The sequence below is a fragment of the Roseateles amylovorans genome (assembly GCF_025398155.2).
Lineage (GTDB): Bacteria > Pseudomonadota > Gammaproteobacteria > Burkholderiales > Burkholderiaceae_C > Roseateles > Roseateles amylovorans.
The window spans coordinates 1,833,869-1,891,539 of the sequence record NZ_CP104562.2 but is presented as its reverse complement, the minus strand read 5'-3'; the positions used below and the strand labels follow the sequence as shown (position 1 = coordinate 1,891,539).

Here is a 57,671-nt window from a genome sequence, read left to right as displayed (position 1 = left end):
TGAGCGACCTCTCGGCTGACGTGAAGACGGTCAATGAACTGGCCAAGCAGATCGCTGCGGCCAACGACCAGATCGCCCGCTCCGCCGGCTCCAACCACACGCCCAACGACCTGCTGGACAAGCGCGATCAGTTGATCTCACAGCTCAGCCAGTATGTGCAGGTCAGCACGGTGGAAAGCAGCCGGGACGGCTCGATCGGCGTGTTCATCGGCGGCGGACAGCGCCTGGTGCTGGGCAGCCAGGCCGAACAGCTGGTGGTCACCGCCGATCCCTACGACGGCGCCCGCGCGCAGTTGTCGGTGACCGAGGCCAACGGCAACCGGGTGCTGGACGACAGCACCCTCACCGGCGGCTCCTTGACCGCCTTGCTGCGCTACCAGAACACCCATCTGCAGGACGCCCGCAACCTGCTGGGCCAGATGGCGACGTCCCTGGCCACCCGCGTCAACGACCAGCAGGCCCTGGGCGTGGATCTGAAGGCCCAGGCCGGCGGCCCGCTGTTCACCCTGGCCCCGCCGACGGTGCTGCCCGCCAGCACCAACAAGGGCGACGCCAAACTCACGGCCACCATCACCAACGGCGCGATGGTGCCGGCACTGTCGTTCGTGATCAGCGCCGATCCCAGCGGCACGCCGGACAGCTACCAGGTCGCGGTGCGCCCCAGCGGCACGCCGACGACGATGAACAAGGACCAGATCGAGAAGGCCTACGGCATCAGCCTCTCGATGACCGGCACGATGCAGCAGGGCGACAGCTTCCTGCTCGAGCCGGTGGCCAATGCCTCGGCCAGCTTCAAGCGGGCGCTGGATGACCCGGCCGGCGTGGCCGCGGCGGCGCCGATCGTCGGCACCGCCAACGTCAACAACAAGGGCACCGCCACCATCGATTCGCTCTATGCGGTCAACAAGAACTTCGACAAGACCAAGCAGCCAGCCACGATCCAGTTCGGTGCGGTGAATCCGGCGGACCAGAGCATCAGCTACACCATCACGCTGGCCGACAACAGCTCCTACACCGGCAGTTGGAAGGCCGGCGGCGTGATCGGCAACGATCCGGCCAACGGCGTGGACCTCGGCTTCGAGCTGCGCCTGAACGGCGCCCCGCGCGAAGGCGACACCCTCTCCACCCAGGTCTCGGATGCGGTGGTCTCGACCAACAACGGCAATGCCAAGGCCTTCCTCGCGCTGCAGACCGACACCTTCGTCGGCAAGCAGTTGCAGGCCGACGGCAAGCTGTCCCGCGGCCAGACCATCACCGAAGCCTATGCCGCGGCCATGGCCGACATCGGCTCGCGGGTGCAGGGCTCGCAGTACCTGGCGCAGGTTTCGACCTCGGTCGCCAGCGATGCCGAAGCCACCCGCGCGGGCCAGGCGGGCGTCAACCTCGACGAGGAAGCCGCCCGGCTGATGCAATACCAGCAGAGCTACCAGGCCGCTGCCAAGGTGCTGCAGACCGCCCAGAACATCTTTGACGAATTGCTGAGCATCGTGCAGCGCTGACGCGCCCCGATGACCTGACGCCAGGAAGGAAGACCCATGCGCCTGTCCACTGCCAACATGTTCGAGGCCAGCATCTCGACCCTGCAACGCCGCCAGGAGGAGATGCAGTCCGCGCAGGAGCGGTTGACCTCCGGCAAGCGCATCCAGCGCGCCAGCGACGACCCCACCGGTGCCGCCCGGGCCGAGCGCGCCCGCACCACCATCGGCCAGGTCGACGCCAGCCAACGAGGGCTGGAGGCCAGCCGCAACAGCATGACGCTGGCTGAAAGCGCCCTGGGCGATGCCAACGAGCTGCTGCAGCAGATCCGTGAATCGCTGGTCGCCGCCGGCAACGCCAGCTACAGCGATCCCGAGCGCAAGGGCCTGGCGACCAAGATCCAGGGCCTGCGCGATCAACTGCTGGCCATCGCCAACCGGGGCGACGGCGCCGGCGGCTTCCTCTTCTCCGGTCAAGGCGCGGCCGGCACGCCGTTCCTGGACAACCCGGTCCAGCGCGACGCAGCCGGCAACCGCATCGGCGGCGGGGTCGGCTTTGACGGCATCTCCGGCTCGGTCAGCACCGGCAACATGGAGAACTATCCGCTCAGCGTGGATGGTCGGCTGGCCTGGGAACAGGCGCGCAGCGGCAACGGCACCTTCGAAACCGGCGCCGCGCCCAATGTGCTGACCGGCGCCGCCGCGGCGGGCTGGATCGACAGCGGCCGGGTCACCGACCCCACCGCGGTGACTGGCGACAGCTATGCCATCGTCATCAGCGGCACCGCGCCCGCCCAGACCTACACGGTGTTCAACGAAAGCCAGGGCCATGTGCCGGTCGCCAGCGACAACTACAGCGCCGGCAACGCGATCAAGTTCGATGGCATGTCGATGACCGTCGGCGGCAGCCCGGTGGACGGAGATTCCTTCTCGGTCAAGCCCTCGACCGCCGACCTGAAGCTCTTCGACGTGCTGGACCGCACCATTGAATCGCTCAAGATCGAGGGCCGCACCGGCAGCCAGATCACCCAGTCCAACCTGGTCAATCTCCGGGATCTCGACGCGGTCACTGGCAACCTGGCCAATGTCCGCAGCCAGGTCGGCGAGCAGATGAACAACCTCGACGGCTCGGAAAACCGCCTCTCGTCATTGAAGGTATACAACCAGGCTGAGCAATCTGCCGCAGAGGACCTCGACATGACCCAGGGCATTTCCGACTTCCAGAACCAGCAGACGGGCTACGATGCGGCGCTGAAGACCTACGCCATGGTGCAGCGCATGTCGCTGTTCCAGTACATCAACTCTTGACGCCGCCACCCGCATGAATTCGACTCACGCCGTGCTGGGCCAACTGGCCCTCGGATACGCGCCCCTGGTTTCCAAGCAACTCGACATCGAAGCCACCCGCGTCACCGTGTTCGCCTTGCGCCCGGAAGTGTCGCCCGCCGCCGCCGAGCTGGTGGCGGCGCTGTCCGAGGCCTTCCCCGACAAGCCGGTGCTGCTGAACATCGCCCATGAGGGCCTGCTGAAGGGTCTGCTGGCGACGGCGCTGCCCAAGAACATGCGACTGGAGATTCCGGCCTTCCTGCTGAGCGACGCCGACCTGGCCGCGCAGGTCCAGGCCCGTGCGGCGGAGGGCGCCACCTCGATCCTCAAGGGCCGATCGGATGCGGCCGGCTTCAAGCAGATCATCCTGGACCTGTCCGACCTGGCGAGCGGTCCTGCACCGGCGGGCAAGTCAGTGCTGGTGTCCGGCGCCCGCAGCGCCGACGACTTCAAGCAGGCCTGGGACAAGGGCGCGGCCGGCGTGCTGGGCTGGCCGATGCATGGCGAGTTCGAAGCCCCCGCCACGCCCCCGACCGGCAAGGACACCCAAGCGGCCGACCTGCAGGTGATCGTGGAACTGATGTCCCGCGTGGACCAGGGCGAGGATGTGGAGCGGCTGGAGCAGACGCTCAAGCGCGATCCCAGCCTGGCCTTCAAGCTGCTGCGCTACATGAATTCGGCGGCCTTCGGCCTGTCGGTGGAGGTGTCGTCCTTCCGTCACGCGATCATGCTGCTGGGTTATGCGCGTCTGCGCCGCTGGCTGGCGCTGCTGCTGGCCACCGCGAGCAAGGACCATGCGATGCGCCCGGTCATGTTCGCCGCGCTGCGTCGTGGCCTGCTGATGGAAGAGCTGGCCAAGGGCATGGCGGAAGCCGAGCTGCGGGATGAAATGTTCATCTGCGGTCTGTTCTCGCTGCTGGATCACATGCTGCGCCAGCCGTTCAGCAAGCTGCTGCAGTCGATCCCCGTGCCAGAGCGGGTGCGCCAGGCGCTGGTGGACAAGACCGGCCCGTACCATGGCTATCTGGAGCTGGTGCAGGCGATCGAGAACGAATCGGTCTTCGACGTGCGCACCACGGTGGACAACCTGATGCTGGGCACCGGAGAAGTCAACTCCGCCGTGCTGCGCGCACTGCACAAAGCCGCGCAACTCGAATGAGCACGCGGGCCCGGCGCGGTCGCTGACCCCATGCGCGCCCCCGCGCCGCCCCACCTTCCACGCCCGCCCTACACTGCGGGCGTGTCGCCCCAGCTTCCCCTCTCCTCCCCCGACCTCGACGCGCTGCGTGCCCTGCTGAGCGCACGCGCGCTGGAGCTTCCCGCCCTGTTGGCGGGTCTCTGGGACGGCCCCTGGCCCGCCTTCGTGCTGGATGGCAAGGGCCAGGTCTTGCTGACCAACGGCCGCCTGCAGGAGCTGATGGGGACCATCTCCCTGCGTGGCCGCCGGCTGCTGCCCAGCGGCCGCGCGCAGGAATTGCGGCTGGTGGACGACCAGGCCCGCGAGCACTTGTTGCAGGCCTGGGTCCATCCGCTCGATGGCGGCGGCCTTGGCCTGGCGCTGTTGCAGGACCACAGTCCCGAGCTCGCCGCCCGGGAGCGCGCCGATCGCATGCAGACCGAGATCGACCAGTGGCTGGACCTGTGTCCGCTGCCGACCTTGATGCATGACGAACAGGGTCTGCTCCTGCGCTTCAACAGCGCCTTCGCCGCCCTGTGCCGGCGACTCATCCCACAGCCACCGGTCAGCCTGGATGAACTGCCGCCCGACTGGCGGGCGCTCCTCACCGGGGAGCCGCCCACCACCGACGCCGAACGCCTGAACGATGCGCTGGTGGCGGAGCCGTCCGGGCGCCAGCGCTGGATGCGCGCGCGCATCCGCCGCATGGCCGGCCCCTGGCCCCGGGCGCGGCTGATGGTGATGCTGGAAGATCGCTCGGACGAGCAAGATTTGGAACTGGCCCAGCTGCAATTGCAGACGCTGATGGACACCGCCGGCGTTGGCCTGGCGACCTTGCAGGCGGATGGCGGCTGGTCGAGACCGGGCGTCGGTGTGCCGGTGCCGCCCCCGGCGCCGGCGCCGGGAATCGCATCGGGTTCCGGATCGGGTTCAGGTTCAGGTTCAGGTTCAGGTTCAGGCTCGGGCTCGGGGACGTGGTCGGTCGCCCTGCAAGGCGTCAACCGCGAGATGGTCGATCCGGACTCTCGGCCCGAATACGAAAAGCTGCAGCTCGCGCTCAAGCAAGGCACGCCCACGGTGGCCCGCTACGCCGTGCGCCATCCGGAGGCCGGCCTGCGCTGGCTGATGACCCGGGTCGAGCCGGGGCAGTTGTCCTCCGGCCAGCGCACCACCTCGGTGCTGACGCTGGATGTCACCGACAACCAGCAGTCCCAGGCGCGCTACGAGCTGCTGCTGCGCGAACTGGGCACGATGCTCGATGGCGCCGGGCTCGGCCTGGCCTACTTCCGCAAGCAGCGTCTGCTGCGCAGCAATGGCGCGTTGGGGCGGATGCTGGGACTGGACGGCGAACCGGAGCCCGGCACGCCCTTCGAGGCCCTGTTCCAGGCGCTGCCGCTGTTGCATGGCGAGGTGGTCGCCGCGCTGCCGGGTCTGGGCGACGACGGGCTCGATTTCGAGTTCCAGTGGCCGCGCGCCGCGGATGGCGAGATCCGCTGGCATGCGCTGTCGCTGCGACGCGTCGTGCCGCCCGAGGCCCCGGAGGAACAGGCGCTGGTGGCCGTGGTGAGCGACATCACCCGGTTGAAGGTGCAGCAGGCGCAGCTCGAAGCCCTGGCGCAGGACCGGGAGCTGATGTTCAGCCTGTCCGATGTGGGCATCGCCATCATTCGCCAGGACCGGCTGGTCCGCGCGAACGAGGCCCTGGCCCATCTGCTGGGCTATCGGCCCGAGGACATGGCGGCCCTGCCGCATGCGGAGCTGTTCGGCTCGGTGGGTGAGTTCGAACATGAACGGCGCGTCGTCACCCGTGCGTTGTCCAACGCCGGACTCTGGCGCGGCGAGCGCCGCGTGCGCCGCCGCGACGGCTCGACCTTGTGGGTGCAGATCAGCAAGCGCCATGTGCGGCCCGAGGATCCGGACGCCGGCATGATCGCCACCTACCTCAGCGTGGACGACCGTCACCGCGCGCAGCAGTCGCTGCTGCTGCAGACCGAACGGGAGCGTGCGGTGCTGGACTCGGTGCTGGTGGGCATCGTCACCGTCGGCCGACACGGCATCGAATGGATGAACCGATCGGCCCGTCGCATGTTCGGCGGCGACTTGGCCGAGTTCGCGGGCGAGCCGATCAGCATCGTCGCCACCGCGGCACCGGACCATCCCTTCCGTCAGACCCATTACCTGGACGACCTGACCGAGGGCCAAGCCGAGACCTTCGAATGCCGATTGGTCGCCCGCGACGGGCGCGAGTTCTGGGTGGTCGGCAATGCGGTGGTCACCGGAAGCGGACCGGAAGGCGGCCGACAGCTCACCTATGCGCTGCTCGACATCGAGCGCCGCCGACAGGCCGAGGCCCAGACGCAGCAGGCGCAGGCCTCGCTGCGGCGGATCATCGAAGCCGCGCCGATCGCCATCAGCCTGCACGACGCCGACACGCTGCAGGTCGAGCAGATCAACCAGGCCGCCGCCGAACTGGCGGGCCGGCCGGAGGAAGAACTGCTGGGCGCCAGCCTGGACACGCTGTTCGGCGCCGAGCAGGCCGCCACCATCCGCGCGGACATGGAATTCGCACTGCAAAGCAGCGAGGTGATGCAGCGTGAATACCAGTTGCAGGTCGGCGGGAAGGCGCGCATCTGGGATGCACGGCTGCTGCATCTGTCCGGCGTCGACGCCAGCGGCGAGGTCGAGCCCGAGCAGCTGTTGCTGGTCGCCAGCGACGTCACCCAGCAGCGGGCGCAGGAAGCCGCCCGGCTGGAAGCCGCCATCGCCCAGCGCGAGCTGCTGGTCAAAGAGGTGCATCACCGGATCAAGAACAACCTGCAAGGCGTGGCCGGCTTGCTGCAGCAGATCGCCGCGCGGCGACCGGAGGTGCGGACGGTCATCAATGAAGCGGTCGGCCAGGTGCAGGCGATCGCGCAGGTCTATGGTCTGCAGGTCGGCGCGTCCGGGCCGCTGCGGCTGCGACCGGTGATCGAAGCGGTGCTGGGCTCGGTGCAGCGGATGTTCGGGCGAGAGATCGAGGTCACGCTGAGTGGCTCGCTCGCCGAGCAGTCCATGCGCTGGGGCCTGCCGGAGGCGGAGGCGATTCCCATCGCCCTCACCCTCAACGAGCTGTTCACCAATGCCCTCAAGCATGGCGCCGAGGCTCCGGTCCAGTGCGAGCTGGTGTTCGAGCCGGAGCAGGTGGTGCTGCGCATCCTCAACCAAGGTCAACTGCCCGAGGGCTTCGATCTGGCGCAGATCCGCGGTGGTGTTTCCGGCCTGGGCCTGGTGCGCGCGCTGCTGCCCCGGCGCAGCGCGCTGCTGGGCCTGACGCAGCAGGCGGATCAGGTGCTGTGTGAACTGAGCCTGTGGCCGCCCGGGGTGAGTCTGGGCGCACCGGTCTGAGCGGCCAGTGCCCGGCGGCTGGTGCCCGGTGCCCGGTGCCCGGTGGCTGGTGGCTGGTGGCTGGTGGCTGGTGGCTGGTGGCTGGTGGCTGGTGGCTGGGGATGCTGGGCCCGGGACGGCCGCACGGCCCTGCACATCCAGCCCCAGCCGCAATCTGACCGACATGTGACCACCCGCAACCTGGGCGTCGGCAAAACCGCCAATTCAGTCACAATCGCCGGTCACCAATCGGGGTTCGGGAACAGCGTGGACAGCGTGAGCAGCAGCCGACACAGGACCGGGGAAACGCAGGACGGCGTCAAGGGCCGCATCCTGGTCGTGGACGACGACCGCCTGGTGCTGGCCACCCTGACCCACGGCCTGGCCCAGGCCGGCTATGAAGTGCTGGATGCCGACAACGGCGATGACGCCATCCTGATCGCCCGCCAGCATCGTCCCGACCTGGCGCTGCTCGACATCCGGATGGAAGGCCTGACCGGCTTCGACGTGGCCGGCTACCTGCGCGACTACCTGCAGTTGCCCTTCATGTTCCTCTCCGCCTTTGCGGATGAAGCCACCGTGGCGAAGGTGCGGGAACTGGGCGCGCTGGCCTATCTGGTCAAGCCGCTGGACATTCACCAGATCGTGCCCGCCGTGGAGGCCGCCTTCGCCAACCGGCCGGTGCGGGGCGATGCGCTGGCACCGGCCGCGGCGGCGGCACCGGTGGCGACGGCCGCCGACACGGCACCGACCCTGGACATGCTCGAAGCCATGGCCGTCGGGATCCTGATGCATCGTTATTCCTTGACCCGCGCGCAGGCGGTGTCGCGGCTGGAACGCATGGCCGCCGAGCAGAAGATCAGTCTCTCGGAGCAGGCCCGACGCCTGGTCGAGGCCCTGGAGCAACTGTCGGTGGGTGGCTCCCCCCCTACGCGCTGACGCGCGCCCCCTCAGGGGGCAAGCCGGACGAGTCGGCAAAGCCGACCCGTCGGCTTCGCTGGATATGTCGGCCCCGGCGGCCTCCTTGATCAACGTTTCGACGATCGAATGCTGCCCCTTCAGGAGGCAAGCCGGACGAGTCGGCAAAGCCGACCCGTCGGCTTCGCTGGACATGTCGGCCCCGGCGGGCCTCCTTGATCAACGCTTGGCCCGCCCGGCGTCATGCCACGAGTCTGCGAAGCCGATCCTGATGGGCAGCGTTGGTCTGGGCTTCGGGTGATCGGCGTCCTTTACAGGGACGCCTGACGATTCGGCCATCGATCAAGCGATCCCTCGGCTTCGCTGGACTGACCGGTGCTGCCGCCACCAAGCAGAAATCACTTCCCGGCCATGGCGCGCAGTCACTGCGGGTTCAGGGCAGCTTGAAGTAGAACCTCGCGCCCTGCCCGACTTCCGATTCGGCCCACATGTCGCCGCCGTGGCGGCGCACGATGCGCCGCGCCGAGGCCAGGCCTACGCCGGTGCCCTGGAAGTCGCTCGCACTGTGCAGGCGCTGGAACACGCCGAAGAGCCGGTCCGCAAACCGCATGTCGAAACCGGCACCGTTGTCGCTGACGACAAACACCCGCTCCCCCTCCAAGGTCATCGACTCCAGCCGGATCACCGCCTGGTCGCGCTTGCCGCTGTACTTCCAGGCATTGCCCAGCAGGTTCTCCAGCACCAGCCGCAGCAAGGTCGGATCACCCTGGACCCGCAAACCCGGTTGGACATGCGCCTCCACCTCCCGGTGCGGCGCCTGCCGACGCAATTCATCCATGACTTGCGACCCCAGCAGCGAGAGATCGACCGTCTCGTGCCGCAGCGCCTGCGACGACAGCTGCGACAAAGCCAGCAAGGCATCGATCATGCTGTGCATGCGCGCCGAGGCGCCCAGCACCCGCTCCAGGTGGTCATTGCCCGCGCGGTCCAGCAGCCGGCCGTAATCCTCCTTGAGGATCCGCGTGAAGCCCTCCACCACCCGCAGCGGCGCCCGCAGGTCATGCGAGACGGTGTAGCTGAACGAGGCCTGGTCCGCCCTCGCCTGCTCTGCCGCCTGCAGCGCCAACGCGGCCGGCACGGTGTCCACCGCGCCTTGCGGCCACAGACTGAGCAAGCCCTGCCCGCCGCGCGGCATCGGCGTCAGGCACAGCCACCAGGCGCCACAGGCACAGCCGGACTGGAAGTCGGGCTGCGCCAGCGCCTGCCGGAGCTCCTCGGGCAGACGCTCCTCGCACGCCCGCCAGAGCTGGCCGCGGGACTGGCCGGCGCCGCCCATGATGTGCGCTGCCGCATCGTTGAAATCGATGAGCCGGGTCTGCGCGCAGGGCTGCACCTCGCTCAGCAACCAGGCCGGGCCCGGCAGGGCCTGCAGCCAGTCGGTCGCCGGCTGAGCCTCGGCCAACGGCGCCGCGACGACCGCGGCGGCCGACGTGCCCGCGCCCGCCGCACTGCCTTGGCCGATCTGCCCCGCCTCCTCGGCCGGGTGTGCAGCTCCCTCCAGCAGGCGGGCCGACCCCAGGTAGCCGTTGAACCGCCCCTCCTCGTCCATGACCGCCTGCGCCCGCAGCGTCCACGTCCGGCCCTGCGGATCCTTGAGCAGCAAGCCGCTGAAGGACTGCTGCGCGTGCAGACGGGCCACCGGGTCCTGGCTGGCGTCCAGCGGTTCGAATCGGTCCCACAGCATCTGGGTGATGGCGCCATTCATCGGCGTGCCGGCCCAACTCGAGGACGGCGCCCCCTGCGGCGCCTGCCAGCGCACCAGATGATGGCCGGCATCGGTCTGCCAGAGCCAGTCCGGCAGCAGCAGGGTCAGGTGCTGGGCGTGCTGCCGCGACTCGCGCAGCAGCCCGCCGAACTGCACCCGCGCCAGGCGGACCGCCAGGTGCCAGGCCACTGCCGCCACGAACAACATCAGCACCGCGCCCGCGACCAGCGCGGTCAGCACCAGCCCGGGGCCGGCGGGCTCCAGGTTCAATGCCAGCAGCAAGACCAGCGCAAGCGATGCCAGGCCCAAGGCCAGCATGGCTCCCCACGGTCGACGCCGGACGGCGGTCCCCCCCAACCTATTCATGCGGCTGATTGTATGTAGGCTGTCCCACCCCAACGGGGGATGGGCGCCCACCAGATCCAGCGACACTGCCTGGCGCCGTCCCGCAAAACCAAGGGCTAACCCCGACCTGTGGCCTCAACAACACCGGAAATGACGCCTTTTTTGCGCGCTTGCGGGCTTGCGCTGAAGGACAATGGTTCAAAACCTGCGTGTCATTGCCCACGCAGACCCCTCACTGCACGATGTCATTCGATCACGCTCTGACCATGCCGTCCCGACTCGCGCCGACGCCCACCGTCCTGGATGAGCAGGCCCTTGCCCGTCTGCGCGAGCTGGACCCGGGCGGTGCGAACCATCTGGTGCAACGTGTGGTGGATGCCTTCCTGAAGTCCCTGGATCAGCACGCTCCGGTGCTGGCCCAGGGCTGCAACGACCTGACCGACCTCGGCGCGCTGCGCCATGTGGCCCACACCCTGAAATCCGCCGCGGCCAGCCTGGGGGCCACCACCCTCTCGCAACGCTGTGCCGAGATCGAGGCCCAGGCCCGGGACGGTCGACGCGACGGCCTGCCAGCCTTGCTGGACGCCGTGCTCGCCGACATCGAGGGCGTTCGCATCGCGATGCGCCCCTTGCTCCAACCGACCCGCTGAGTCCAAAGAGTCACCACGTGAAGGAAGGCGAACTGAACGAACGACCCCGCGTCCTGCTTGTGGACGATGACCAGGTCAACGTGATCCTGATCGAGGCCGCGCTGCGCGAGCACGGCTTCGATGTGACCTCGACCCACAGCGGCGAACAGGCGCTGGAGATGGTCACGCAATGGACGCCGGAGCTGATCGTCATGGACGCGCTGATGCCCGGCCTGGACGGGTTCGAGACCTGCGAGCGCCTGCGCGGCCTGGCCGGCTTCGAGAACGCCCCGATCCTGATGCTGACCGGTCTGGACGACGAGGCCTCGATCAACCGCGCCTACCAGGCCGGCGCCACCGACTTCTTCGTCAAATCCACCCAGTGGCGCCTGCTGGCCGGGCGGCTGCGTTACCTGCTGCGCAGCTCGCGCACCCGCATCGAGCTCGAACGCAGCAAGGCCAAGCTGGCCCGCGCGCAAGACCTGGCCCGCATGGGCAGCTTCGAATGGCAATCCGGCCAGGGCTTCAAGCTGGCCAACGAGGCCCTGCGGGTGTTTGGCCGCAGCACCACCGATCCGCTCGACTTCATCGGCGTGATGCGCATGGTCCCGCGCGAGGAGCGGCTGCTGTTCATGCGGCTGCTGCGCGACGTGGTCGCCCACAACTCGGTGCTGGTGACCGACCTGCCCTTCACCCTGCTCGACGGCCGCCAACGGGTCATTCACATCGAGGCCGAGCCCGAATTCAACGAGCACGGCAACGCCTGCGGCTACACCGGCGTGATCCAGGATGTGACCGACCGCCGCATGGCGGAAGACCGCATCCGCCAGCTCGCCAACTTCGATGCGCTCACCGGCCTGCCCAATCGGCGCCAGCTGATCTGGCGCGCCGAACGCGCGATCGAGGCCGGTCGCCGCATGGGCCATGAAGTGGGCCTGCTGCTGATCGACCTGGACCGCTTCAAGGTCATCAACGACACCCTGGGCCATGCGGCCGGCGATGAGCTGCTGATGGAAGTCGGCCGCCGGCTGCGCTCTTGCGTGCGCCATTCCGACCAGGTGATGGAAGGCATGCTGGAGTCGGTCGGCACCCGATCGCACCGCACGCTGGAGGCGGTCGGCCGGCTCGGCGGCGACGAGTTCGTGGCGCTGCTGCCCGAGGTCGGCGACGAAAGCGATGCCGAGCGCGTGGCCGACCGGGTGCTGGAAGCCCTGCGCGAACCGATCTTCATTGCCGGGCAGGAGTGCTTTGTCACCGCCAGCGTCGGCATCTCGCTCTATCCGCGCGACGGCCTCACCATGGCCGACCTGTTGCGCAATGCCGACGTCGCCATGTATGCGGTGAAGAACCAGGGCCGCAATGCCTCGGCGCTCTACACCCCGATGCTGGCTGGACGGGGCCGTGAAAAGCTGGAGCTGGAATCGGCGCTGCACAAGGCCATCGAGCGCGACGAGCTGGTGCTGCACTACCAGCCCAAGATCGATGTGCGCACCGCCAAGATGGTGGGCGCCGAAGCGCTGATGCGCTGGCGGCGGGGCAACACCCTGGTGCCGCCGGGTGACTTCATCCCGTTGGCAGAGGAAACCGGCCTGATCGTGCCGCTGTCCGAATGGGCGCTGCGCGAGGCGGCCCGCCAGGCCAAGGTCTGGCAACTGAATTTCGGCTTCTCCGAGTCGATCGCGGTGAACCTGCCGAACCGGCTGTTCGAGCGGTCCGACCTGGTCGAGCACATCCATCAATTCGTCAGCCAGTGGGGCGTGCCGCACCGGGCGATCCAGCTGGAGATCACCGAGACCGGGCTGATGAAGGACCTGCAGGCGGTGATTCCGGCCTTGCATCGGCTCAACGAAGTCGGGGTGGAAATCTCCATCGACGATTTCGGCACCGGTTATTCGTCGCTGGCCTATCTGACAACGCTGCCCATCTCCGAAGTGAAGATCGACCGCAGTTTTGTGCGGGATCTGGGCATTACGCCGCAGAGTTCCGCCGTGGTCACTGCCATCATTGCGTTGGCGCGATCGCTGGGTCTGCAGGTGATCGCGGAAGGGGTGGAGACCTTGCGCCAGATGGAAGTGTTGCGTCGGCTGGACTGCAGCCTGATGCAGGGCTTCCTCTTCAGCAAGCCCTTGCCGCCCGATGACCTGGAACGCTGGCTGGCTCAGACCGTGCTGCCGCGCAAAGCACCGTGGATCCTGCCGGCCTCCGATGCCGGCGACGACCCCTCCCAACGCTGATCAACGCTGATTCCGAGCCTGACCGATGCCGCAGCAGCCCCCCGCACTGATCGCCAAGGCGGCCTTGCGCCGACTGGCCCTGGGCCAACTCGAACCCACGCCTGAGAACTACGCGCGCGCCTATGCGCAGGAAGCCGGCGAGCCGCATCGGGACGGCGGCGCATCGCAGACCTTGCCGGACCGGGCCCAGGTGCCCCTGGCCCGCATGCTGAGCCTGGCGGTCCCTGAACTGCAGCAGCGCCAGAACCTGGCGACCCAGATGCGCGAAGGCCGCTGGGACGAGCTTCAGCGCTCGCTCGAAGCCCTGCAGCAGACCCACGGGCCCGGCGCCCAGGCGGAGCAACTGGCTCAGTTGGTCGAGCGCCTGATGCGCGGCCTGGAACGTGGCGGCCGCCAATGGACGCTGGCCCGCAAAAAGGACGGCGTGCTGCGGGTGCTCTCCAGCAACCGCAGCGACCCTCAACGTCTGATGCAGCGCCTGCGCCAGCTGGTGATCAGTTGGGACAGCGATGCCAGCGATGTCCGTGTCGAAACCCAACCCGCGCCCTTGGACGACGGCCAGGACGACGACGACCGCAACGGTGGCACGCCCAGCCAGTTCTTCACCGAGGATGAGGCCGAGGCGCCCAGCGCCCCGCCCCCGGCGTCCGACGGCGTGCAACGCTACGGCGAACTGGACACGCTGCTCAGCGGCGATGGCGATGGCGCCGGTGCGGATGCTGCCGCCCAGGCACAGGCGCTTCAGGCCTGGCCGGACATCGGCCGCAGCCTCTCCGGCACGGTCACTCACGCGTTGCGCGGCGATGACCTGCGAGCGCAGGAACTGATCGCCGAGATCGACGCCGCACATGCCGAGTTGGTGCGCGACGGCGCGACGCCCGAGCGTGCGACCCAGCTGGAAGCGCTGTGCGCCCGGGTGCGGCGCTGGCTGGATCATCGCGGCCATGCCTTCAGCGAACTGGGCAAGCTCTGCGGCGAGCTCACCGACAGCCTGGCCGATCTGGCCGAGGACGATTCCTGGGCTCAGGGCCAGTGCGAGGCCATGGGCCAGACGCTGTCGCAGGGCCTGACCGCCCGCAGCGTGCGCTCGGTCAGCGAGCTGCTGCACAGCACCCGCGCACGGCAACACAGCCTGCGCGAGGAACGCGGCCGGGCACGCGATGCGCTCAAGGGTCTGATCAACCGGATGCTGCAGGAGCTGGGCGAACTCGGCCAGCACACCGACCGATTCACCGACAGCGTCGGCAAGTACGCCGAAGTGATCGAGCAGGCCGATACGCTGGAGAGCCTGGCCGGCGTGGTCCGGGAGATGGTCGAGGAAAGCCGCAGCGTGCAGTCGCTGGTGCAGCAGACCCGCGGTCGGTTGCGTGATGAACATGACCGTGCCAGCCAGTTGGCCGAGCGGGTCGAGCAACTCGAGGGGGAGTTGCGCAAGCTCTCCAGCGAGGTCCAGACCGATCAGCTCACCCAGGTCGCCAACCGGCGCGGCCTGATCGCCACCTTCGAGACCGAGAAAGCCAAGCTGGAGCGAGAGCCCAAGCCGATGGCGCTGGCGCTGCTGGACATCGACAACTTCAAGAAGCTCAACGACAGCCTGGGACATGCCGCCGGCGACGAGGCGCTGAAGTCGCTGGCCGCCCGCGTGTCCGGCATGCTCCGGCCGGGCGACAAGGTGGGCCGCTGGGGCGGCGAGGAATTCGTGCTCATCCTGCCGGAAGCCCCGTTGGAGGAGGCCCAGGCGGTGCTGATGCGCTTGCAGCGGTCGCTGTCGGCCAGCCTGTTCATGCATGAGGGCCGCGACGTGTTCGTCACCTTCTCCGCCGGCGTGACGCTGTATCGCCAGGGCGAGACCCTGGAGCTGGCGCTGGACCGCGCGGACGAGGCGCTCTACGAGGCCAAGCGCACCGGCAAGAACCGGGCATGCGTGGCCTGACGGCGACGGTGACGTTCCGGGCGCCAGCACCAGCACCAGCACCAGCACCAGCGCCAGCACCAGCACCAGCACCAGCGCCAGCACCGGCACCAGCATCGGCACCGGCACCGGCACCGACACCGACACCGACACCGGCAACACGATAGCCCCGGCACGCCGAATGCCGCGATGATGGACGCCCCGTGTGTCCCCATCCTCTGGAGTCGCCATGCTGAAATTCCTGCGTGAGGCCGCTGCCTCGAGCGCACCATGTGCTGGCCTTGAACGCCCTCGCCGCCGAGGGCATATCGCGGCCATCTGCATGGCGGTGGCCGCCCTCGCGGCAACCGGCGCCATCGCCCAAGTCGCGGCACCTGAGCGCTCGTCGCCTGCGGCCAGCGACAGCCGACCCGCCGGTCAGACGGAAGTGGTCTGGCTGGGTCAGGCGGCCTTCAAGATCACCTCGCCCGGCGGCAAGGTCATCGTCATCGACCCCTGGCTGAAAGCCAATCCGCAGACCCCGCCGGCCTACAAGCAATTGGAGTCCTTCGGTCGGGTCGACGTGCTGCTGGTGACCCACGGGCACGGCGATCACTGGGCCGACGCCCCGGCGCTCGCCACCCTGTACAACACGCCGCTGCGCGGGCCGGGCGATCTCCTGCAGTCGGCCGGCGCGCTGGGCATCCTGCCGACGGCCTTGCTGCCGCGCATGAACAAGGGCGGCACGGTGGAGGCCGCGCCCGGGATCCGGGTGACGATGGTGCGGGCGGAGCATTCGTCCGTGCTGCTGTGGCGCAACCCGGCCACCAACAAGGACGAGGTCCATCCCGGCGGCGAGCCGATCGGATGGATCATCGAACTGGAAAATGGCCTGCGGATCTATCACGCGGGAGATACCGCGGTGTTCGGCGACATGCGCTGGATCGGCGAGCGCTACCGGCCCGATCTGGCGTTGGTCCCGATCGGCGGCAACTTCACCATGGATCCGGGCGATGCGGCCTATGCGGTGGCAGAGCTGCTCCGTCCCAAGGCGGTGATCCCGATGCATTACGGTGCCAACCCCTTGGCGAAGGGCACGCCCAAGGAGTTTGCCGCCGCACTGGACAAGCTGGACCGGTCCGGCCGCATCAAGGTGGTGGTGCCGCAGCCTGGCGAGCGCTTGCAGTTCTGAGCGGTCTGCGCAGGCGACGCGGCAGGGTCATGCCCATCTGACGGCGTCGCTCAGCCGTGGACGGCGCGCCGTGGTGGCGTGGTCGCATCCGCTGTGGCGTGGTTGCAGCCGCTGTGGCGTGGTCGCAGCCGCTGTGGCGCTGTGTCGCTGCATCGCCGCTCGTTCGCCGCCAAATCGCCGCTGCTTCGAGGCTGAAGCGCCGCCCCGGCGCACGATCACGGACCCGCAGCTCTCCGCTGAAGGCCGGATCTCACCGACGGCATCGTTAAACGAGTCGACACGATCCGCCATGCAGCGCCCGCTCTAAGACAATGCGGCGATGACCTTCGTCTTGCCCTTGTCCACGATGGCGCCGCTGGCGGCCTCCACGACGGCCGCGACCGCTTCGGCCCACTCGCCCACGGTCCTGGCCACCGCACCCGCCACCGCCGCGCCGACCGAGGCGCTGGCGCCCTGGCTGCACCTCGCGTCCCAAGCCGGCGCCCAAGCGCCGTGGCTGTTCCTTGCGCTGCTGACGACCGTGGGGTTGATCAGTTGGCTCGGGGGCCGGGTGTTGCTGCGGCAGCCGCATCCCACGCCGACAGTGGGCAGCGCCCCGCCCACGCTGATGCTGGTGCTGCGACTGGGGGCGGGATTCGGCTTGATCGTCGGCTGCGCGGCGCTGTTCGCCGAGATCGCCGAAGCGCTGCAAGCGGGTGCGGTGTTGGGTCGACTCGACGAGGCCTTCATCCTCGGGATGATCGACCAGGTGCCGGCAGCGCTGCTGCAGGCGTTCTACGGACTGACCTTCCTGTCCAACCGGGCCTCGCAGTACGCGCTGGGCATCTCGGTCGCGCTGTTGCTGCTGTGGGGACGGCGTCCGTGGCTGGCGCTGGGCTGGGCCCTGGCGGTGGCCGGCAATGGCTTGCTGAACACCACCCTGAAGCATGTCTTCGAGCGCGCCCGTCCGGAGCACCCCACGCCGTGGCTGACCGAAACCGGCTTCAGTTTCCCCAGCGGACACAGCTCCGGCGCGGTCGTCACCTTCGGCATGCTCGCCTATCTCGCCACCCGGCTGCTGCCGGCGCGCTGGCACCTGCCTGCACTGGTGGCTGCGGCAATGGTCGCGTTCTCGGTGGGCGCGAGCCGGATCTTCCTGCGGGTGCACTTTCCCAGCGATGTGCTGGCCGGTTTCTCGTCCGGCTTGGCCTGGTTGACGGTGTGCATCGTCAGCATCGAGCTGGTGCGCTGGTATCGGCGCCTGCGCGCTTAGCCACCATCGGGCCGCGAAGAAAGGGCGTGAGCACGGCACGACGCAGTCTCACTGAAGGGCACACGCTCGGTGATCGCTCAGCGATCGCAGTTTGAGCAATCGATGATCGATCGACCAGGGATCACCGAAGGGACCACTGAACGAATCACTGAAGGGCTCACTGAAGGGATCGCGGAAGGGATCGCTCACGGATTCAGCGGCGTCGCATCCACCTCGGTGAACTCGCCGGTCGATTCGTCATAGTCCCAGCGTTCAATGTGCCGGTCCGCGCCGACCCGGATCAGGTTGACCGAATTCGAGATCCCGGCGCGCACCCGGGTACTCAGCGCCGTGCCGGCCTGCACCGCCCACATGCGACGCGGCAGATCCGGCCAGCGCTCATGCAGCGGCACCACGAATGGCAGATGGATGTGTCCGCCGACCACCAGGTCGGCGCCCGCCTGCGCCCAACGCCGAACGGCCCGTTCATGGCCGCGCAGCAGGTTGACCTGATCGCTCTCCCGCGTGACCGCGACCGGCTGATGCACGGCCACCACCCGGCATTGCGCCGGCGTGGCAGACGCCAGCCGGCGGGCGACGCGCTCGATCTGCGATTCGGAAATCTCGCCGTCGGTATGCCGATACCAGCGCGTGGTGTTGAGCGTCAGCACCAGCGCCTGCGGGCTGTCGTACTCACGCTCCAGCGTCGCACCGAAGACATGACGGAAGCGTGCATACGGATCCCACACCCGCGCCCAGAGGTTGAACAGCGGGATGTCATGGTTGCCGGGCAGCACCAGCGTGGCGGGCACCGCCAGTCGATCGACAAAGGCCCGCGCGGCGCTGAACTCCGGGCGTCGCGCGCGTTGGGTGATGTCGCCGGTCATCAACAGCACATCAGGCCGTTGCAGACGGACCAGACGCTCCAGCGCCTGCATGACCCGGGGCCGTTCGGTACCGAAATGCGGATCGGAGACCTGCAAGAGCACGGTCATGCATCAGCCTCTTGGGTGGGATGCGAGCGTGCCGGGGCCAGCGGGTCCGCCGCGTGCTGAAGCGGTGCCACCGATGCCGCCTGCCCGTGCAGGGCCGCGCGCTCCGCCGCCAGACCCGGCGGACGGATCAGCAGCAAGGGGTCGGGCGCCACACCGAAGGTCAGTGGCAGCCGCATCCAGACGATTTCGCCATCGGTCGCGACCTTGATGCGGCGACCGCCGAAGCGCCGTGCGCGCACCGTCAGCCGTTGGAAGGGAAAGTTGATCACCTGGTCGGCCGCGCCGAGTTTGCCCAAGGCGCCGCGCGCCAGCAGCCACAACAGCGTCCATCGCCCCACCGGCCGCAGCATGATGCCCGCGAGTTCCCCATCGTCGATGGCCTGCGCTTCGGGCAGACCGACCTGCTCCATCTGCAGCGCGTTGTTGCCGACGAACAGCGTCGGCGTGCGCACCTGACGCGGCTCGCCATGGAGTTCGATGGTCAGGCGCAGATGGCGATGCCCCCGCAGCAACGTCGCAATGCCGGCGCCCAAAGCGACCAGGCGGCTGCGACCGAACTGCTGCTTCCACGCTTCCCGATCCTCCAGCAAGGTCGGGTACAGGCCCAGACTGGCATTGACCAGAAAGGCCCGGTCATTCACCAGGCCCACCTGCACTGGCTGGGGCGCTTCGTTGAGCAGGATCTGCAGCGCTTCGTGGATGTCCGCCGGAATGCCGTGGGTCCGGCTGAAATAGTTGAAGGTGCCGCGCGGCAGCACGCCATAGGCACAGCCGCTGCCCAACGTGGCCTGGGCCACCGCACTGAGCGTGCCGTCCCCGCCCGCAGCCACCACGACGCCGCCGGCGGCCTTGGCCCGGCGCACCGCGTCATTCGCCACCGCCATCAACTGGCCGGGCTTGTCCACCGGCAGCAGCTCGAAACGACGCCCGGCCGCCTGGCAGGCAGCCTCCACGGCGCGCGGCACTTCGCTGCGGTCGCCGCGGCCGGAGGCCCGGTTGAACACCACAAACAATGGCGGCGAGGAGGACGTGGATTGAGGGTCGGTCATGGGTGCGAGTGAGGTCAAGCGTGCATTCCGGACAGAGGGATTGAAGAGATCAGAGCGACATGAGGGACATGAAGGACATGAGGAACCTGCGAACCATGAGGAAGTTCGACCAAGGCTCAGCAGAAAACATCGGGGCCAGCTCAGCCCCCGCTGCAGAACGCATCGGACCGGTCACAGCGGCCATGACAGAAGGAGCCATCTGTGGCGGCGCATCCTGAGAGCAAACGGAGTGCCCGCCTCGCGGCCGGCCATGCCCTGAGTGTGACGCAATGCCTGCGGGGGTTGGGTCACAGTGAGGCGCCTTCCGGCGGCGCCCGTCGAGATCTGAGCCCGGTCACCTCTGCCCACTTACCGCGCGGTGGCCCCACGCCCGGCCATGACTCCAAAATGAATCGCCTGCCTCGCGCACCACTGCACGCCCCTGCCGCCGGAACGGGCGGTCGAGGCCCCCTGCGTCGACGGGCAATTCCTATCATGCGCGTCTGTTCCTGGCGGCCAACGTCCGGCGCGACGTCGCTGGCCTTGTCCGCCCCCATCGTTTGCAGTCCCTCCGAATCGCCTCATGAACCCTCGCCACGACGCTGCCGTCCAGCCGGTTCCCGTGTTCCCTGGCGTCCTGCATGGCACGACGCGCCACCTGCCGCATTCATCGTGGCATGTGCCCATTCAACCGGCGCCAAGCCGCCGCATGGGCCTGCGCGGTCGCGCGGTGGCGCTGACCCTCGGCACCCTCGCGGGGCTGGCAAGTGCCTGGCCAACGAGTGCCTGGGCCGCTGGCGGCCACTTTGCGGTGGACGATGCGGCGCTGGTCGATCCCGGTCAGTGCCAGGTGGAAGCTTGGGAAGAGCGCGGCGATGCGCATCGGTTCCGGCTGGACCATCTCGGCCCGGCCTGCCGCCTCGGTGCGCTGGAATGGGGCCTGAACCTGGACCGCTACCGCCTGAGCGATGGCTCGCGCGGGACGGGTTTCGGGCCGCAGGTGAAGTGGGCCACACCGCTCACCTCGACCTTGAGCCTCGGCCTCAGCGCCGGATCGACCTGGGACGCCTCCCGTACGCACGGCACGCACTACCTGGGCACCGCCGTGGTGATGCCGCTGACCTGGCAGCCCACCACCGCCTTGGCCGTGCATCTGAACCTGGGCCACGACCTGCGCCCCGCCGGGGCCGACACCACCCGCCGCGGCCTGGCCCTCGAGTGGACGGCGAATGACCACTGGTCCACCCAGGTCGAGCGGTTCGACGACAACGGCGAACGCCGGGTGCGCGCCGGTCTGCGCTACAGCGTCACACCGGCACTGTCCTTCGATCTCAGCCGTGCGCGGCACCTCGGCTCGGACAGTCGGCCGTGGTGGGCTGCCGGCGTGAATTGGGCGTTCGATCGCTGACGCCTCGAGCGGATGGTCGAGCGCAGGCCCGCGCCGGAACGCGCCGACGCGTCGCCTGTTGAATGCCCCGCGGCTACGCCACGGGCATCGGAACGTCCCGGTGCTCCCGACGGGCCTCGCTGGGCGGGTGGCCGATGATCCGCTTGAAGGCACGGCTGAAGGAGGCCTCCGAGTCATAGCCCAGGCGTTCGGCGGCCACCGCGACCCGCATGCGGTCCTGAGCGATCCATCGCCGGGCCTGGAACATCTTGATCTTGGCCACGTACTTGGCCGGCGTCTCCCCGACGGTGCGGGTGAAGGCTTCGGCAAAGCTGGAACGGGAAGCGCCCATCAGGTCGGCCAGGGCCGGGACCGTCCAGTCGCGCGACGGATCGGCATGGATCGCCGCGATCACCTTGCCGATGCGCGGGCAGTGCACCGCGGCCAGCCAGCCCGTGGCATTGCTGCAGGCGCATTCCACCCACGCCCGGATGATGCTGGCCGCGAGCACATCGGCCAGCCGTGCCAGGATGCCGCAGGCACCGATGCGGTCCATCGCCACCTCGCGCTCCATGGCGTCCAGCAGGGCCGGCACGGCGGGATCGCGTTGCGCCAGGTCACCGGCATGCATCACCTCCGGCATCATCGCCATCAACGGATGCAAGGGGTCCAGGTTGAAGCGCATGGCGCCGCAGAACAGCACATCGGTGGGGTCAGCGTCACCGCGCACCAAGTAGATGTTGTCGGCCACCGGCACATGTGACAGCGCTGAGATGTCCACCGTCGGCACATCCGGCGCACTGGCCAACACATGCTTCGCACCGCGGGGCAACAGGACCGCATCGCCCGCCTTCAGGCGCTGCCAGTCGGTCGTGGATGTGCGCCACCAGCATTCGCCGCGAGCGACGAAGTGAAACTGGGCCTCGCTCTGGGCGGGATAGGTGACGGACCACGGGGCGCTCCACACGCAACGTTCATAGGCCACCCCGTCCAGACGCATCCCGAGCAGGACACGGGTCAGCATGTCGGGCGCCCCATCGCTGTTCCATGTGCGTGGGACGGCACCCTCGGACGAATCGTCAAGCATTTCGGCTCTTCCGGCATGGAAACGCCAAGATGCTACCCCTAAGCTGGCGCCAACCACCACCTCAGGGTCTCCCACGTGCCTGCTTCTCCCGCGTCTTCCGCGTCTTCCGCGTCTTCCGCTTCTTCCGCTTCTGACGGTCTCACCGCGACGTCCTTACCGGCCCTCTCATCCCCCGTCACCTCCGAACGCGCGCACTGGGCGGCTGTGGCCTCCTTGGCACTCGGTGTCTTCGGTCTGGTGACGGCCGAGTTCCTTCCGGCCAGCCTGCTGACGGCCATGGCCGCGGACCTGGGTGTGACCGCCGGCGCGGCGGGCCAGACGGTCACGGCCACCGCCTTGGTCGGTGCGGTGGCCGCGCCCTCCATTCCCTTGTTGACACGGCGCTTCGACCGGCGCGGCGTGATGGTGGCCCTCACGCTGCTCCTGCTGCTGTCCAACGTGATGGCCGCGACGGCGTCCAGCCTGCCGGTCCTGCTCTCGGCGCGGGTGCTGTTGGGTGTGGCGCTGGGGGGCTTCTGGTCGATGGCGGCCGCCCTGGCGATGCGGCTGGTGCCGGAGCGGCTGTTCGCCCGGGCGATGTCGTTCATCCTGACCGGCGTCTCGATCGCCACCGTCTGCGCCGCCCCGGTGGGGGCGTGGATGGGGGACGTCTGGGGCTGGCGCAGCGCGTTCATCGCGGCCGGGGTGGTCAGCGTGGTCACCTTGTGCGCGCAACTGTGGACACTGCCGCCGCTGCCGCCGCGCGACAACCCCAACCTGCGCGTGCTGGCGGAGCTGATCACCCGTCCCGGCGTGCGAATCGCCCTGCTGGCCGTGCTGCTGGTGATTTCCGGCCACTTCGCCGGCTTCACCTACATCCGCCCGTTGATGGAGAGCGTCACTCACCTGTCGGTGTCGGCCATCTCCGCGGTGCTGCTGGGTTACGGCATGGGCGGCTTCTTCGGCAACTTTGCAGGCGGCTTCATCGCCGAGCGCAGCGAGCGCCATGCGATCGTCGCCGCCGGCACGCTGATCGCGCTGCTGGCCGCCAGTTTGCTGGTGGCCGGTGATTCCGTCGTGGTGACCGCCGTGGCCGTCGTCCTGTGGGGCTTCGCCTTTGGCGCCTTCCCGGTGGGCTTCCAGACCTGGATCATCCGCGTCGCGCCCGACCAAGCCGAAGGCGCGGGCGGCCTGCTGGTCGCAGCCTTCCAGATCGCCATCGCCAGCGGCGCCATCGGCGGCGGGATGCTGGTCGATCACATCGGCGCCCTGGGCGGCCCGAGCTTCGCCGTCGTCGCCATGACGCTCGGGACGCTGCTGACCCTTCGCCACGGCCCGCGTTCTGGACGGCCCTGACAGACGTTTGCCAACTATTCACGAAAGGTCGTGGTCGATGTCACCTGCGTACGCGGCACAGTGAGCCGGAAACGCAAGCTCTTGACCCAAGTCAAGGAGCAGAGTGCATGATCCCTATCTAGTCGAGTTTTCAATGCGTTACAACCGCAGATCGCACCGACGTTCATGGTCGGTGGCGGCTGTTCTGCATCAACAACACATCAGAACCGACATGACAGGAGCGATCCATGAGGATGAATACGCCGGTGACCCAACGGGAATTTCCTTTTCCGCCGGGCAAGACGCTGGTCTCCGTGACCGACCTCAAGGGACGGATCGTCTACTGCAACAGCGCCTTCATCGAAGTCAGCGGCTATTCCAAGGATGAGCTGCTCGGGCAGCCTCACAACCTGGTTCGACATCCCGACATGCCGGAAGAGGCCTTCCGCGACATGTGGGCCACCATCGGATCCGGCCAGCCGTGGACCGGCATGGTCAAGAATCGTCGCAAGGATGGCGATCATTACTGGGTGGTCGCCAATGCAACGCCCATGTTTCGCGACGGGAAGACGGTGGGCTTCCTGTCGGTGCGCATCGCTCCCAGCCGCCAGGAGGTGACCTCGGCCGAGCAGCTGTACACCACCCTGCGGCAGGAGGCTTCGGATGCGCGGTTGACGACGGGACTTCACCACGGTGCGGTGGTTCGCCTGGGCGCCATGGCGCGTGCCGCCAGAGCCATTCAGCGTCCACTCTCGGCCGTGGGCTGGCCGGGTCTGCTTGCCGCCGGTGCGGCGGCAGTCGCCTTCGGACTGGGACAGTTCGCCTCGGCCACCTGGGGGCTTCCGTTGGCCATCGCGGCCGGTTTGATCGCGCCGCTGCTGCAGCGGCGCATGCAGGCCCAATCACTCGCCGAACTGTCGATGGCGGCCATCCAACTGGCCGGGGGCGACCTGGACGTGAAGATCGCCGAACCCGACAGCACGCCGGTCGGGCAGCTCCGCCACATCGTCCGTCAACTCAGTGTGAACCTGAAGACAGTGATCGGCGATGTGGCCGGCGAGATGGACCAGTTGCGCAAAGCCGTGGCCGAAATCTCGGCGGGCAACCTGGACATGTCGTCCCGCACCGAGGCGCAAGCCGGCAGCGTGCAGCAGACGGCCGCCTCGATGGAGGAGATCAACGGCACGGTGCAGAACAGCGCGGCCTCTGCGCAGCAAGGCGCGGAGTTCGTGCGCAAGTCGGCGGTCAGCGCGCGTGAGGGCAATCGGTCGGTGGACGACCTGGTCGGCGTGATGACCTCGATCTCCGAATCGTCGAGCCGCATCGGCGACATCACCCAGGTCATCGAAAGCGTCGCCTTCCAGACCAACATCCTGGCGCTCAATGCCGCCATCGAAGCGGCCCGCGCAGGCGAGGCCGGCCGGGGCTTTGCGGTGGTGGCCTCGGAAGTGCGCGCGCTGGCGGCCCGCACCAGCGGCGCGGCGCGCGAGATCAAGCAACTGATCGAAGAGGCCGGCCACCGCGTGGAAGCCGGCAATCGGCAGACCGGGCAGGTGCGGACCCACATGCATGACGTGGTGAACAGCTTCGAGGAGGTGCAGGTCCTGCTGGACCGGGTCAGCCATGCGGCGGCAGAGCAGCAAGGCGGCGTGGCCCAGGTCAACAGCGCGGTCGCGCACATCGACGGCCTCACCCAGCAGAACGCTGCGATGGTGGAAGAGCTCGCGGCCTCCGCCCAGGCTTTGACGCGTCAGGTGGAAAACGTCAGTGATTCGCTGCAGCTGTTCCGGCTGGACTCCAGCAAAGCGACGCTGGCTGAGCGCGATGCCGTGGCACTGCGGCGGCGGGAAGAAGCGGCGTGAAGGCGTGAAGGCGTTGAAGGCGTTGACCTGTTGAAAGCGTTGCAGGCGTTGAAGCTGTTGAAGGTGCCAATGGCCTGAATCGTGTCGGTGGGGTCGAGGGCAGATTCAGCGGCCTGAAGCGCATCGCCTGGCCGGAGGGGACCGCGGCAGACGTCTGCGGGCCTGCTGTTCCTGAGACCGGCGCCGAAGTGGTTGCACCGTGTGGTCGCCACGTCGGGCGCGCGTGTCACGCGGTCCGCCGAGCCCGAGGGAAGGTGCCAGGTCCCAAATGAACGCGTCCTCAACATTGATGAGGACGCATCGCTGCCGAGGGCGCCGAGCCGATGCAGCCAGGCTTGATCCCGCGCCCGCCACGATAGAGTCGCCGGCAAAGGATTGAAGAACAACGAGAGGGAGGCCCCATGCGGATTCGCGTCGCAGCGGGACGTGGTCAGATCCGAGCGGCACTGGGCGTGTTTGCGCTGGGCGTTCTCCTGACCGGTGCATTTGCGTGGCATGTGACCGCGCAATACAACGACGCGCTGCAGGCTCGTTTCCATGAGCGGGTGAATGCCGCGGCCGAAGGCATCAAGGACCGCATCGAGCGCTATCAATTCGGGTTGCGCGGTGCGCGTGGCGCCTTGGTGGCCATGGGCGATACCGGCATCAATCGCCAGGCCTTCGCCCGCTACATGACCAGCAGGGACATGGCGGCGGAGTTCCCGGGGGCCAGAGGCTTCGGCTTCATTCGCCGCGTGCCCGAGCCGCAGCTGTCGGCCTACCTCGAGGCGGCCCGGCGAGATGGCGCGCCCGACTTCGAGGTGCGCCTGCTCTCCCCGCACGACGGCGACCGCTACATCATCGAGTACATCTATCCCGACGCGACCAATCGTGGGGCGACTGGCCTGGACATCGCCTCCGAGCCCAATCGGCGCAGTGCCGCGGTGGAATCGATGCTCAGCGGTGAGCCGCGACTCACCGCGCCGATCACGCTGGTGCAGGCCGACCAGCGCGCCCAGCAGGGCTTCCTGTTTCTGATGCCGCTCTATCGCGGACCGACCTCCGCCAACACCCCCGCCCAACGCGACCAGCATCTGATCGGCTGGAGCTACACCCCGCTGGTGATCGACGAAGTGCTGGCGGGCATGGGTGACCGGCTCAAGGAGCTGGACGCCCGTCTGTCCGACGAAGGCACAGGCGCGCGGTTCTATGCAGCCCATGACGCCGCACAGGAGACCACCGAAGGCCTGAGCACCTCGGTGCAACTCCCGATGTTCGGACGCATGTGGCGGCTGGACGCCCGCAGTACACCGGCGATCGCCGCCGCGATCGGCCCGCGTCGCTCGGGCGAGACCTGGATCGCCGGCCTGGCGCTGTCCTTCCTGGCGGCCCTGTCGGTCTATCAACTGATGCAGCGCCGACGTCAGCACCGCGCCTTGCTCGGACTGCCGGACGTGGCGCATGAAGCCACGCTGCGCAATTTTTTCGGCAGCCCGCTGGCGCGCGGCGCCCTGTCGCTTTATCTGGCGGGGCTGGCGCTCTATGCCGGCATGGGCTATCGCGGCCTGTGGGAGGACGCCGAGCGGCGCTGGGAAGAGGATCTGGACGAGGTCGTGACGGCCCGTGCACGTCAGGTGGAACGGGCCTTGGCGTCCCGGCGCCGCACCATGGAATTCCTTGCCGCCACGCCCACCGCGACCGCCCCGGCGCAGGGCGCCCTCGATCGGGCATCGACCTTCGACCGCATCCAGGCCCTGGCCACGGCCTATCTGCGCGGCGCACCCGAAATTCAGGCCCTCGACATGGTCTGGCTGCAGCGCAACGCCGATGCCAAGGCCCGCAGCCGCCCCGATGCCGATCCCCTGGACGAGGCCGCGGAGCCCGCGCAGCGCCTCATGCGCGAAGCCGATGGGCGCCTGCAGCGCGTCGAAACGCCGCTGCTCGGTGACGAACGGGACCTGCTCCAGCAGTTGCTCAAGAATGCGGGCAGCACGGTGGTGTACTCGCCCCTGCGCAGGCAGTCGATTGGCGGCGCCGCGCCGTCGGTGGTGTTCAAGGCGGCAGTCATCGCACGTGATGCGGCAGAACGTCCGGTGGCGGCCATGGTGGCCACCGTCGATGCCTCGCGGCGATCGTCCGACCTGGCCCTGCCCTTGCCCGCGCATGTCTCGCTGTTCGCGGTGAATGACCGGGACGAACTGCTGTCGCCACCGCCGGCCGACCGCAGCGCATCCGGCAGCGCCGCGGCCACCCAACAGGACGTGGATGTGTTCGCCGCGCCCATCCCGGTTCCCGGGCGCTCGCGGCTGAACCAGGTGACCGGGCCTCGCGGCGATCATTGGACGGTGCGCCACACCCTGGCCTACAACGCCGATTGGCCGGCTGCGAATGTCACCTACATCGCCAGCGTGCCGCTGTCCGCCGTCGGTCAGTCGCTGCGTCATGAACTCTGGCATCGGTTGCAGGTGCCGCTGGCAGGCGGCCTGCTGGGCGGCGCGCTGCTGTTCTTCTACTGGATGGGCCTTCAGCGCCAGTTGCTGGTGCGAGCGCAGCATCTGCATCAGGCCGCCTTGCTGGACCAGACCCACGATGCCTTCATCGCGCTGGACGTCCAGGGACGGGTGCTCTCGTGGAACCGGGCGGCGGAAGAGCTCTTCGGCCTTCGGGCCCGCGACGCCTTGGGGCAACCGCTGGTGTCCCTGGCACCGATCGAAGCGACCTGGCCCACCGGTCTGGCCGCCGGACAGGACGCACAGTTCACCACCATGCTGCTGCCGGCGGAAGACACGGCCTCACCCGCCTCACCCGACTCACCCGCAGCGGCGGCCGAGGGCGGCACCGACGCCGCCCCGGAGACCCAGGCGCCGCCCGAGCCGCGCTGGCTGTCGATCCATTGCCTGCGGCTGGCGACCACCGGCCCCTGGGGGGCCGATGTGATCGTGATCGTTCGGGACGTCTCGGCGGAACGCGAAGTGCGGCTGCGGCTGGAGGCGCTCAACGACCAGCTCGAACGCGAAGTCCAGGCCCGCACCCAGGACCTCGCCCAGGAGCGCCAGCGGCTCTACAACATCATCGAGGGCACCGCCGTCGGCACCTGGGAATGGAAGATCCAGGACGGACAGCTCCTGTGCAACGACCGCTGGGCCAGCATGCTCGGTCTCCATCCCGAGGACCTGGAACCGATGTCGATGGCGCGCTGGCGCGAGCTTCTTCATCCGCAGGACCTGCCGGCTTTCGACATGGCGCTGCAGCGCCATCTGCAACGCCGCGATCCGGTGTTCTCCTGCGAGATCCGGATGCGCCATCAACAGGGCCGCTGGGTCTGGATCCAGTCCCTGGGCCGGGTCATGTCCTGGACGCCCGACGAGGCGCCGGAATGGATGGTCGGCATCCATCAGGACATCACGCCGATCAAGGCCGCCCTGGAGGAACTGGCCAGCACCGCGTCGCTGCTGCAAGGCGTGCTGCGCGCCGCCACCGAGGTCTCCATCATCGCCACCGACGACCAGGGCACGATCACCGTCTTCAACTCCGGCGCCGAACGCCTGCTGGGCTATCGCGCCGAGGAAGTCGTCGGGCGCCACTCGCCGGCCCTGATCCATGTGAAAGAGGAAATCGACGCCCGGGGCAAGGAGCTGTCCCGCGAGATCGGTCGGCCTGTGTCGGGCTTCAGCGCCCTGGTCCGAATGCCGCAACTGCTGGGATCCGAGAATCGCGAATGGACCTATGTGCGCAAGGACGGCAGCCGCTTTCCGGTGTCGCTCGTGGTCACCACCCAGCGCGATGCCGAAGGTCGCCTGCTGGGCTACCTCGGGATTGCGCAGGACATCACCGCCCGTCGCGAGGCGGAGCAGGCGCTGCTGCAGGCGCGCGACAACGCCGAGGCGGCCAGTCGCGCCAAGAGCAGTTTCCTCGCCAACATGAGCCATGAGCTCAGGACCCCGATGAATGCGGTGCTGGGCATCGCGCATCTGCTCAAGCGGTCGTCGCTCAACGGGGATCAGCGCAGCCTGCTCGGCAAGCTGGAAACAGCCGGCAAGACCCTGCTGGCGATCATCAACGACGTGCTGGATCTGGCGAAGATCGAGGCCGGGGGTCTGCATGTCGAATGGGCCGCGGTGGAGCCACGCAAGGTGCTCGCCGAAATCGGCGAACTGATCGAGGCCCAGGCAGCCGCCAAGGGCCTTCAGATCCACACCGACTGTGCCGACGACGTGCCCACCCAGGTGGCCAGCGATCCGCTGCGCCTGCGTCAGATCCTGCTGAACCTGGTCGGCAATGCAGTGAAGTTCACCAGCAGCGGCACGGTGAGCGTGACCGTGCGCTGCGCCGTGACCCCGACGGGGAAGGCGCTGGCCTGGGCGGTGGCGGACACGGGCATCGGCATTTCCGACGAGGCGCGCCAACGCCTGTTCCAGCCCTTCGTGCAGGCGGACCTCTCGACGACCCGACGCTATGGCGGCACCGGACTCGGCCTGTCCATCGTGCGCGAGCTGACCGAGATGCTGGGCGGCTCGATCGACGTCGACAGCCGTCCGGGACAAGGCAGCACCTTCACCCTCACCCTGCCCGAGCATGAGATGCCCGCACAGCGGCCCGCGGGGGACCTGCAGATCCTGTTGCTCGGCCCGCTGGCCGCGCCGCAGGCCGAGATCCGCAGCCTGTGCGAGCGAATGGGGTGGTCGGCCAGAATGGCCGTCGAGCCGTCCGCCCTCCATGAAGGGGCGCCGGTCGACGTGGTGATTGCGGACACCCGTGCCATGGGCATGCTGCAGGCGTCGGACGAGGCCCGGTCGCTCAGGGGCGTGCCCACCATCCAGCTCAACGCCGATGGCCAGGAGGTGGACCCCAAGGACCCGGTGGCGGCCATCCTGCGGCCCCCGGTCAGCGCGTCCCGGCTGTTCAACGCGGTGGCCGCCGCGCTGGCGCCCCGTCGGGACTATGAACGGCTGCTGCGACGTACCCGTGTGGATGAAGTGGAGGTCCAATGGCTGCGCGGCCTGCGCATCCTGGTGGTGGACGACAGCGACATCAACCTCGAGATCGCCCGCACCCTGCTGGCTCGTGAAGGCGCCGACGTGGACACCGCGGGCAATGGCGAAGAGGCGCTGACGACCCTGAAAGCGGGGACGCGCCCCCCGATCGATGCGGTGCTGATGGACGTTCAGATGCCGGTGATGGACGGCCTTCAGGCCTGCCGGATCCTGCGCCAGGAACTGCACATGACCCTGCCCGTGATTGCACTCTCGGCGGGCGCGCTGGACGACGAGCGCGAGCGTGCGTTGGAAGCAGGGATGACCGACTTTCTCTCCAAGCCGCTGGACCCCGCTGCGGTCGTACGGTCGCTGCGGCTGCACATCGATCGCGCCGCTTCAGAGGATGTGACGGATCGCATGGCCGACCCGGTCGCCGATCTTGACAGCACCCCCGATCAACACGAAGCTTGACGCACACGACTGGCGTTTGCGCCCGCCGCGAAACGCCCGCCGCAGAATGCCCGCCGAGACACGCCCTGGCGTTCGCGGCGATCAGCGGATGGCCGAGAGGGAGTCGCCACCATGTCCATCGCCCCGGAGTTTGATGTCGAAGGCGCGCTGAGCCGCCTGGGCGGCGACCAGCGGCTGCTCTGCCGCCTGCTGGACCGTTCCCGCGAAGACCTGGAGGGCGCGCTCGCCAAGCCCTGCGATCTGGCGCTGAGTTCGTTGATGGCGGCCTCGCTGCACCGGCTGCGCGGCGGTGCGCTCGGGCTGGGCGCCAGCGGCGCAGTCCGTGAGCTCGAGATGGCCGAATCCGCATTGCAGCACTCGGATGCGGTCGAAGTGCAGGCCCATCTCCAAGGGGCCTTGGACTCGGTGCGCCGCTACCGCGCGCGCCTGTCTCCCCCGGCCGAGCCGGAGCAACCGTTGCACTCGTGACCGATTTGCCCACGCAGCCCTTCGGCGTCCTGAGGCAGGGGGAGGCCACGACCCAGCATCTGCTCATCATCGACGACAGTCCGGCGATCATTCAGCTGATTGCACGAATGCTGCACGGCGTCGCCGGTCTGAGCTTCGCGACCCGTGGCATGCAGGCGCTGGCGCAGATGCGGGCCCAGGCGCCCGACCTCGTCCTGCTGGACGCCGAGATGCCAAGCATGTCCGGCTTCGAGCTGTGTCACCTGATGAAGGCCGATCCGGAACTTCGGGAGATTCCGATCATCTTCGTCACCGGGCATGGGGAGTCGGATGTGGAGGTGCGGGCCTTCGAGGCCGGCGCGGTGGACTTCATCACCAAACCGCTCAATGAAACCGTGCTGCTCGCGCGGGTGCGCACCCAGCTGCGCATCAAGCGCCTGACCGACGAGCTGCGCCGCATGGCGACCACCGACGGTCTCACCGGCGTGAGCAACCGACGCCATGTCGATGAGGTGATGCAACGCGAATGCCAGAGGGCCGCGCGCAACGGCACGTCGCTGGCCATGCTCATCGTCGATGTGGATCACTTCAAGCACTACAACGACCATTACGGCCACCCGGCCGGCGATCTGTGTCTGCAGGCCGTGGCCAGCGCCCTGGCGTCGGTCGCTCATCGACCGGGCGACCAGGTGGGCCGACTCGGCGGCGAGGAGTTCTCCCTGCTGTTGCCGGAAACCGATCTCGCCGGTGCGATCGATGTGGCCGAAAGCGCCTTGCGGGCGGTGCGGACGCTGGCGCTGCCGCATGCCGCCTCGCCCAGCGCCGACCATGTCACGGTCAGCATCGGCGCAGCCTCGCTGCCTGCGCCCGGGGCCGCGCTGCACGCCGCCAGCCTGCTGATGAATCTGGCCGACAAGGCCCTGTATCAGGCCAAGTCGAACGGCCGCGACCGCTGCGAGCCGAGCGACCCACGCTGCCTGTGAGAGACCGATGACCACCCTGTCCTTGCGCAAGTTGACCGACATGAGCCTGACCGAGCGATCGGTGATCGTGGGCTTCATTCTGCTGTGCCTGACCGCCGCCACGGCGGCCGTGGTGTACTTCCAGATGCAGGAACAGAATCGGCAGGAAGAGTCCAAGCGCTTCCAGCGCGTCAAGGACCGGGTGGTCGACGAAATCAATGCCCGCATGCGGCTGTACGAATATGGCCTGCGCGGCACGCGAGGCGCGGTGGCGGCCGCCGGTGAAGGGCTGGATCGGGCCGCCTTTGCCCGCTACGGCGCCAGCCGCGACTTCGCCGAGGAATTTCCAGGCGCACGCGGCTTCGGCTTCATCCGGCGGGTCACGCCCGCGCAGCAGCCCGCCTTCCTGCGCCGACTGAGCGAGGAAAGCCGCCCCGGGGATCTGGACGCCAGCCTCACCGCACGACCGGCCGATCTCTTCGTGGTGCAGTACATCGAACCGAGCGCACGCAACCTGCCGGTGATGGGACTGGACATCTCCACCGACCCGGTGCGGCGCGAGACGGTGCTGCGCGCGATGCGGTCCGGCCAAGCCACCTTGAGCGCACCGCTGACGCTGCTGCAGGATGCGGGCGCCCCGTCCAGCGGCCTGCTGCTGGTGCTGCCGGTCTATCGTTTCGGCATGCCGGTGCGCACCGAGCCGGACCGGGAGACCGCGCTGTTCGGCTGGGTGTATGCGCCATTGCGCATGGATGAGGTGCTGCGCGGCCTGGATGTGGAGAGCGAGAACTTCGAGCTTCGCATCAGGGACCGGGAGGCGCCCCCCGGACGCTGGCTGTACAGCAGCGCCCAGGACATGTTCTCTTCCGTCGCGACCGAACCCAGCACCACGCTCGCGCTGTTCGGCCGCGAATGGGAAGTCGACATGCAGCCCACGCCGCTGTTCGTCCAGTCCCTCAACCTGCCGCCGCCGGGTCGGGAGGTGCTGGAGATCGCCATCCTGGGCCTGGCCATCACCGCCTTGGTGGTCGGCTATGTCCACCTGACCGACCGAGGCCGGAATGAACGCCTGGAGCAATCGCGGCGGGCCGCCATCGTGCAAGGGTCCGACGACGCGATCGTGGTGCAGACCCTTCGCGGCGTCCTGACCGACTGGAATGACGGCGCACGGCGACTGTTCGGCTACGAGGTGGACGAGGTGCTGGGGCGTACCGCCCAGCAACTGCTCGTGCCGCCAGGCCGGGAGGGCGAGGATGAATTCATGCTCGCCGAGGTGGCCCAGGGCCGACGGGTGAAGGCGTTCGAGACCCTGCGCCGGCACCGTGATGGCTCGTTGATCGAGGTCTCGATCTCCGCCGGGCCGATCCTGGAACGCGATGGCACCGTGGTGGGCCTGGCCAAGACGCTGCGCGACGTGCGGGAGGCCCGCGCCGCCGCGCGGCGCGTCTCGGAGCTGAACGCCAACCTCGAAGACCAGGTGAAGTCGCGCACGGCCGACCTGGAGGCGGCCCGGCACGCACTGCAGACGGTGCTGGACGCCATGCCCTCGCAGATCGGCTACTGGGACACCGAGCTGCGCAATGTCGTGGCCAACAAGACCTACGGCACCTGGTTCAACCTGGATCCACGACAGGTGCCCGGCATGCACCTGAAGGACCTGATCGGCCCGGCGCTCTTCGAGAGCTCGCTGCCGCATCTGCAGGCCGCCTTGCGCGGCGAGGCCCAGCGTTTCGAGGAGACGACCGAAGCCACTGCGTCCGCCCCGGCCCGTCATGCGTTGGTGCATTACCTGCCGGATGTCCAGGACGGCGAGGTCAAAGGTTTCTATGCCTTTGTCCACGACGTCACCGAGCTGACCGAAAACCGCTTGCAGCTGGCTGCCGTCCAGCGCGACAACGCGGCCCTGCTGCAGACCCTGCATCAGCACGCCATCGTGTCGGTGGCCGACCGTGCCGGCCGCATCATTGATGTGAACGACGGCTTTTGCAGCATCTCGCGCTTCGACCGCACCGAACTGATCGGTCAGAACCATCGCATCGTGAATTCCGGTCATCACCCCGTCGCGTTCTGGGCCGAGATGTGGCGCACCATCAGCCGCGGACAGATCTGGCGGGCCGAGGTGTGCAACCGCGCCAAGGACGGCACGCTGTACTGGGTGGACAGCGTGGTCGCGCCGTTCCTGGATGCACAGGGGCGCGTGGAGAAGTACGTGTCGATCCGGACCGACATCACCGCCCGCAAGCACACCGAGATGGAACTGCAGCGGGCCCTCTCCCTGCTGCGCACCGCCATGCATGAGGCGGAGCAGGCCAACGATGCCAAGAGCCGCTTCCTGGCCAACATGAGCCATGAGATCCGGACGCCGATGAATGCGGTGATCGGACTGTCCCATCTGCTGGAGAAGACCGCGCTGGATGCCGATCAGCGCAGCATGCTCAAACGGGTGCTGGTGGCGGGCAAGGCACTGCTGTCGCTCATCAACGATGTCCTGGACTTCTCCAAGATCGAGGCCGGGGAGATGACGCTGGAGCGCACGCCGGTCGACCTCAACGAAATCGCTCGCGACGTCTCGGCCCTGATCGAGCTGCAGGCGCGCGACAAGGGCGTGTCCTACGTACTGGTCCCCGATGCCGCCGGTCCGTATCTGCTGGAAGGCGACAGGACCCGGCTGCATCAGGTCCTGCTCAATCTGCTCAGCAATGCGGTCAAGTTCACCGACCGGGGCGAGGTCCGCCTGACGGTGCATCACGCCCCCAGCGACGATGGTTTCATGGACGTGACGCTCGACGTCCGGGACACCGGCGTCGGCATCAGCGAGGAAGCCCGACACCGGTTGTTTTCCCCGTTTGTCCAGGCCGATGCCTCCACCACGCGGCGTTATGGCGGCACCGGGCTTGGCCTGTCCATCGTCAAGCAACTGGTGGACATGATGGGGGGGCGCGTGGAGGTCGACAGCGTGGCAGGCCAAGGCAGCCGATTCACCGTCTCGCTGCACCTGCCGCGCTGCGCGGCGGATGCGCTTCCGTCCGAATGGTCGCTGCCGGCGATGGACGGCCAGCGGCTGGCAGGTGCGCGGCTGCTGGTGGTCGACGACAACGAGATCAATTGCGAGGTCGCCGCCCGCATCCTCCAGAGCGAAGGCGCGGTGATCGAGACGGCCTCGAACGGTCGAGAGGCCTTGGACATGCTGACGGCACAGCCGCAGGCCTTCGAGGCGGTGCTGATGGATGTCGACATGCCGGTCCTGGACGGGCTGGACGCGACGCGACAGATCCGCAATGCGCTGGGGCTTCGCGAGTTGCCCGTCATCGGCCTCACCGCAGGCGTCTCTCCGTCCGAACGCAACCGAGCCCTGATGGCGGGCATGGACGCCATCATCGGCAAGCCGTTCGATCCCGATGCCTTGGTGCGAGACCTCCAACGTCTGCTCGCAACGAAGGAGAAGGTGGCCAGGCCAGCGGGCATGCCGGGCGCCTCGGGCGCTGTATTGAACGCATCCGCCGCTGCAGCGCCATCGTCGGATGATGGATGGGCGACCTGGCCGCGCTGGCCCGGGATCTCGGCTGAACGCGCCTTCCGCCAACTGAAGGGCCATGAGCCGCTGCTCCACCAGTTGGCCGAAGGCATCCGCCAACGCATCGATGCGCTGGCGTCGGACGGCACCCCCGCGCCGGACGTCACCAGCCGGCATCTGCATGACATCAAGGGGATGGCCGGCACCATCGGCGCCGACGCCCTTCGAGCCCTGGCAAGCACCGCAGAGACCGCGCAGCGCCAAGGGCGGTGGCAGACGGCCGAGCAGGACCTGGCCGAGATGAATCGCCTTGTGGCGGCCTGGCCGCTCGCACGATCAACCGCCGCGGCGCATGCAGTCGGCGGCGCGGGCCGCCACGGTGAGGCCGGGTCGGCGACATCGGCCCCGGAGCAGCCCCTCGGTCCGCCCGTGGAGACCGTCGTCCTGGAAGCGTTCCTGGCGCAGCTGCGCACCCACGATCTCCGCGCGATGGAGACCTTCACGTCGATCGAGGCGGCACTGGTGGGATGGTTGGGCGCCGCGCAGGTCGATGCCATGGCGAAACAGTTGAACGAGCTGTCGTTCGCCGCGGTGGCCCGACGGCTGTCCGATCTGCAGGGCGCCGCCGCCCAACGGAACGAGGAAGCGGCCCCTACGCACCAGGGGCACGCGACGCAGACGGCGCAGACGGCGCAGACAGCGGCAACCGGAGATCGACCTTCGGCGTAACCCCGCCCCGCCCCCCGGTGCCCGCCGGAGGCGCAGAAAGCAAAACGCCTTCCCCGTCAGGAGAAGGCGTGATCCGAGTGAAGCCTGCGGCGCAGCTCGGTGACGTGCAGTGAAGCTCAGCGAGGCTCAGCGTGCTTCAGCCAGCCATCAGCGTGTCAGCGCCGCATGGACGTTGCGTCAGCGTTCCGTCTGCGTTGCGTCTGCGCTGCAGCGGCCACCCTGGCACTGTGCGGGTCGATCCGACTCAATCCAGTCGAACATTCAAACGCAACCAGGTCACCACGCCTTCAGGGCGGTTCTTCACCGCAAACTCCTGCATGGTCTTGAAATCGACACCCCAGTTGCCGCTCTCCGCCAGATAAGCGATGACCGGGCCGACAGACAGCGCCTGAACCTTGTTGGGGCCCGCCACGCCGCCACGGTCAGCGGTGAACTGCTTGAGCACATAGCCCTGAAGACCGAACTGCCACTGGTCGTTGGCTCGATAGGTTCCGGCCCAATCGGCATGCAGGTACTGACCGGACTTCACCCCGGTATCGTCATTGCGCGTGTTGAAGGAATAGGTGGCCCGCATGCCCAGCGAGAAGCCGTTCTCCCAAGCCCGCGAGGCGACGATCAACGGCTTGAAGGTCCAGTACTTGCCCGAGCCGGTGTTCACCACGCGGTTCTTGTCATAGCTGCCCAGCGGCGCATTCACCGCGACGCCGGCGACAAAGCGGGACTCGTCCTGCTGCCAGTCGAGATAGGTGGCGAACTCAGGGTCGGCCAGGCCGGTGTGGCTGCCGGAACGGGCGCCGCCTGCTTGCGCCAGCGCGCTGTTGACTGCCGCGACCGCCGCCGCGGGTGTGCCGGCGGGCAGGTCGGTGGACAGGCTCACATGCGTGGTCTGCTTGACGATCGGCAGCGCGGCGGAGAAGCCGAGGCGGCCGTCGAAGATCACCTGTTCGCTGACGTAGGTCAGGCGCGGCGCGATCACCTCCGCCCGCACCGTGCCCTTGACCTTCACCGGCAGGGTGCCCAGACCCGGCGCGGTGAATGAGGTCATCGGCTCATCGCCGCGGTCGTCGCGCAGCTTGGTGGCTTCATAGTGTTGAAGCCAGAACTGGCCGTACCAGCCGGGGAATTGCGGATTCGCCAACTCATACGACGGCGCGCCGAGCAGGCCGCGCACCTGGCTGTTCTCTGTGGCCATGGCGGACACCGCCGTCATCAGGCCGACGACACTGACGGCGCAGGCACGAAATCGATGCGAACTCATGGTGGAAATCTCCTCGTGAACTTGTTGTGTGATTGATTTTTTTCGCTGCACCGATGCCGTACATGTCCGATGAACACGGCATTCCCGGCGGTCGATCAAGCCGGTGCGCATCATGCCGGGGAGTTGGCGGTATCGACGTGCCAAACGTCACAAGCCGTCGCGATTAGAGGCACGGCCCCAGTGTTCGGGGGTGTCGAACTTGTTGCGCTTCCGTTTTAATGCGCGCCAGTCGCCGATCGGGCGGTCGCCGTCGTTCGCCCTGTTCATGGGCGATGTCGGCGATCGATGGGTTCGGCGCCACAACAATCACAACAGAATCACATCGCGTGAGGAGACAAATGAACCCCATCCACTTCCGTTCTTTCCTCGTCTGCATCGGACTTGCGACGCTGTCCGCGATCGCCGGCGCCAACGAGGTCGACATCGAGGGCTACAAATTCCAGGACACCGCCACCGTGCTCGGGCAGACGCTTCAGCTCAACGGTGCCGCCACGTCCAGCATCCTGTCCGCGCGATCGACCGCGGTGGGTTTCTACCTGCCGAAGAAGCAGACGACGATGGAAGGGGCCGTTGCCGAGAAGGGCGTCAAGCGCATCCAGTTCTACATGATGCGCGACGTGTCGGCGCGCGACCTGTCCAACGCGATGCTGGACCGCATTCGTCAGAACGCGAAGGAAGAGTTCGAGAAGAACATCATTCAGACCGCTCAGTTGGGCGTGGTCTTCGGGACTCGCCCGAAGCTGCTCAAGGGCGACCTGGTCACCCTCGACTACAACCCGGCGAAGTTCACCACCGAGTTCGCGGTGAACGGACAGAAGGTGGGCGACACCATCGAAGGGGAGACCTTCTTCCCGATGATGATGAAGGTCTGGATCGGTCCGAAGGTGCGCGGCAGCACCCGGGACGGGCTGCTGGGCGCGCCGGTCAAATGAGCCCCGGATCATCGGCGGACGGTGGCGATGCCAGGGGTCTGCCGGTGGCGACCGCGATGTTCGGTCGACTTCCCTGCATGCGATGGCACGCAGGGCTTCCCATCCGTCGGTGCACCGCGCACAGGCCCGCGTCTTGACGGCGGGCCTGTGTCGCTGCCGCGCATCCCTGCGCGGCCGCACCGGGATCAGACCTTGAGCGAGCGCTCGATGTCGGTCAGCTTGTAGCGGGCCAAGGCCAGGTTGCCCTTGTTCTTGTCCAGCACCAGGTACAGGAAGAGTCCGGCGTTGTTGGGCACCAGACGGATAAGGTGGTACTGATCGGACAACGTGATCAAGATGTCCTCGATGCCGCGACGCAGGCCGAGCGACTCCATCGTCTGCAGCTTGGCGCGCACCACCTGGGTGTTGCCGGCGGCCGCCAGGTCCAGGTTCATGCCGCTGCCGGCCTGGGCCAGGCACATGCCGCTGTTGTAGTCCACCAGGGCCGCAGCCAGGGCGCCATCGATCGACATGGCGGATTCGATCGACTGCTTCAGATTGGTACTCATATTGTCCTTCGTGTTGATTTGTGCAGGTTGCAGGGTGTCGAGGCCGTACAGGCTGGAGAGCTTGGTGAATTCCTCCATGAGGACGAACCACAGCGTCTCGGGACTGCTGTCCGGCAAGCGATAGAGATGGGTGGTGGGACTGCCGGGCGCTACGAGCGGCTTCAGCGTCATTTCCTCGACGATGGCGCTGGGCATCAGGAAGATCCGGATGCAGGGCACTTGGGCCTCGGTGGCGCGTTTCAGCAATTCCTCGGCCGACCGGACGGAGCCGGGACCCACCACGAAGATGAGCGCGGCCGGGCCGCTGGCTGATGCCAGATCGTCGTGAGGCTCCGGCGGGCGGGTCCACTCGATGGCGGGTGCACCGGGGGTGTCACTCAACGCAATCCGTTGTCGCGTTTCGGTATGGGACACCGTGGCCCCGATCTGACCCACCGCCTGGGCACCCAGGCGCGCGGTCAGATCGATGACGCGCACGCCTGATCGACTCATTGTTCATCCTCGAATGGGGGGGCAGCGACCGACTGGCGCTGCGGTGGCGCAGTCTGATGGGGGATTACCCGCACGCCAGCCCCTCGCTTAGGGGGTCAGGCGATGACCGGCGCCTGTGTCGACAGATATGTCACGGACAAGACTGGGCGAGCGGATCGATCGTGGTCGGTCCGCCCAGGTCATGCCAGCACAAGGTGCGCATCCACAACCTTGTGGATGACCCGAGACCACGGCCGGTCGCCTGATGAGAGAGAAAGAAGCGATTCATCGGGTGGTCATTGCCTGTCCCTGGGAGGGGCCCATGACAAATCTGACGCCAGCGTCTGCGGACGTTCATCCCCTGGAGCCGCGCAGGGTTGAAGACCCTGCGTCCACCCCGGTCCACCATCGACAGGCCTGGAGCTGGACCATCCCTCTGGGCGCCGCCATGCTCGGAGTGCTGTCCCATGTGCTGACCTGGAGCGACAGTCCGGCTGGGCTGGCCGCCTGGCAAGCCCTCTGGGACCAGACAGACAACGCCAATGCCGGCCTGCTCACCGCCATCGTGCAGCAGAGCGCCGCGCAGCGCCTGCTGTCGGTCGTGCTGGCCTTGCTGGCCGTGCTGGGCGCCCTGCTCGCACGGCGCCTGTGGAAGGACGCCGACATCGACCGCCATCTGCGCGCCCTGCTGGTCGGGCTGATCGCGTTGTGGCTGGTCGCGCCCTTGGTGTGGCAGGTGCAATGGCACCGGCTGGAGCCAGTCACGATCGAGTCGGTCGCCTCGTCCCCCATGAATCAGCAGATCCAGCGCATGAGCCTGCTCGTCAAGGTCGATCGGGCCTTGGTGGCCGACGGCGATCTGTTCCATGCACTGCGACGTTCCGCCGACATCGTCCTCAAGGCCTGGCTGGTCATTGGCGTCGGACTGGTGGTGGCAGTCGTGCTGGTGCGAAATCCCTAGCCTCAGGCCAGCGCCGTCCCACCTCCGCGGATCGAGGCGGCCTTGTGTCGATGGCCCCTCCAGGCCTCACCGCTCCGCCCACCAGGACGCCGCATACAGCAGCAGGCCGATCAGGCCGCCCACCAACGTTCCGTTGAGTCGGATGAACTGCAGATCCCTGCCGACGCTCAATTCAATCTGCCGCACCAAGCTGCGGTCATCCCACGACTTCACCGTCGCGGCGATGTGATCGGTGATGCCGCTGCGCATGCGCTGCACCAGGCTGGAGGCCGTCGACATCACATGCTCATTGATGGCGGCCACCAGGCTTTCGTCTCGACCCAGCCGGTCCGCCAACGCAGACAGTGATCGGGTGAGATGACGCAGCAAGGCGGAATCGTCGCGCGCGATGTCCGCCTCGATCGAGCAACGCACCTCGGTCCACACACTGTCCAGGTAGTGGCGCACATCATCGCTCTGCACCACCCGGTCCTTGATCAGGTTGACGTCCCGGGCGAAGGCCTCGTCGTGACGCAGTCGATCGATGAATTCCCGGACCCATTCATCGAACTGTCGGCGCACCGAATGATCGGGCTGTGCAAGCGCGTCCTTCACTTCGTCGACCAATTGCAAAGCGAGCCGGTCCGACAGGCTGTCGGCCATCTTGTCGACATTGGAGATCGCATCGACCACCGAGGTCACCTTGGGCCACTGCTGGCGAGAGAACTTCACCAGGCGTGCGGCCACCAGCGTCCGCACCTCGGGCGTGGCCAGATAGTCGCGGAGTTTCTCCAGTGCCCCGTCCAGCACCGCCTGGTGCCGCCCCCCCTGGGTGAGTACATCCAGCACGCTGGCCGCCGTGGCGGTGGCGTTCCATGCCAGGGCGCGCCCGGCGAGGAACTCGCCGATGCCGCGCCGCACGGCCTGCTCGTTGAGAAACGACATCGCCTCCAGGGCGATCGCGCGGGCGGAGCCGGACACCTTGACCAGATTCTCGGGCGCGCGCAGCCACTGGCCAAGCCGCTCCGCCGGATTGAAGAGCGCGAGCTTCTTCATCAACGCGTCGGGATGAAGAAAGTTGTCGCGAACGAAACCGGCCAGGCTGTCGGCGATCCGATGCTTGCCCTGGGGGATCAGCGCGGTATGGGGGATGGGCAGTCCCAGGGGATGACGAAACAGCGCGACCACCGCAAACCAGTCCGCGAGTCCGCCGACAGCCGCCGCTTCACAGAAGGCCTTGAACCATCCCCAGCCACCTCGCCCGCCCATCGCAATGCTGACCGCCAACCCGATGAGCGCCAAGACCAGGCAGCCCAGGGCGATGCGCTTCATCCGTTGCAGTTCGGCGATGCGGGTGTCGAGGGGGACCGAGGCCGGCGCGGGCTGATCAGGCTCGGTGGGATCGCGGTCCCCGTGCGGATCGGACGAGTGAACAACGGACATGGACGGATTCGGCAATCGGTGTTCCGGGATCGCATCGTACGACCTGCGAGGACGCCAGGATCAGCCGTGGTCAGGCATCGCCGGCCTGTCGTCGATCTCAAGTGAGTGCGACGGATCCATGAGGTTGCTGCCGGAGGGCGGGGACGATTGCGCACTCGGGGGGTCGCCGGACCGCGCGGGGGCCGGATGACGCGAACGAAACATATCCGCGCCCTGCAAGGCCATCATGGCAACAATCAACGAGATCATCCAGGCGCGGAAGCTGGACATGGTCTTGTGCATCTCCACCTTCATGGCGGAAATGGACTGATCAATGCCTGCCTGCAGGCTGTGAACATGCGAGGCCATCGCATGCACCGACCGATCCAGACTGGCCTGCCACTTCTGTTCCGACAGCTCCAGACTGCGCTGCAGATCGGCACGGACGGCCTGCTCCGAGTGATGCAGCTTGACCTGCATCGTCTGCTCGGACTCCCGCAAGGCCGTTCGCATCGATTGCTCCGCCTCCTGCAGCTTGGCTTGCACGGCCTGATCGGATTCCTGCAGCTTGGCCTGCATGGCCTGATTGGATTCCTGCAGCTTGGCCTGCACGGCCTGATCGGATTCCTGCAGCTTGGCCTGCATGACCTGATCGGATTGCTGCAGCTTGGCCTGCATGGCATGTTCAGACTCCCTCAGAGCGACTTTCATCGCCTGCTCGGACTCCTGCAGAGAAGTCTTCATCACTTGCTCCGACTCGTGCAGCAAGACCTTCATCGCTTGCTCGGAGCGCTGCAGGTCCAGCTTGAGCGCCTGCTCCGATCGTTGAACATCCTGCTTGAGCGATTGCTCGGATCGATGGAGGTCTTGCCGGAGCGAATGCTCGGATCGCTGCAAGTCGGACTTGAGCGCCTCCTGCGATTTCTCGATCTCCATCTTCGTGGTGAGGCTCAGCTTTTCGAAGTCTGCCTTCGTGGCGAGCTGCAATTTGTCCAGGTCCGCTTTCGTGGCCAGGCTCGGGATCACGGCATCCCATTTGGTTTCAAGGGCGGTCAATCGGTTTTCCATCGCTGTTGTGCTCCTCCGCCGTCAGGGCGGTACTGCGAGAGTCCAAGGGTGGCGCGGCGCCGGGCCGATCGATGGGCTGCCTGGTCAGCCATCGAGCAACTCGGCGATGGGTGACGATCAACGCATTCCCTGACGCGGAATGCGTCGCGCTGTGAGGACATTCGATGCGCCGTACTCGATGTCCCGAGGGTTGGCGTTGTACCGGTCTGGCGATGGAAAGCCAGGGGGTTGGCGGTCGGCGCCACAGGTTCCGTCAAGGTCGCAGAACGCGCCGAGACATGAGCTGACTTGAGTGCGCCATCGCGAGCCAAGCCACCCACCGATTCAAGGGCGAGAACCCTTGAACACGGCGGGGCCGGAGCGACGGGCCGTCAGAAGCCGAAGGCCAACCTCACACCGCCCCAGTGCTTGCCGGCCACGGTCACCGGCGCAGACGCTTCCTTCAGCAACACGAAGTGACCGCCGCCCATGTCGCGGCGATAGGTCTGCAGCAGGAAAGGCCGCTGGTTGCGGGCCGATGCCAGACCGGTGCGGTCGTTGAAGATGCGTCGATAGCGGCTGTTGGCGGTGTTCCACGCGGTCTCACCCGGGCGCTGCGGTTGGCAGTAGCGCTTGTTGTGCGTGGCCACATAGCCGTTGCGGTCGACCGCGATGCAGAACACCACCTTGTCGGAGAACGACAGCATGTGCTCCTGAACCGACGGGAACACGCGGTCCGCCACGTCGGTAAAGCGGGTCAGGTATTGCTGCGGATCGGTGCCAGCGATCTTCTGATACTGGTCGTCGAACAACGCCGACAGGTCGATGCGGCGCTCACGCACCGCGGTCTCCAGCAGGGCCGAGATCTCCGCGGCCGCTTGCTGCACGGCCTCGATGTAGGGCGAGTCATCGACCGGCACGCCGCTCGATGCGATCTGCTCGATCATCTGTTCCGACAGCCGCAGAAACCGATCGCTGCAGGCGAAGGCGGCGTCCAGGTTGCGCATGGCCTGCTGGATCTCCAAGCCCAGCGCGCCGGAACGCTCCGCCAATTGCTGGGTGGTGGCTTGGCTTTCCTGAGCAGAACGCGAGATGAGGTCTACGTCCGCCTCGACATCGGCGAAGGCCTGATGGATGGAACTCTGGTGGGCCCGGGCGCTCTGCCCGGCGGTGTCCGCACGCAGCTCGCGGCTGAACGCCTCAATGCGGGTGTCCAACGCCCCGACGGTGCCCATGATGGCCTTGGACGAGGCCTCCACCTGTGCGGCCAGGTCCTTCACCGCATCGGCCACGACGCCGAAGCCCCGGCCGGCCTCCCCGGCACGCTTGGCCTCCACCGAGGCGTTGAAGGCCACCAGCCGTGTCTGGAGCGCAATCTTGGTGATCTCGGATGCGGCGTCGGAGACCTGGCGCAGGGTGGCCACGATGCCGCCAACCTCATTGCCCACGCCCGCCAGAGCCACCCGCGCGCGGCCCACGGCCTCACGCGTCTGATCGGTGGACTGGTTGATGCCGTCCTGCGCATGCCGGACCTGCTCCAACTCCCCGCCCAAGGCCTGCATCGCCTGCGCCTGGGAGAGCACGACCTTCTGCGTATCCTCCAGCAAGCCCCGCACCTCAGCAGCGTCGCGGCCCAGCTTGGACACGCCGCCGGACAGTGCCCGCACGACCTGGGTGTTGTTCTCTGCCGCCCGGATCAAAGCCGCATTCGAAGCGGCACTCGAGGCCGCAGATCCCGCGCCCGGGTCGGTCGCGTCAGGCGCGCTCCCTGCGCGCTTGCGCCATGTCTCCCACATTCGCTCTCCCCTTCTGATGGATGGCCGCTGTTGCGGCCTTTGAGATGCGTTGTATCAGTCGCGCCCTCATGCGCCAAGCAGGGTATCGACTGACGGACCGTCGCTTGCCCGTGCCGCCGGTCACGAATCGTGATCAATTCATGACCGATGCCGCAGGCGTGCGCGCCGGCCCGACCACAGCCCGACCACAGCCCGACGACAGCCCGGCTGCCGCAGCGCACGCTGGAACGGACGGCGGGAATGACATCGGCCTCCCTGATGGTCCCGCAACGGGGGCATCAGGGAGGCCGACTTCACCAGACCGGCACGGCACCGGCCATCAGATCACCAATCGCGCAGCTTCACCCGCAAGCGCGCAATCGCCTGGCTGTGCAGCTGGCACACCCGCGATTCGGTCACCTTCAGCACCGCCGCGATTTCCTTGAGGTTCATGTCATGTTCGTAGTACATGGACATGACGTAACCCTCGCGCTCCGGCAGGTTCTTGATGGCCTCCACCAACGCGGTGCGCATCCGGTGATCCCGGAGCATGCTCATCGGGTCAGCCGATTCGTCACCCACGTGCCGGTCCAGGTAGTCGTCGCTGTCATCGTCGCCGGAGATGTCTTCCAGATAGACGAGTTGCGTGCCGCGGACCTTGGAAAGCATGTCCTGGTACTCGCCCAGGCTCAAGCCCATTTCGGCGGCAATCTCCGATTCCTGAGGCGCGCGGCCCAGCTTCTGCTCCAGCTTGTGCACCGCACTCTCGATCGAGCGCTGCTGTCGACGACTGCCCCGGCTCATCCAGTCGGAGCCGCGCAGCTCATCCAGCATCGCGCCGCGAATGCGCTGGGTGGCGAAGGTCTCGAACTGCACCCCTTGCGCGGTGTCGAAGCGCGAAAGCGCATCGGTCAGTCCGATCAGCCCGACCTGGATCAGGTCATCGAGCTCCACATTGGCCGGCAGCTTGGCGATCATCTGATGCGCCAGGCGTCGCACCAGCGGGCTGTATTGGCGGATCAGGCTGTTGTTGTCGAGTTGGCCCTTGGCGGTGTACATCGTCGTCTCCAATCCCAACGTCAATGCGCGGCCAGGGTCGCGTCCTGCGGCGCGCGTCCGGGCTTGGGTTGCCACATCGGCCGGGGCCTCAACGGCATCGCCTCGGCGGCGGTGTCGATGGCGGCACCGGGTACGGAGGCCAGCAGCAGTTCGCGGGCCAGATGCCGCATCTCATGCGTCAGGGATGCAGTCACCGGTTGGCGTGGATCCAGGCAGGCCCAGTCCCGCAGCACCGCCCCCAGGAAACCATCCCCGCAGCTGGACAGCTGCTGGGCAATGCGCTCGGCCAGGCGCAGTTGCGGGGAACAGGCCATCAGCAGGCTGTAGACCATCAGGCCGGCGCGCTGCGTCAGCCACTTCATGCCGGCATAGGCATGGGTCACACTTTGCACATCGGTATCGGCCAGCAGCACCGGGCGCACCTCTCGAGAGACCAGCACCCGCGACAGTTCGGCGGCGCTCGCATGCAACAGGACGACATCGGCGAACGGCGCCGCATCGGTCACCGCTTCCAGGAACTGGGCGGCGGAGCCGTGGGCATTGACATAGCGTAGCGGCAGGCCGCGTGCGCTCAGGAAAGACACCTTGGCTGACAGGGATTCGACACAGGCCGCCAGGTCCACCGCCGCGAGTTCTGACGGCACACCGGCGCGTTCGCCGGCATCCACCACCAAGGTATGCAGGCCCAACTCGCCGAATGCGGCACACAGGCCTTCCAGCAAGGCACCGCTGCCCACCACATGCGGATTGCTCACCACCGGCACCACGCGCACACGGGCGGTGGCGAAGAGTCGGCGCAGGCCATCGGCCTGGTCTTTCGGCGCATTGCTGAGGCTCATCGGATCGCGCATGGGCAACTCTGTGTCTGGGCTGTCGTGTTGGACCCCAGGTGCATCCCTGTGTCGGAGATGCGCCATCTGGAGCCGTTACCGGAAGTTTCGCCGGGAGGCCGGGGCCGCAACGCGGGATTGAAAGGGGGAAACACCCCGCTTTTCTCTCCCCCATCGCGGCTGTCCGCATCGATGTCGGTGGCCGCGACCGACGCGGCGCTGGCTGCTCCTGATGTCGCACCGCGCACGGTGCAGACCCCACAAGACAAATCGGCCGGCCCTCCAAGGAGTGACCGGCCGATCGGTTCCCAGGATGCTGACCGGATGGTCAGTTGATGCCCATCGGCGTGGCGCCGTGGCCTGGACCGTTGAACGCCGTGCCGGCGGCAAAGATCAGGTTCACATCCGACGAATCCATGCGCCAGGCCGATTGGCCGTGGCTGCGCAGGGCTCGCTGGACCAGCGCCTGGGATGACAGGCGGTGCCAATCTTCCGGCACCCGCTGGCCGTTGGCCACCCCGAGGACGCGCAGCTTGTGACGGATCACCGTATCCAGCGCCGGCGCCAGCTTCACCGCCTCATCCAGCTTGGACAGGATGACGCCTTGTGCCTCGGCCCCGCGCCAGGCGCTCACCACATCCTCGATGGTCTCGCCCTGCTGGGCCGCATTGACCACCAGGATGCGCTTGATGCTCTTGTGCGCCAGCATGTCCAGCAGCTCGGCGGTGCGGCTGTCGCGCTGGGCGGTGCCGGCCGTGTCGATCAGCACCATCTTCTTGGACGACAGCAGGTCCAGCAGATCTTCCAGCGAGGCCCGGTCATGCGCGGTATGCACCGGCACGCCCAGGATCCGGCCGTAGGCCCGCAATTGCTCATGGGCGCCGATCCGGTAGGCGTCCAAGGTGATCAGGCCCAGTTGGCTGGCGCCGTACTTGGTGGCGAAGGCGGCCGCGATCTTGGCGGTGGTCGTGGTCTTGCCGACTCCGGTGGAGCCGATCATCGCGAACACACCACCCTGATCTTCCAGCGGCGGCATCTGCTCAGCCGTGGCCACATTGCGAGCCAGCACATTGGATGCCCAGGCGCTGACCTCGGCTTCTTCGGTCACCTGGGCCGGCAGGCCCTCGACCATCTTGCGCACCAGGGCCGGCGAGAAACCGGCGTCCAGCAGCTTCTGGGTCAGACGGGCCTGGGCCGGCTGCCGCTGCAGCTTTTCCATGAAGGCCAGGGCACCGAAACGCTCTTCGATCATGCCCTTCATCGCCCGCAGCTCGGTCATCATCTCCTGCTCGCGGCGCGAGGATGGCAGGCTGTCGTTCAGGCTGTGGTGGCCATAGCCCGCCATGTCGTTGAGTTGCGGAGGGCTGACGCGGATCTCGTCACGCAGCACCGGGGGCACGATGCGCGGTGCGGGCGCGGGCATCGGCTCCGGCGCGTAGGCCGGGGCGTTGTCCATGCGACGGGCGCCCAGCGTCTGCATGGCCGAGCGCGCGCGCTGGTCGCGCAGTTGCGCCATCGAGGCGACGGTCTCGGTCATCGGCGCGGCCGCCGGCAGGTCATCCATCATCGGATCGGGATGGCCGTTGATCTCGGCGGCGCGACGCTTGAGCATGCGCTCGCGCACATAGTCCTGGAAGGACAGGGTGCTCATCGCCATCGCATTGACATCTTCATGAATGCTGGGCTGCGCAGCGGCAGACGGGCCGAAGCCCGGCTCCTGCCGCGGTGCGGCGCCCGACAGACGCTGCTTGAGCGCCTGACGCGGCGGCTCCTGCGGCTGCACCGGCTGGCGCTGCGGCGCAGGAGCACGCGATTGCGGCGCCTGACGCGGCGGCTGGGCCGCCACGCGCGGGGCGGACGCAGCCACACGCTCGATCTGCGACATGCCTTCCGGCGCCATGGCCAGGACTTCAACGCCCTCGGGGCACGGCTTGTTGGAGAGCACGACCGCATCGTCGCCGAAAGCCTGGCGGACCAGGGACATCGCTTCGCGGGTGTTGCGGGCGGTAAAGCGCTTGACGTTCATGCCGTGCCTCCGATGATGGAGCCGATGCGGATAGTGTGCGTTTCAGGGATCTCGCTGTGGCCCAGCACCTTCAGCCGGGGCGCAGCGCGCTTGAGCAGACGGGCCAGCGGTGCACGGATCAGGTCGGGCACCAGCAGGCACGCGGGCAGTCCGCGGTCTTCCTGGGACTGCGCGGTCTGCGCGGCACTGCGAGCGAGCGTATCGGCCACGCCCGGATCCAGGGCCGCGCCATGCGGCGAATTCAGGGCCTGCGTCACCAGGCGCTCCAACTCGGGCTCCAGCGCAATCACGTCCAGTTCCTTGGCCGGACCGTAGATCTGCTGCACGATCGCCGGAGCGATGTGGATGCGGATGCGACGGGCCAGTTCGGCCGGATCGTTGTTCACCTGGGCAGCGTTCTCCGCCAGGCTTTCCACGATGGAACGCATGTCGCGGATGTGCACGCCCTCTTCCAGCAGGAACTGGAGGACGCGTTGCAGTGTGGCGACATTGATCATCTTGGGAATCACGTCTTCGATGAGTTGGGGCGCTTGCTTGGTGAGGTGGTCCACCAGCTGCTGGGTCTCCACCCGACCCAACAAGCGGGCCGCGTGAACTTGGAGCAAGTGTGAGAGATGTGTGGCCACCACAGTCGAGCAATCAACGACGGTAAAGCCCGCCATTTGCGCCATTTCCCGCTGCCGGTCTTCGATCCAGACCGCCGGCAATCCGAAGGCGGGATCGGTCGTCTGGGTGCCGATCAGCTTCTGGGTGGCATGCCCGGGATTGATCGCCAACCACATGCCGGGATAGGCCTCGGCTTCGCCGATCACCGCGCCGCGCAGGGTGACGCGGTACTGGCTGGGCCGAAGCTCCAGGTTGTCGCGGATGTGGACCGACGGCGGCAGGAAGCCGACCTCCTGCGCAAACTTGCGGCGCACGCCCTTGATGCGGCTGAGCAGATCGCCTTCACGGCTCTTGTCCACCAGCGAAATCAGCCGGTAGCCCACTTCCAGGCCCAGGGTGTCCACCGGCACCAGGTCGTCCCAGCTGGCTTCGGCGTCGGGATTCGGCGCGCCGGGCGTCGGCACGGCCGGTTTGGCGGCTTCTGCGGCCTTGGCCTGTGCCGCCTTCTCATGCATCCAGTACGCCAGGTAGCCCAGGCCGCCGGCAATGATCAGGAACACCAGATGCGGCATGCCGGGGATCAGGCCCAGCACAAACACGACGCCGGCGGTGATGGCCACCGCCTTGGTCGAGCCGAACACCTGCTTGCCGATCATTTGACCGACGTCCTTGTCCTTGCCCACGCGCGACACGACCAGCGCGGACGACACCGAGATCAGCAGCGCCGGGATCTGCGCCACCAGCGCATCACCGACCGCCAGCAGGATGTAGCTGTCGGCAGCCTGGCCGGCCGACAGGCCGTGCTGAGCCACGCCGATCACGAAGCCGCCGATGATGTTGATGAACAGGATCAGGATGCCGGCGATCGCATCGCCGCGAACGAACTTGGACGCACCGTCCATCGCGCCGAAGAAGTCCGCCTCATCACCGAGCTCGGCCCGGCGGCGCTTGGCCTCTTTCTCGTCGATCAGGCCGGCGGACAGGTCGGCATCAACCGCCATCTGCTTGCCCGGCATGGCATCCAGGGTGAAGCGCGCACCAACTTCCGCAATCCGTTCCGCCCCCTTGGTGACGACGATGAAGTTGATCACCACCAGGATGGCAAACACGATCAGGCCGACCGCGAAATTGCCACCGATCAGGAAATGGCCGAAGGATTCGATCACCTGGCCGGCGGCCCCCGCACCGGTGTGGCCTTCCATCAGCACCACCCGGGTGGACGCCACGTTCAGCGACAGGCGCAGCAGCGTCGTGATCAGCAGCACCGTCGGAAAGGCTGCGAAGTCCAGCGGCCGGACCATCTGCGAGGCCACCATCATCACCATGATGGCCATGGCGATGTTGAAGGTGAAGAACAGGTCCAGGGCGAAGGGCGGCAGCGGCAGCACCATCATCGCCAGGATCATCATGATGGCGATCGGCGCGCCCATCGCGCCGACGATGGCGCCACGGGGTCCCAGGAGGTTCTGCAAACGGGCCATCAGCGCGTTCATGTGTGCTCAGCCTTCAGACAGCGGTGGGGATCACGACGCAATGCCGTCGCCCCGCCATTGTTCGGCCACACGGCCCTTGGCTTTAGCCGGATAAGCGGGGAAAAAGGGCGTGTTCTTCAGGCTGGCACGGCGGGCGCGGCGCCGTGTACCGAGGCTCACGGCTCGGGGCCCTAGGCCGGGGTGAGCAGATCGTCCTGCTCCTCGTCGGGCGGCGTCCAGCCCGGCTTCTTGTGCGGATCGAGCTCATCGGGCACCGGTGGGTTCGGCACTGCCTGCGGCGCCAGGCCGCGCCCCGCCATCGCGGCCTTGAGCTGGTAGACATAGGCCAGCACCTGGGCCACGGCGCCGAACAGCGCGCCGGGGATCTCACGATCCAGTTCGGCATGGGCATACAGGGCACGGGCCAGGGCGGGCGCCCGCAACACCGGGACCTTGTTGTCCTTGGCGATGTCGCGGATCTTGAACGCCAGCAGATCCAGACCCTTGGCCACCACCCGGGGCGCGCCCATCTTGGTTTCGTCGTAGGCGATGGCAACCGCATAGTGGGACGGGTTCATCACCACCAGATCGGCCTTGGGCACGGCGGCCAGCATGCGGCGCTTGACCAGCTCACGGGCCTTGGCGCGCATGCGGTGCTTCATCTCGAGGTTGCCCTCGGCTTCCTTCATCTCATTCTTGGCCTCTTCGCGGGACATCTTGAGGCGTTTCAGATAGAGATGACGCTGCAGCGGCACATCGATGATGGCGAACAGCGCCAGGGCCAGCCCCAGCAAGGACAACCCACCCATGAGTTGCTTGCCGGCGAAGGCCAGCGCCGCCGGCAGCGGCACCGACATGATGCCCACGAAGCCGGCCACCCGGTCCTTCAGCGCCAGCCCGCCGATGATGCCCAGCACCAGCGCCAGGGCGCAGGCCTTGAGCGCCTGAGTCAGTTGCTGCCACTGGAACAGCCGCCCGATGCCGGTGATCGGGTTCAGGTGGTCGAACTTCGGCGTCAGCGGCTTCATCGTGAAGTTCCAGCCGCCGCCCGCCAGATGGGCGGCTATCGCCGCTGCGGCCAGGATCAGCAAGGCCGGCAGGCACAGCATGGCGCCCTGCCAGGTCAGTGCGGAGAGCCGCTCGGTCATCATGCCGGCGGTGCGGAGTTCTTCGGCATCGAAGCGCAGCGCGCCTTCGAGCATGCGCTGCAGGGTGTCGACCGCCCGCGGCGCGGACCAGGACAGCAAGGCCCCGCCCGTCGCAATCACCGCGAAATGCGGCAGATCGCGCGAACGCGGCATCTGGCCTTCGCGACGAGATCGTTCGATCTTCTTCTGCGAGGCGGGTAGGTTGCGGTCTTGTGAGTCTGGTTCGGCCATGGGCGAAGCACGACGCCATGTCGTGGCCTCGCCATTGTTCGCCGGCGGTGCCGTCGGCTTTGGGCTGATAAGCGGGGGAAAACCGAGGTTTCACTGCGCCGAGGCCCAACGAGGCTCACGCGCATCGGGGTCCGCACCACGGGTCGTACCGGTGGCCGGTTGGCAACACGGCGAGCCACGTCCGGCTGGCAGGACACTCGGCGTCTGCGGCGGACGCCCGCCTTCAACCATGGCGCTCCGGCGAACTCACGCACGGGCAGGGCCACCAACCACGAGAACGGTCAAAGCACCGGGTCTCAGCCTCCTTTCGCTCCTGCATGTCGCTTGCAGCGGCGAACACGCCTCCAACCTCGGACCACGCCCATGTTCTTTCCCCCTTCATCTTCGAGTTTCTCCGCGGCCGCCTTTCACCACACGACCGCCGCGCTCGACACGACCGTCACCGCGCACGACGAAGCGCCGTCATGGCATGGGCCCCAGGCGAGCCACACCAAACCGCCGAATGACGCCTCCAGCGCGCTGACGGAATCGACCGCCCCGGCCTCCGGGCCGACGTCGTTCACATCGAGCAGCCAGGCCATGACCATGCTGCAAACGCGACCGGGGCCCCCCACTCCGCGATTGATCGCCCTTCTGCAACCCGCCGTCTCGCCGCCATGCCAGCCATGGACGACCTTGCGACCGGCCACGATCCCCCCTCAACTGCAACCTCGCCTCGCGCCGGATGTCGTGCCCTCAGGGAACGCGACCTCCCGTACCTCCACGCTCACGACACTGAAGCGCCGATATGCCGACGAATTGCAGAGGACACCGCAGGACTTCATCCGACGTGCGCATCATCTGCATCCCGAGCTGACCATCCAGGAGCTGGCCGACTGCGCCGGCCAGAGCGAACGCTGCGTTGCGCGGATCCTGGCGGCGATGACTCCGGCGGTCACGGACCACAACCTGCTGCTGAAGAAGGTGCCACCCCGTCAGTTCACGAGCTTTCAAAGCCACATGCGACAGCTCATGAAGGAGCAGCCCAACCTCTCGGTGTCCGAGTTGACCGCGCTGTCTGGCTGCGCAAAGCCGACCGCCAAGGCGTGCCATTCAAGAAGCCAGCCCATCACCCCGGCACTGCGGGCCATTGCACAGGCATTTCCCCTCCAAAAGGGTGAGTCATCGTTGAATCGGGGCTGCAGAATCTTCGCCGCGCATCCCGAGCTGAAAAAAGTGGATGTTGAACGGATCTGCGGGCATCTACTTGGCCACACCAGAGCGGCGCTCATCGAGATGGGCAAGCGACTGGCGGAACAAGAGGCTGCCGACCGGACGTCGGGGCATGATCCGTACGGCGTCTTCCCGGGCTCGTTGGAGAGCCGCTCATGCCGGACGCAAGCAACGGCTGCTCGCCCCTTGCCGGTGGTCATCGACTTGACCAGGTCAAGCCCCGGCGACGAGTCGACCGATGCCGGCGAGGCCAGCCCGACCAAGCGCACACGTCCGGCAACTCAGGACCTCGAGCCCTGGCCCGCCACCGGCACCTCGGCCTTTCGCCCAGTGGGATGGCACGCAGGCGCTGCCAGTTGCCCGGCCCGTCCCGAGTGCGTCCGAGACCACAGCACGACGCGGGAGCGCGCGCCGGACGCCGAAGGCCCGGCACCGATGCGACCCGGCGCTTCCCACGATGTAGACGTCCTGCGCGGACGGTCCTGCCGCGACGTGCCCTGGTCCCTGGAGCAGGCGATTGAATGCGTGAGGGTGTTGCCCCTGCTCGATCCCTACTTCCCGCGGCATCTGATCCAAACGGGCCCAGACGCCCGGAACCGCATCGCGCAGCTTCGTCCACGGCCAGAGGTCGCAATCGAGTTTGCGGCCGGCGGCGCCCCGGTGCTGCACTTCGCCGATGGCTGCGTCGAGCCGCTGACAACCAGCCCCGAGGGCTGGGCTCATGCCCTCTCCGTGGTCCTGCCCAGCGACGCTTGGAACCAGTTGACGATTCGTCTGAACCACTGGGCCAAGCCGCCGTGTGCGACCTGGGCCGACTTGCTGAGCAAAGCACTCGATGGGTTCCGGGTTCAGGCCCAAGCCAGCGCGGACATGGCCTTTGTCTGACGTGACGTGCGCCCCCAGCCCCTTCCCCTGATCACGACCGGCTCACTCACCCGGACCACACCGCAGCCGGGCCGACACCCGCGTGTGCTCGACGTCCTCTCGGCGACCTTTCGGCGCCCTCTCGGCGATCACCCGACTGGCCCGACCTTCATTGGAGACCGCTCATGTATCTCTCACCTGGCTCATCACCGTCCGCCGCTGACCTGTACACCACGTCGCCGGTTGAGAACGATCTCACCCAGAACGCGCAGGGCTGTGCATCCGACACCCACGACGACCCCAACGGACGCGCGCCATCCGATGACCTCGCAGCGAAGGCGCCCCCTTCACCGGTGGTGCCCGGCGTCAGCGGCCGGCCGTCTGTTCCCCGGCCGACGCCAACGGCCCGCGCCGCTCCCGGCGGCGCCGCGCCGACCGACGCAGGTCCATGGGGATGCCACAAGAACTGGAGATCCGCGGTGGCCTCCGTGCCAAAAGCAAAGGGGGAGATCGCCAGGACCTATGCTCGGCGCCTCCTCGCCACATTCCCACAACTCCACAGCTATCAGTTGGTAGAGGCGACAAAGATCTCCGGTCTCGTTGCCGAACACATCGTGCGAACGTCTAAATCGCTGCCTGCCGAGTATGCGCACATCCAAGCGCAATGCAGCAGGGGCCCCCACGAACCCAACATCCACTACGCACGACGGCTGCAAGAGACTTTTCCCGAGCTCACCGACGATATCGTCTGCCTCATTTCCGGTGCAGACATCGGTCGCGTCAAGGATGATCAACGGACAGCAGTGCCCCTCGGGCCTCATTTGCTCGCGATCGCACAGGAGATGCCCCGCCTCGAATTCGAAGTGGCACGGCAGTACGCGAAGCGGTTGTGGACGCGGCATGCCAATTTGACTTCGATGGACATTCGTCTATTGACCGGTTTGGGCTATCGGGCTTCCCGTTCACAGTTGCTGGGACTGCGGCCAGGTCCAGGGCGCCTGACGCCACCCGAACCACGGATCGCCGGTGCCGAGCTCGTGTCCACCGGTACCGTGCGCGCGCTTCGGTCCACCGAGGGCGGGGTCAATGTGCCGACGGCGCGACCAGCCTACGGGACGCCTCTCGAGTCGAGCGCGGCAGGGAATGTTGGCACCGCGGATCGGTCTCGCGGCACGTCATCGGCCTTCGTCCAAGGGGCCGGCGCCGCGCGGCGCATCAGCCGCGCCGCCGCTGCTCCCTACACCGCGCCACAGGCGCTGGACCTCTCCCTCGCGGGACGCCTGCGGGCGGGCCATCCATGGCGCGATCTCGAAGCCCGGTATTGCATGGCCTTGCTGTGTGACCTCCTGCCTCCCAGGAGCCTGCCTGCCATCGCCTTCGGCGCCGACGCCCTGCAAGATATCCAGCAGATGCACCCGCCCCCTTCGGTCGTCATCCAGGGCACCATCGGCGGCGAACCGGTGCTTCATTTCAAGGAAGGTCCCGGAACGCCTCTGGAAGGCAGCGCCGCCGGCTGGGCCAACGCCTTGCAGCAGGCGATGCCGGAACGCGATTGGCATCTGATGCTGGAACGACTGCAGACCTGGGCGCCGCAGCTGTCGGCTCGCGACACCGAGCCCGGCGAACTGCTGGGCGAGGGGCTTGCCAATTGGATGAACTATCAGCGCCGGTTTGACTCCCGGACGGCCGGCCAGACGCGCTCTGCAGGCGCCCAAAACAAAACCGCCGCGGCCTCGATCGAGGCGGCGGCGGTGGAGCCATCAGCAGGTGGCGCCGGCGGCAGGACGCCAACCGGTGCGAAGACTCAGAAGCCCAGCGAAGCCAGCAGGTCGTCCACTTCCGACTGATTGGAGACCACGTCGGTGCGGCCCTCGGGGCTGACCACCGGCCCTTGCAGAATGCTGGCGTCGACTTTCTCGCGCTGGTCGGGCGGCACCACCGAAACCAGCAACTTGACCAGGCTGTCTTCCAGGTCATTGGCCAGGGTCACGACCTTGGCCACCACCTGACCCGTCAGGTCATGGAAGTCCTGCGACAGCATGATGTCGGTGAGGTGGGTGTCGATCTTCGAGGTGGAGGCCTCCACCTCCTTGACGAAGTTGAACACCGCGCCACTGGCCACTGCCTTGACCGGATCGGCCGTGATCGCCTGGGCCATCGCATTGGCGGCGTCGGTGATCTTGGCGTGCTCGGCCTTGGCCTGGTCGACCGAATTCAGCACCTTGTTGGCAGCATCGGCCGTCTTGTTGGCGATGTAGGTCAGGCGGCTGCGGGCATCGGGCAGACCGTCGGTCGCGACCTGCAACTTGGGCATGACACCCAGTTGCTGCATCGTGTCATGCAGCACACGGGTGATCGTGCCGATTTGTTGAAAGACTTCCGGCGACACACTCAACGAGTCTGTACCGGCGCTCAGTTTGGCCAACTCTTCCATCTGCATGGTGCAACTCCAGCGTCAGGCCGCGGCGGCCAGTTTCTGCATGATCTTCTGGACTTTTTCTTCCAGTGTGGCCTTGGTGAAGGGCTTGACGATGTAGCCGGCCGCACCGCTTTGGGCCGCCAGCACGATGTCTTCCTTGCGGGCCTCGGCGGTCACCATCAGCACCGGCAAGTGCTTGAGGGTGGCGTCTTCCTTGATGGCCTTGAGCAGTTCAAAGCCATTCATGTTGGGCATGTTGATGTCCGAGACGACGAAGTCGTACTTCGCCTGCTTGAGCATGCTCAGGGCCTCGACGCCGTCTTCCGCTTCTTCGGCGTTGTTGTAGCCGATCTCCTTCAGCAGACCGCGCACGATCCGGCGCATGGTCGAGAAGTCGTCGACGATCAAGAATTTCATGTCAGTGCTCATGGCGTTCCTCTGAGGGGACTGGAGGTCTGGGAGACGGTCTCTCGCGGCGGACGGAAGACGGGGATTCGAGCGTTATCGGCTCACCGGTGCGGAACTTGAGGCCTGTGGCGGGGCCTGTGCGGGGGCCTGTGAGGCAGCGGGCGGTGCGGCATCGGCAGGAGCATCCTCGTCATCGGTCAGGTTCTTCAGCACCGCATCTTCAGCATCGCGGTTCATGACGATGATGCTGATGCGGCGATTGATCGGGTTTTTCGGATCCTGGGTTTCAAGCAGCTTGCTGGATGCGAGCCCCTGCACCCGCAGGACGCGCGCATCCGGCAATCCACCGGCCAGCAACTCGCGACGCGAGGCGTTGGCACGGTCAGCGGACAGCTCCCAGTTGCTGTATCCACGCTCGCCTCCGGAAAACGGCTGGGCGTCGGTATGACCTTCCAGCGTCAGCCGGTTGGGCACTTCAGACAACACATAGCCGAGTTCCTGAAGCAGCTCGCGCATATACGGCTTTACCACGGCGCTGCCACTGTCAAACATTGGTCGATTATTCTCGTCCACGATTTGGATACGCAAGCCCTCGCGAGTCATATCAAGGCGGATTTGTCCACCTAATGCCGCAATTTTTGGGTTGTCCGCGATGATTTTCTCAACCTTGTCCTTGAGTTGTTGCAGCCGCACACGCTCGGCGCGA

The 57,671-nt window shown here is 67.3% G+C and carries 38 protein-coding genes (2 of these 38 running past the window's edge); 21 read left to right on the top strand and 17 right to left on the bottom strand.

Going from position 1 to position 57,671, the window contains the following annotated elements; all coding sequences use genetic code 11:
- The 5 genes from flgK to N4261_RS08075 form a co-directional block, all read left to right on the top strand.
- Nucleotides 1-1,499 carry the 3' portion of a flagellar hook-associated protein FlgK gene (flgK, locus tag N4261_RS08095; RefSeq protein WP_261759657.1) on the top strand. It extends 481 nt beyond the left edge of the window, so the window shows 1,499 of its 1,980 coding nt (coding positions 482-1,980); its start codon lies off the left edge, out of view; its stop codon occupies nt 1,497-1,499.
- Nucleotides 1,500-1,535: 36 nt separating this feature from the next.
- Nucleotides 1,536-2,783, top strand: a complete 1,248-nt coding sequence (gene flgL, locus N4261_RS08090; protein WP_261759656.1) for a flagellar hook-associated protein FlgL — start codon at nt 1,536-1,538, stop codon at nt 2,781-2,783.
- Between the two features lie 13 nt (nt 2,784-2,796).
- Nucleotides 2,797-3,960 (top strand): EAL and HDOD domain-containing protein, encoded by a 1,164-nt coding sequence (locus N4261_RS08085; RefSeq protein ID WP_261759655.1) that lies wholly within the window; start codon nt 2,797-2,799, stop codon nt 3,958-3,960.
- An 81-nt stretch (nt 3,961-4,041) separates the two neighbouring features.
- Entirely contained in the window at nt 4,042-7,362 is a 3,321-nt protein-coding gene (locus N4261_RS08080; RefSeq protein ID WP_261759654.1) for a PAS domain S-box protein, read from the top strand.
- 255 nt (nt 7,363-7,617) lie between these two features.
- Nucleotides 7,618-8,280 carry a response regulator gene (locus tag N4261_RS08075; RefSeq protein ID WP_261759653.1) on the top strand — a complete coding sequence of 221 codons (663 nt, stop codon included), beginning with the start codon at nt 7,618-7,620 and terminating at the stop codon, nt 8,278-8,280.
- A 412-nt stretch (nt 8,281-8,692) separates the two neighbouring features.
- Here N4261_RS08075 and N4261_RS08070 read toward each other — a convergent pair whose 3' ends face one another.
- Entirely contained in the window at nt 8,693-10,342 is a 1,650-nt protein-coding gene (locus N4261_RS08070) for a sensor histidine kinase (protein WP_261759652.1), read from the bottom strand.
- 293 nt (nt 10,343-10,635) lie between these two features.
- Here N4261_RS08070 and N4261_RS08065 point away from each other — a divergent pair, with 293 nt between their 5' ends.
- The 5 genes from N4261_RS08065 (at nt 10,636) to N4261_RS08045 (ending at nt 17,567) form a co-directional block, all read left to right on the top strand.
- Entirely contained in the window at nt 10,636-11,019 is a 384-nt protein-coding gene (locus N4261_RS08065; RefSeq protein ID WP_261759651.1) for an Hpt domain-containing protein, read from the top strand.
- A 17-nt stretch (nt 11,020-11,036) separates the two neighbouring features.
- Nucleotides 11,037-13,232: a putative bifunctional diguanylate cyclase/phosphodiesterase gene (locus N4261_RS08060; RefSeq protein ID WP_261759650.1), complete on the top strand. Its 2,196-nt coding sequence runs from the start codon at nt 11,037-11,039 to the stop codon at nt 13,230-13,232.
- Nucleotides 13,233-13,257: 25 nt separating this feature from the next.
- Nucleotides 13,258-15,165 (top strand): GGDEF domain-containing protein, encoded by a 1,908-nt coding sequence (locus N4261_RS08055; protein WP_261759649.1) that lies wholly within the window; start codon nt 13,258-13,260, stop codon nt 15,163-15,165.
- 208 nt (nt 15,166-15,373) lie between these two features.
- Entirely contained in the window at nt 15,374-16,315 is a 942-nt protein-coding gene (locus N4261_RS08050; protein WP_261759648.1) for a metal-dependent hydrolase, read from the top strand.
- A 319-nt stretch (nt 16,316-16,634) separates the two neighbouring features.
- Complete coding sequence (locus tag N4261_RS08045; RefSeq protein ID WP_261759647.1) at nt 16,635-17,567, top strand: phosphatase PAP2 family protein; 933 nt, start codon at nt 16,635-16,637, stop codon at nt 17,565-17,567.
- A 185-nt stretch (nt 17,568-17,752) separates the two neighbouring features.
- Here N4261_RS08045 and N4261_RS08040 read toward each other — a convergent pair whose 3' ends face one another.
- Nucleotides 17,753-18,541: a metallophosphoesterase family protein gene (locus tag N4261_RS08040; RefSeq protein ID WP_261759646.1), complete on the bottom strand. Its 789-nt coding sequence runs from the start codon at nt 18,539-18,541 to the stop codon at nt 17,753-17,755.
- Nucleotides 18,538-19,590: a diacylglycerol/lipid kinase family protein gene (locus N4261_RS08035; protein WP_261759645.1), complete on the bottom strand. Its 1,053-nt coding sequence runs from the start codon at nt 19,588-19,590 to the stop codon at nt 18,538-18,540. Before N4261_RS08035 ends, N4261_RS08040 begins: the two co-directional genes overlap by 4 nt.
- A 562-nt stretch (nt 19,591-20,152) precedes the next feature.
- Between N4261_RS08035 and N4261_RS08030 the strand changes: the two genes are divergently transcribed.
- Nucleotides 20,153-20,977 (top strand): PA4824 family protein, encoded by an 825-nt coding sequence (locus N4261_RS08030; RefSeq protein ID WP_261759644.1) that lies wholly within the window; start codon nt 20,153-20,155, stop codon nt 20,975-20,977.
- Nucleotides 20,978-21,050: 73 nt separating this feature from the next.
- Here N4261_RS08030 and N4261_RS08025 read toward each other — a convergent pair whose 3' ends face one another.
- Entirely contained in the window at nt 21,051-21,980 is a 930-nt protein-coding gene (locus N4261_RS08025) for an AraC family transcriptional regulator (protein ID WP_354005403.1), read from the bottom strand.
- 138 nt (nt 21,981-22,118) lie between these two features.
- Here N4261_RS08025 and N4261_RS08020 point away from each other — a divergent pair, with 138 nt between their 5' ends.
- From N4261_RS08020 to N4261_RS07995, 6 genes are all read left to right on the top strand, one after another.
- On the top strand, nt 22,119-23,378 hold the full coding sequence (locus tag N4261_RS08020) for an MFS transporter (protein ID WP_435532023.1): 1,260 nt from the start codon (nt 22,119-22,121) through the stop codon (nt 23,376-23,378).
- A gap of 227 nt (nt 23,379-23,605) precedes the next feature.
- Nucleotides 23,606-25,219: a methyl-accepting chemotaxis protein gene (locus tag N4261_RS08015; RefSeq protein ID WP_261759642.1), complete on the top strand. Its 1,614-nt coding sequence runs from the start codon at nt 23,606-23,608 to the stop codon at nt 25,217-25,219.
- A 401-nt stretch (nt 25,220-25,620) separates the two neighbouring features.
- Complete coding sequence (locus N4261_RS08010) at nt 25,621-30,645, top strand: CHASE domain-containing protein (protein ID WP_261759641.1); 5,025 nt, start codon at nt 25,621-25,623, stop codon at nt 30,643-30,645.
- A gap of 111 nt (nt 30,646-30,756) precedes the next feature.
- Complete coding sequence (locus N4261_RS08005; protein WP_261759640.1) at nt 30,757-31,113, top strand: hypothetical protein; 357 nt, start codon at nt 30,757-30,759, stop codon at nt 31,111-31,113.
- Entirely contained in the window at nt 31,110-32,075 is a 966-nt protein-coding gene (locus N4261_RS08000; protein WP_261759639.1) for a diguanylate cyclase domain-containing protein, read from the top strand. The genes N4261_RS08005 and N4261_RS08000 overlap by 4 nt, the downstream gene beginning before the upstream one ends.
- 7 nt (nt 32,076-32,082) lie before the next feature.
- Nucleotides 32,083-36,297, top strand: coding sequence for a CHASE domain-containing protein (locus N4261_RS07995; RefSeq protein WP_261759638.1), 4,215 nt, complete (start codon nt 32,083-32,085; stop codon nt 36,295-36,297).
- A 244-nt stretch (nt 36,298-36,541) separates the two neighbouring features.
- Here N4261_RS07995 and N4261_RS07990 read toward each other — a convergent pair whose 3' ends face one another.
- Nucleotides 36,542-37,555, bottom strand: coding sequence for a SphA family protein (locus N4261_RS07990; RefSeq protein ID WP_261759637.1), 1,014 nt, complete (start codon nt 37,553-37,555; stop codon nt 36,542-36,544).
- 338 nt (nt 37,556-37,893) lie between these two features.
- Here N4261_RS07990 and N4261_RS07985 point away from each other — a divergent pair, with 338 nt between their 5' ends.
- Nucleotides 37,894-38,487 carry a chalcone isomerase family protein gene (locus N4261_RS07985; protein ID WP_261759636.1) on the top strand — a complete coding sequence of 198 codons (594 nt, stop codon included), beginning with the start codon at nt 37,894-37,896 and terminating at the stop codon, nt 38,485-38,487.
- Between the two features lie 185 nt (nt 38,488-38,672).
- Here N4261_RS07985 and N4261_RS07980 read toward each other — a convergent pair whose 3' ends face one another.
- Nucleotides 38,673-39,035 (bottom strand): hypothetical protein, encoded by a 363-nt coding sequence (locus tag N4261_RS07980; protein ID WP_261760647.1) that lies wholly within the window; start codon nt 39,033-39,035, stop codon nt 38,673-38,675.
- Nucleotides 39,036-39,828: 793 nt separating this feature from the next.
- On the opposite strand from N4261_RS07980, the gene N4261_RS07975 reads away from it, so the two are divergent.
- Complete coding sequence (locus tag N4261_RS07975; protein ID WP_261759635.1) at nt 39,829-40,467, top strand: hypothetical protein; 639 nt, start codon at nt 39,829-39,831, stop codon at nt 40,465-40,467.
- 66 nt (nt 40,468-40,533) lie between these two features.
- On the opposite strand, the gene N4261_RS07970 is transcribed toward N4261_RS07975, so the two are convergent.
- The 8 genes from N4261_RS07970 to N4261_RS07935 all read right to left on the bottom strand — a co-directional run bounded on the left by N4261_RS07970 (nt 40,534) and on the right by N4261_RS07935 (nt 52,062).
- Nucleotides 40,534-41,889 carry a DUF445 domain-containing protein gene (locus N4261_RS07970; protein ID WP_261759634.1) on the bottom strand — a complete coding sequence of 452 codons (1,356 nt, stop codon included), beginning with the start codon at nt 41,887-41,889 and terminating at the stop codon, nt 40,534-40,536.
- A 60-nt stretch (nt 41,890-41,949) separates the two neighbouring features.
- On the bottom strand, nt 41,950-42,924 hold the full coding sequence (locus N4261_RS07965) for a hypothetical protein (RefSeq protein ID WP_261759633.1): 975 nt from the start codon (nt 42,922-42,924) through the stop codon (nt 41,950-41,952).
- Nucleotides 42,925-43,307: 383 nt separating this feature from the next.
- Complete coding sequence (locus N4261_RS07960) at nt 43,308-44,711, bottom strand: methyl-accepting chemotaxis protein (protein WP_261759632.1); 1,404 nt, start codon at nt 44,709-44,711, stop codon at nt 43,308-43,310.
- Between the two features lie 324 nt (nt 44,712-45,035).
- Nucleotides 45,036-45,749 carry an RNA polymerase sigma factor FliA gene (locus N4261_RS07955; RefSeq protein ID WP_261759631.1) on the bottom strand — a complete coding sequence of 238 codons (714 nt, stop codon included), beginning with the start codon at nt 45,747-45,749 and terminating at the stop codon, nt 45,036-45,038.
- Nucleotides 45,750-45,769: 20 nt separating this feature from the next.
- A complete protein-coding gene (locus N4261_RS07950) occupies nt 45,770-46,600 on the bottom strand; it encodes a MinD/ParA family ATP-binding protein (RefSeq protein WP_261759630.1) in 831 nt (276 codons plus the stop codon).
- A gap of 307 nt (nt 46,601-46,907) precedes the next feature.
- Nucleotides 46,908-48,605 (bottom strand): flagellar biosynthesis GTPase FlhF, encoded by a 1,698-nt coding sequence (gene flhF, locus N4261_RS07945; RefSeq protein ID WP_261759629.1) that lies wholly within the window; start codon nt 48,603-48,605, stop codon nt 46,908-46,910.
- A complete protein-coding gene (gene flhA / locus N4261_RS07940) occupies nt 48,602-50,704 on the bottom strand; it encodes a flagellar biosynthesis protein FlhA (RefSeq protein WP_435532022.1) in 2,103 nt (700 codons plus the stop codon). The genes flhF and flhA overlap by 4 nt, the downstream gene beginning before the upstream one ends.
- 170 nt (nt 50,705-50,874) lie before the next feature.
- Nucleotides 50,875-52,062 carry an EscU/YscU/HrcU family type III secretion system export apparatus switch protein gene (locus N4261_RS07935; protein WP_261759628.1) on the bottom strand — a complete coding sequence of 396 codons (1,188 nt, stop codon included), beginning with the start codon at nt 52,060-52,062 and terminating at the stop codon, nt 50,875-50,877.
- A 363-nt stretch (nt 52,063-52,425) separates the two neighbouring features.
- Between N4261_RS07935 and N4261_RS07930 the strand changes: the two genes are divergently transcribed.
- Nucleotides 52,426-54,159, top strand: a complete 1,734-nt coding sequence (locus N4261_RS07930) for a hypothetical protein (RefSeq protein WP_261759627.1) — start codon at nt 52,426-52,428, stop codon at nt 54,157-54,159.
- Nucleotides 54,160-54,323: 164 nt separating this feature from the next.
- Nucleotides 54,324-55,985, top strand: coding sequence for a hypothetical protein (locus N4261_RS07925; protein WP_261759626.1), 1,662 nt, complete (start codon nt 54,324-54,326; stop codon nt 55,983-55,985).
- On the opposite strand, the gene N4261_RS07920 is transcribed toward N4261_RS07925, so the two are convergent.
- From N4261_RS07920 to motB, 3 genes are all read right to left on the bottom strand, one after another.
- Nucleotides 55,943-56,578 carry a protein phosphatase CheZ gene (locus N4261_RS07920; RefSeq protein WP_261759625.1) on the bottom strand — a complete coding sequence of 212 codons (636 nt, stop codon included), beginning with the start codon at nt 56,576-56,578 and terminating at the stop codon, nt 55,943-55,945. The genes N4261_RS07925 and N4261_RS07920 overlap by 43 nt on opposite strands.
- Nucleotides 56,579-56,593: 15 nt before the next feature.
- Nucleotides 56,594-56,986 carry a chemotaxis response regulator CheY gene (gene cheY / locus N4261_RS07915; protein WP_092947725.1) on the bottom strand — a complete coding sequence of 131 codons (393 nt, stop codon included), beginning with the start codon at nt 56,984-56,986 and terminating at the stop codon, nt 56,594-56,596.
- A 72-nt stretch (nt 56,987-57,058) separates the two neighbouring features.
- Nucleotides 57,059-57,671 carry the 3' portion of a flagellar motor protein MotB gene (motB, locus tag N4261_RS07910; RefSeq protein WP_261759624.1) on the bottom strand. Its footprint extends 362 nt past the window's final position, so 613 of the gene's 975 nt are visible here — the last part of the coding sequence; its start codon lies off the right edge, out of view; its stop codon occupies nt 57,059-57,061.

What these genes read in the sequence shown, in the direction of transcription:
- flgL (WP_261759656.1), top strand. Translation starts at nt 1,536, where the DNA reads ATGCGCCTGTCCACTGCCAACATGTTCGAGGCCAGCATCTCGACCCTG.
- N4261_RS08025 (WP_354005403.1), bottom strand. Translation starts at nt 21,980, where the DNA reads ATGCTGACCCGTGTCCTGCTCGGGATGCGTCTGGACGGGGTGGCCTAT.
- N4261_RS07995 (WP_261759638.1), top strand. Translation starts at nt 32,083, where the DNA reads ATGACCACCCTGTCCTTGCGCAAGTTGACCGACATGAGCCTGACCGAG.
- N4261_RS08035 (WP_261759645.1), bottom strand. Translation starts at nt 19,590, where the DNA reads ATGACCGACCCTCAATCCACGTCCTCCTCGCCGCCATTGTTTGTGGTG.
- N4261_RS08045 (WP_261759647.1), top strand. Translation starts at nt 16,635, where the DNA reads ATGACCTTCGTCTTGCCCTTGTCCACGATGGCGCCGCTGGCGGCCTCC.
- N4261_RS07970 (WP_261759634.1), bottom strand. Translation starts at nt 41,889, where the DNA reads ATGTCCGTTGTTCACTCGTCCGATCCGCACGGGGACCGCGATCCCACC.
- N4261_RS07980 (WP_261760647.1), bottom strand. Translation starts at nt 39,035, where the DNA reads ATGAGTACCAATCTGAAGCAGTCGATCGAATCCGCCATGTCGATCGAT.
- flhA (WP_435532022.1), bottom strand. Translation starts at nt 50,704, where the DNA reads ATGAACGCGCTGATGGCCCGTTTGCAGAACCTCCTGGGACCCCGTGGC.
- N4261_RS08030 (WP_261759644.1), top strand. Translation starts at nt 20,153, where the DNA reads ATGAACCCTCGCCACGACGCTGCCGTCCAGCCGGTTCCCGTGTTCCCT.
- N4261_RS07935 (WP_261759628.1), bottom strand. Translation starts at nt 52,062, where the DNA reads ATGGCCGAACCAGACTCACAAGACCGCAACCTACCCGCCTCGCAGAAG.
- N4261_RS08085 (WP_261759655.1), top strand. Translation starts at nt 2,797, where the DNA reads ATGAATTCGACTCACGCCGTGCTGGGCCAACTGGCCCTCGGATACGCG.
- N4261_RS08065 (WP_261759651.1), top strand. Translation starts at nt 10,636, where the DNA reads ATGCCGTCCCGACTCGCGCCGACGCCCACCGTCCTGGATGAGCAGGCC.
- N4261_RS08050 (WP_261759648.1), top strand. Translation starts at nt 15,374, where the DNA reads ATGCTGAAATTCCTGCGTGAGGCCGCTGCCTCGAGCGCACCATGTGCT.
- N4261_RS08015 (WP_261759642.1), top strand. Translation starts at nt 23,606, where the DNA reads ATGAGGATGAATACGCCGGTGACCCAACGGGAATTTCCTTTTCCGCCG.
- N4261_RS08055 (WP_261759649.1), top strand. Translation starts at nt 13,258, where the DNA reads ATGCCGCAGCAGCCCCCCGCACTGATCGCCAAGGCGGCCTTGCGCCGA.
- cheY (WP_092947725.1), bottom strand. Translation starts at nt 56,986, where the DNA reads ATGAGCACTGACATGAAATTCTTGATCGTCGACGACTTCTCGACCATG.
- N4261_RS07975 (WP_261759635.1), top strand. Translation starts at nt 39,829, where the DNA reads ATGACAAATCTGACGCCAGCGTCTGCGGACGTTCATCCCCTGGAGCCG.
- N4261_RS07950 (WP_261759630.1), bottom strand. Translation starts at nt 46,600, where the DNA reads ATGCGCGATCCGATGAGCCTCAGCAATGCGCCGAAAGACCAGGCCGAT.
- N4261_RS08070 (WP_261759652.1), bottom strand. Translation starts at nt 10,342, where the DNA reads ATGCTGGCCTTGGGCCTGGCATCGCTTGCGCTGGTCTTGCTGCTGGCA.
- N4261_RS08005 (WP_261759640.1), top strand. Translation starts at nt 30,757, where the DNA reads ATGTCCATCGCCCCGGAGTTTGATGTCGAAGGCGCGCTGAGCCGCCTG.
- N4261_RS07930 (WP_261759627.1), top strand. Translation starts at nt 52,426, where the DNA reads ATGTTCTTTCCCCCTTCATCTTCGAGTTTCTCCGCGGCCGCCTTTCAC.
- N4261_RS07990 (WP_261759637.1), bottom strand. Translation starts at nt 37,555, where the DNA reads ATGAGTTCGCATCGATTTCGTGCCTGCGCCGTCAGTGTCGTCGGCCTG.
- N4261_RS07955 (WP_261759631.1), bottom strand. Translation starts at nt 45,749, where the DNA reads ATGTACACCGCCAAGGGCCAACTCGACAACAACAGCCTGATCCGCCAA.
- N4261_RS07920 (WP_261759625.1), bottom strand. Translation starts at nt 56,578, where the DNA reads ATGCAGATGGAAGAGTTGGCCAAACTGAGCGCCGGTACAGACTCGTTG.
- N4261_RS08040 (WP_261759646.1), bottom strand. Translation starts at nt 18,541, where the DNA reads ATGACCGTGCTCTTGCAGGTCTCCGATCCGCATTTCGGTACCGAACGG.
- N4261_RS07925 (WP_261759626.1), top strand. Translation starts at nt 54,324, where the DNA reads ATGTATCTCTCACCTGGCTCATCACCGTCCGCCGCTGACCTGTACACC.
- flhF (WP_261759629.1), bottom strand. Translation starts at nt 48,605, where the DNA reads ATGAACGTCAAGCGCTTTACCGCCCGCAACACCCGCGAAGCGATGTCC.
- N4261_RS08010 (WP_261759641.1), top strand. Translation starts at nt 25,621, where the DNA reads ATGCGGATTCGCGTCGCAGCGGGACGTGGTCAGATCCGAGCGGCACTG.
- N4261_RS07985 (WP_261759636.1), top strand. Translation starts at nt 37,894, where the DNA reads ATGAACCCCATCCACTTCCGTTCTTTCCTCGTCTGCATCGGACTTGCG.
- N4261_RS07960 (WP_261759632.1), bottom strand. Translation starts at nt 44,711, where the DNA reads ATGTGGGAGACATGGCGCAAGCGCGCAGGGAGCGCGCCTGACGCGACC.